We start from the raw sequence: 56,753 nt of genomic DNA on the forward strand, positions 1-56,753 counted from the left end.
CCATCGTTTCTCTCTTCACAGGTGATGTATGCTGTATCATACGAATGCCTTTCCGTGCCATTCTATCCTTCTGAAGGCGAAGAATATATGACGTGTCTCCATCTCAGCTGCGTGGACGCATGTCAGAATCATACCAATGATTTAATTCTATGGCGAAATCATCAAATATACTTCTGTGTTTCTCCCATGTCGGAGTATATTTCTTAAATGCTGTCACTTGTTTTCCATAACAGATCAAAGTAATTATACCAGCTATGATCAAAGCCGCTCCAATACATAGAAAAACAAGAGCCGGTGTCTTGTCTATATCTTCAATTGTGTAGACTGAGGCACCAAGTAGTCCCAATGCAAACAACACTATACCCCTCACAAATAAGTTCGTTTTTGGCTCTGGCACTTCTAGTTTACGTTTTTTGCTTGTTATATTTGATATATCTGAAAATATTGACATTTTCTTTCCCCCATGAATCCCATTAAACTTTTATTGTTATTGTATCTTTGAAACTATGCTATTCTCTGTCAGCGTCTGCAGGCAGTATATTCTCCGAGTGCTGCCTTCAGATACTCATACCTCTGTCTTTTCTCTTCCTTTGCGAAATGTACCTCCCGCTGCTGCTCCGGATTATCCTCGTAATTCAAGACTTCATCACCGAACTGCTCACTTGTGAGATCAAATGCACAATCACCTATCACATTGTAACAATGATAGTTTCCGCCCGGTCTCTTTATACCGTACACTTTTCCGCCAAATATATCCTGTGCCAGGAACGCAGTGATAGAGCACTGCCCCAGCGTCATATTCTCATATGTCCATCTGTCCCTCATCCTCGGCGCACAGGTATCCGCACACCAGATATGACTCAGTGCATCATATAGATCTGTTGGGGTATTTATCCCCGGATATTCATCTGTGATGGCCGGTGCATCTGCATTCTTCCAGCCCCAGAAATTGTATGTCTTTTTTTCATCCATTTTTCTTATCCTCGATATTATAAGTTGTCTTCCCATATCAACTTTCTTGCTTCATTATATCACTCACACTGTGAATTCTCAGTATTTAATTTATGGTATTATCCCACAGTATTTTCCAACACACCGATATTTTCCATCTCACATCTTACCACATCGCCGCCCTTAAGGTACAGTGGTTATCATATATCCATCAAGGCTCTTGTCGAAACAAAAAGCCACCCGGATATAAATATCCATTCGCATTCAACCGCGAATCATATTTATACCCGGATGGTCTCTATATATTCATATGATATTGTCACTTGCGTTATCTACTACAGCTCTACTGAAGCTTGCCGTACTCCTCATCCGTCACAGGCTCACACCACTCATTTGACGTCTCCTCGCCAGGAACCTCGATTGCAAGATGGCTGAACCAGCTATCAGGAGCTGCGCCGTGCCAGTGTTTTACATCAGCAGGAATGTTGATACAGTCACCCGGTTTCATCTCAATTGCAGGCTTGCCCTCCTCCTGATAATATCCACGACCACCGACACACACAAGGATCTGTCCACCGCCGCTCTTTGCATGATGGATATGCCAGTTGTTACGGCAGCCCGGCTCAAATGTCACGTTGAACACTCCGACCTGGCTTGTCGATACTGGAAAGAGATAGCTATGTCCTATGAAATACTGGGCAAATGCATCATTTGGCTGTCCGATAGGGAATACCATGCTCTTTGCATGTGCTCTCATGGCCTCATCCTCATATGGAAGATCGCCCTCATTTACATTCCACACTTCCTTTGCAAGATTGAATACTGCCCAAGCCTTTGGCCAGCCGGCGTAGAAGCCAACATGTGTGATGATCGCTGCGATCTCCTTCTGTGATACACCGTGATCCTTCGCATTCTGAAGATGGAACTTCAGCGATGAGTCAGTGATTCCCTGTGCCATAAGTGCCACAACAGTTATGATACTTCTGGTCTTTACATCGATGTCATTGTTGTTCCAGTTCTCTCCAAAGAGAACATCGTCATTAAAATGTGCAAACTCAGGAGCGAACTCTCCGAGTGCATTTCTTCCCGCTGTCTGTACTATCTTTCTTTGCCATTGTTTTTCTCCTTCCAAATGTAACTCTGTTTCATATATTCGTCGGATGCATGAAGGTTATTATCATCTCTCGTGAATTTGTCACACATCTATTCTTTACGCGAGGGTTTTGTCAACCCACTTTTCGATTTCCTGTCTGTTTGCCCTGTTCAGTAGTCCACCTTCTACAAACTCAGCTCCCGGTGCTGACGGCTGGAGTTCCTTGATCGTGTTGCCCAATCCACTTCCGCCCGATGTTGCAAACAGTGTGATCTTCTTGCCTGTGAAGTCGTATTTCTCAAGGAATGTATTGATGATTGTTGGAGCCACATACCACCAGATAGGGAATCCAAGTACTATCTCATCATAATTCTCAATGTGTGCATTTGAATCATCAAGCTCCGGTCTAAGCTTCTTGTCGCTCATCTCGACGCTGCTCCTGGATTTCTTGTTCATCCAGTCGAGGTCAGCCTTGGTGTACAGCTCCTTTGGTTTGATCTCGTACAAATCTGCGCCTGCTGCCTCCGATATCATCTCTGCAACCTTTTTCGTGGTTCCACTTGCGCTGAAATATGCTATAAGCTTTTTTGACATTATGTAAACCTCCTTCAACTAAACGTCATCCCATTCTAATCACCTTTGACGTGGAATGATGCTGCATGTCAAGTCTTCGTCAAAAACCTGACACATTCCAATATCCGCCCACACATCCTATGAATGTATGAGCATAAAAATAAGCAAATACTTTTCAATACATGCTTATTTTAGTCCTGATATATCTATATGTCTAATACCTATATTGAATTATCTGTTATGCCTAAAAGGCATATTGTTACATTGGTCGCTTAATGATAGAAATTTTCAATTAACTCATTTAATCTTCTGGTCGCTTGATTTTGCAAATCCCATGTGATATAAAGTAAACATTGTTTACCAAATAGTAAATGGAGGTGGCTATCATTCGGGGAAGTACAAAGGAAACAAGGGCGGCAATACTGAAAAGTGCCATGGAAGTCTTTCTTGAGGTTGGATATCAGGAGGCGTCTATGCGTAAGATCGCCACAAGGGCCGGTATAACCGCAGGCGCAATATACAAGCATTTCTCAGGCAAAGAGGAAATGTTTGACGAGATATTTGAGGAAAGCGGCAGAATGCTCATGGAAGTCACTAAATCCATGATCGGAATAGACTTCACTGCCATGTCAGATGACGAGCTGCTCAATGTGTTGTATTCCAGAGTATCGGTGCAGATCTTCGATATGCTTGAGGGCGACATGCAGCTCTTTCATATGCTGCTGAAAAATGACTCCGGCAAATGCCTGGAGAAATTCCGCAGTATCTATATAGAAAGAAGCGCCGGTTTTGCGCTTAAGTATTATGATGAATTGTACAAACGCGGAATCGCAGCAAGAAAATTATCTGAAAGGACCGTATATATGCTCTCTCTGGCCGAATTCTCAATGGTCTGTGAAATAATCGCAGATGACTCATGCCAAAGTGGAGTCACAGCAGAGATGAAAACTGCATTTATGGAGGCTATGAATGTTCTGCTGCACGGAATAGAAGCAGAACTGCAGATTGGCAAAACGCCTGATAATCAGGGCAAATAACACTATCGCACTTCATCGGGCTGCCACATTCACATAAGCTAAAATGACGACACATCTTATAGGAGGAAAGAAAATGGGAAAAAAGAAAATCGAAAAAGGCTCTGTCCAGGAAACTCTTCTTCTTCCACTGTACGGAAGAAAGCGTGCCATGGAGATGTATCCGGGAAACTTTAATGATCTTGACTGCCAGAGAATATACAACGAGGTCGAGATAGACTATAACAGGAAAGGTATCATGGAGAAAATCGGTGCTATCATGGCTGCCACCAGACAATATGATCTGGCATCCGTCTGCCGATCGTATCTCAAGAATCATCCAAGAGCCTGTGTTGTGAACCTCGGCTGTGGTCTCGACACAACATTCAGCCAGGTGGATAACGGACAGGCACGTGCGTACAATCTGGATTTTCCTGACGCCATAGCTGTCCGCAATGAACTTTTAGGTGAGCGTGAACGCGAGACAAATATCGCCTGTGACCTCAACGATCTCTCATGGTTTGACAAGATAGATTTCCGCCCTGAGGACGGGATCGTATTCTTCGCATCGGGGGTATTCTACTATTTCAAAACTGAGCAGGTTAAGACTTTGTTTGCCGCCATGGCTGAACATTTTCCTGGAGGCAAGCTGGTATTTGACGCGACGAAGAAAAAGGGTCTTAAGAACATGCTGAAGACATGGCTCAAGGACTGTGATGACAACATCGGTGTTTATTTCAGTGTCGATGAACTCTCGGAACTTAAGAGCTGGAGTTCTTCATTCAGTTCTGTCATCAGGAAAGGATATCTCACAGGGTACAGACCTCTTGACAAACGATATGGATTTGTACTCAACACTGTTTTTAAGCACCTGGACAAATCCTGCATGTGTCAGATAATCGAGATACGCTTTAAATAAATCGACAGGCCAATAATTGACCTGTATTGATAATTTGACTGGTGTCAAATAGAATAGAAAGGATATGTAACTATGGAATATGGATTTACGCAGAAATTATTTGGCTATTTCTATCACAATTCATGCATGAAACAGGCAAAAGCACAGCATCTAAGCCTTAACAGTAAGGCTATTAAGAACGAATACAAAGCAGTCCTTGAGCGTGCCGATGACATAGGAAAGTCGCACCTCATGAGCTCATACTGCATGGGCGCATATTTCATCGCACTAAACAGAAAGACTTCTCTTTCACCGGAGGAATGTTTCAGCCTGTACAAAGACGGGCTGTACAACAATAAACTTTTTCATATGGTTATTGGAAATGCAGACAGCTATCTCGATGAAAAAAAGCTTCCGGGAAGGAAGAAATGGTCTGAGGAATCTCATCTGAGACGCTATAAGAATGACTGGGTTCTTGACATCATCGAGGGCGGGCCAAACGATGACTTCGTACTCGGCTATGATTATCACAACTGCGGGATCTGTAATCTCTGCCGTGACGAGGGATGCTTTGAACTGGCAAAATATCTGTGCCGTATGGATTTCGTGCTTGCTGACATGATGGACTTGAAGCTCACAAGGACTCAGACTCTTGCCGAAAATGGAGCTTACTGTGACTTCCGCTATGGACGGAAGTCACAGTAATTGATCTATCTTTTATAATCAAGTTCTCCCACTGCCATAGGATTCAGATTCAGTGTCACCCATTTGACCGAAAGCTCTGTGAGTCTGTTTATATCCGTCTCATCGGCATCTTTGATGCCGTTTATGAGTCCGGCAAATTCTCTCTGCTCGTACGCGTCAAGTGGTGTGCCCATACATATGTATCGATACAGGGCATTTGCCATGCTCTTGAAATCTGAATCCCAGTTGCAGCATCCGTTATCTAGTATCTCATAGGCAAGTTTTCCCGATATACGGATGACCTCGCCCTGAACTGTGCCCGCATGTCCCGAACCAGGCACAAGAAGATTCCACAATTCTCCATGCTGCTTCTGCCAGCGCTTCTCATGAATGACGATCGGCGATGTGCCGTCATATTCTACCCGCCTTGGAACAGAGGCAACTCCGAGCAGTCCGTACAGACTCTCCATCGCCCTGTCGAGCTCCGGCATAATATCTGGACTCATATCTTTCCTGCGAAACTCTATATCCTCAGCCGCGCTTCTCATATATGTTCTTATTTTATCTGTGACCGGAATTCCTATCCCGATCAGATACTCTGCTACCGGCGCAAGCTTTATCAGATCAAATGTCCTTGCCCAGTGAAACGCTCTCTCAAGTGGAGTCTCCCCTGATCTGGATGTCACTTCTGCATCTGCTCCCGCCTGTATCAGACATTTGACAAGCTCAAGATTGCCAGTCTTCACAGCCACATGCATTACGGTCTCTCTGTCAAGGCCCTGGGTGGCTGTTATGTCTGCGCCCAGCTTCACCAGCGCTATTGCCTGTTTCTCTGATGACATTCTTCCAGCATGATAAAGCAGCGGTGTGTAGCCATACTGGTCAACATAGTTGATGTCGATCCCCTGCTCTATCAGCCACCGCATCATCTCCTCTGAAAGTGGAAATTCCAGTGCATTTCCCTTGTTGTATCCGCCATATGCATTGATGTCGCATTTGCCCAATACCTTCTTGATGTCCTCATCACTTGCCGTCTGCACAAGCTGCTCAAAATCCTTTGGCAGTGTTTTTCTCTTTGCCATGTGTGTACCTCCCATATTCTATTCTACTTACCCCTGATCTTCCTGACATTCCTGTTCATCATATGCCTTCCCCAGTTTCTGTACAGGAACGCCTTCACCCTTGACATCTCCTGATGGTGTTCTTTTAACAGTTCATCCGGCGAATCATACACTCCGAAATCCTGATTGATACCTTCGCTCTGGATATATGTATTATTCCTGTCAAAATCTATAACAGGATTCTTAAAGTCCTTAACTGCCACTCCAAATCCGCAAAATGCACCCGTACACTCACTGTATTTCGCCTGCAGCTTTTTTAGATATCCCATATCCAGAATAAACGCCTCAAGCTCATACCACCTGTTTTCAAAATACACTTCTACCCAGCTATGGAATACATTCTGTGGTGCATTTCTGTATACGATTCCTGTCATAGCGCCCTTCTGTAGCTTTTTATCAATGGTAAATCCATGCACTCTGCACGGGATATCGCAGGCTCTAAGCAGCGCCATGAACAATGTTCCCTTGGTGTTGCACTGTCCATAGCCATCCCGCAGCACCCTGGACGCCGGGACACTGTCATCCACATTATATCCAAACAATATCTCATCCCTGACAAATGTATAAATGGCCTTCAGGCGTTCAAACTCTGCCATGTCACTCCACTTTCTCTCTCTGATGAGCTGCTTGATATTCTCATTTGAATAGTCGAGCATCTTTGTCTCTGTCAAATAATCGTGCATCCCTTTTACCTCTTATCCGAAAAATTGCATATCTGTATCGGTGTGCCACCTTCCATAACGTGGAAACCGTGTCTCTCATAGAAAGCGACATTCTTGCTGTCCTCCTGCATTCCCTCTATGTACAGATAATTCTTATATTTATCTCTAATATATTCTACCATATTTCCGGCTATTTTCTGCCCCTGATATTCAGGATGCACAAGAACATAGTGTACAAATGCCACCAGCTCTGAATCATCCAACACTCTTGCAAGTCCGACAAGGCGCTCACCCACCATCCCATGCGGTAAGAACAGTCTGTGAGTTCATAAGTGCTTTGTGAAGTCTCTGTGGGTATTCTGCCGAGATCCACCCAACCGACTTAAAAAGCTCCTGTACCTGATCCTGTGTAAATGTTTTCTCTTCTGTATATTTTATCATTATGTCTACCCCCTATGGTCACATTTCTGGCACTGTGTCATCTCGTTTTCGTTGTCTTCCTTGTAAAAGGTTCCTGACCACTGACAAATACTCTTAAGTATCGGTACAACGGATCTGCCCTTATCTGTAAGTGAGTATTCAACTCTCGGAGGAATCTCATCATATGATCTTAGAAAACTTTGGTTTTCCATATTCGGAAACATATTTCTCAATGTCAAATTGATTTTTCTTGTCAAAATCCGAAAGCTCTTTGTACATCTCGTTTGCGGTTATATCGACCTTATCTGAAAAGAACGGTCTTACTCCACGCACCTGCAATATACATTTGCCGCCATCCATAAGAGCCAGGCGGTCTTGGCTCATAAGTTCCCGCCCAAGTTTCTGATAGTTCAGACCATAGGACTGAGATGTTCCTCTGGTATCAGAGGTGTTGTACGTGTCAATCGTTTCCTTACCCAGCACTTCCGACAGATCTTTTAATGTTGACTTTTCCTTGCCACCTAAAAACAGAAATGTGTCGCAGTTACCCTCGATTGTCTCCGCGTTATCCTTATAAATTGACTTTAACTGTGCCTTAGACTGTAGGATAATGGATGCCGATATCTCTCTGCTTCGTATGGTGGCAATCAGCTTGTCAAACTTCGGAATCTGTCCGATGTTTGCGAACTCGTCCAGGATACACCGCACATGTACCGGGAGCTTTCCATGGTATTCATCGTCTGCAATCGTGCAGAGCAGATTGAAAAGCTGTGTGTACATGATTGATACCAAAAAATTAAGGGAATCATCTGTATCCGAAATAATGACAAACAGTGCTGTCTTTCTTCTACCGATGTCCCCTAAGTCGAGTTCATCATATGCTGTTATCTCCCTGACTTCCTTGATGTCAAATGGCGCAAGTCTCGCACCACAGGAAACCAGAATGCTCTTGGCTGTCTTACCTGAAACAAAATGTCAAAGACTTTTTAGTACCCATACATTTCATTGCATGAAAAAAGCCACTGTAGATTTCTCCACAATGGCTATAAAGTCATTTTTATTCACTTTTGATTTTCGGCAACCTCATGCCCAAACTGGAATAGGTTTGACACTTTAATCGGGACTGAACTCCTTATCGGTAATGACATAATGAAATTCATCTGCACCAAAGGTATCTTTGTCCAGATCTGTAATAGTAAATGTAGTTCCATCAAATTTCATATAGCCGCTGGTGCCGTCAACAACAACGCCATCTTTTACAATGTCCAGATAAACAATTCTATCGATGCTATTCAACTCATAGGCCTGCCAACCGTCCACACCCTGAAAATAGGCTGTAACATTGGCAAACGGTTCATCGTTTTCCTTCTTGCAGACAAGATAACTGGCACTGTCCTCCGATACCCAAGTGGCAGTCATTCCCCAAGGACCTTCCGTTGATACATATCTCCCAAATTTATGGTCGTTGGTACGGTTAATTATGAGTCCTACAAAAGAACCAACAACGAGTACAAGAATAAGCACAACGACACCAACAATGATTTTTACATTCTTCCTCATGATAAATTCACCCTTCCATAAATTCATCTGTTAAGAATATTCTTATTTTTCGCTCTTATTGAACATACTAATTATACCACAATATATGCAAGTTTTCCATATGCTTTTCTTCCTATGCCGTATGCTGATTTGCCCTAACATCATTCTCAATCAGCCTCTTTATCTTGTCCTTCATGCTTTCTTCGGCATCCTCATTGAAATGCACTCTCACAACATACATTGTGCCACCTATCTGCTTTCTGAGTGCTACCGGTGTGTGTGATTTTCTATTCTCCATTTGTGTTCTCCTTTATGTCTGCCTGGTAAGGAAGAGCCTCTTTCAGCTGACAACCGGAAGCTGACAACCGACCTCTAAAAACTCTCAATTCCTTTTATTTATAGTTACTTTTCCTAAATTTACTTTTTCTCAAATATTCCGTTGCTTTCGTTGTCAGAACTATATATATCCCTTAAAAACATAGTAAATATAAGGTTTTATAGAACATAGAACCGACAACGGGGTTGGCAACGGGATAGACAACCAGCCGACAACCTATCAGGCATTTATCCCTCCATCCACTCCGGTGGCAATGATAACTGCTCCATCTGCTCCTTGGTTATCGGTTGAAAATCCTGACCTCTGTTGTCAGGCTTCTCCCATCCTTTCTGCCTGCGGTATGGTTCAGGAAAATGTCTTGGATTACTAAAGGCAATCCAATCACTGCAGTTATTCATAATGTCATTAATCTCACGAATTTCCCATTGTGCCGGATTTCCGTCATTTCCCAATGCCTCAGAATATAACTGCCTTGAACATACCATGCTTCCCTCGTAATGCTCCAAATAGTCAAGAATCAGCTCTTTCTTGGTATCTTCCTGCATAAACTGCTTCTGATACTCACAAAGCTCTTTTTCCATCTCTTTCGGAAGCCTCAGCTGGCATTTGCCACTCCTGTAGATTTCCATAGCCTCTGCCCACATCTGGTCGATATATTCCCTTGATGTCTTTTCATCATCGAGTATATGAGTTTCCGCCTCTTCCATATTGCAAAGAATAGGCAGAAATCTTCGGTTTCCCGACCTGTCCATAGGCAGGAAATCCAGCGAATTTGATGAACCGGCAAACACGCACTGCCTCTTGTGGTCTTTGGGATGCCTGTCGTATGGGGTCTTGTAAGTGTCTTTCTGTCTGCTCATAAAGGACTTGGTATCTTCCACATTCTTGGCATTGAGAATTGCCACCATTTCAGGGAACTCTATAATCAGATGCCCCTGTATTTTTCGGTATACATTATCATCATCCATTTTCTTCAAGTCATCCGTAAACCAGTCATCTTCCATGGCAAGGAAACGCAGAAAAGTGGATTTACCGGCTCCCTGACCACCTACCAGGCAGAGCATTACTTCAAACTTGATGCCCGGGCATGAAATTCTTGCTATCGTCCCTATCATAAAAAGCTTCATTACCTCATAGGTGTACTCACTGACCTCTGCCCCTAAGAAGTGATGCAGTGCATAGCGTATCCTCTCCCTGCCATCCCATGTTATGGAATTGATGCGGTCAAGAACCGGATGGTATCTGTTTTCATTTGCCACGACCTTTATCACATCCTCAATCCGCTTTTCGTTGGATAATCCATAATGCTTTTCAAGGTAGACAACAAGGAATTTCAAATCAACATCCGTCAGGCTGTCGCTTTCACGATACCATCCCAAATCCCTTGTAATGTCGATTTTATCCGTAAACATGTTCAGACGGAATGCACCCTGCAGATTAGGGTCATTCATCAAAATCAGACGATAGTTACCGACTGTTTTCCTGACTTCTCCCTTTTCTGTGCTCTCCAGCATCGCCCTGACTTCTCCGATACTCTTCAATTCTTCCTGCAATCGACTTCACCCCCTTTCCAATGTCAGAAACAACAGAAGCTCTGTCAGGGATATCCTTTTCAAGGAGAGTATCAAGCTGATATTCCACTTTACTGATATTCTGCAGAGCTTCTACAAAGCAGGGATGCCATTCCTCATCCATGCTCTTCGGTGCATATTCTGTTTTCCATTTCCTTAACAGATGATAATAGTCTGACAGAACACAAAAACACTGCTTCTGCTCTTCATCCAGTATCTGCTCCGGTGTTTTCTTTGGTGCCATCTTTTTCGGTGGTGCCCGGTTGGTTGCGTCATAATTCAGTCCAAAGTCAGATGCAATCTTCATTGCAGCTTCCTTTGGTGCAAGCCCGAAATATTTTGCCACAAAATCTATCGCATCTCCGGTATCTCCACAGCCGAAACAATAGTATCTCTTATCAATCTTCATGCTGGGAGTCTTGTCTTTATGAAACGGACAACAAGCCAGCCCACTCCGGTTGATTTTGATGCCATACTGCATAGCCACCTGCCTTGCAGTGACATTTTCTTTCACTACTGCAAATACATTCATGCTTATCCCAATTCCTCTCCCCTTGCTTTTTTGTGTGCTGGTGTTTCTGCCACCTTTGCTCTCTGCTCCTCTACAAGCTTCCTGTTTGCCTCAAGAAGGGCACGGACTGACTTCCTTGCATGTTCCTTTACCTCAGACTTCTTTTGCTCCTTTATGCGTGGATTTTGCAATGTTTCCATTACTTTCCCGGCTACTTTCTGTGCCATGCCCCTGAGCCTGTTTTCCAAATTATCAAGACACCTTCCGACAAAATCCCGCTTGTCCTTTGGTGTCTTTCTCTCATCCGAGGTCAGCCACTTTTTATATCTGCGAAGCTCCTCAATATCTTCCGCCCTGGTCTGCTCTGCCATTGTATCAGATACTGCCTCACACGCTTTTTCATAGGCATCCTCAGCTACCTGTTCCACAAAATTCTCCATATCCAAAACTCTCATGGTAATCTCATCCAGAACTGCCTGCTTCTCTGCAATTCGCTTTTTCTGATTTTCAATTATAAAGTCCTGCTTTTCAAGATAGCCTGCACCACCATAAACCGGCTCACACTCCACCTGCACTCCGTTTCTCTGTGCTATCTCCAAAAACAATTTTCTGCATTCTGCATCAAAGTTCATTTTCCGGTTATTGTATTTCCCTTTCTTTTTTGCTGGGTCAGGCAGTTCAAAGCCAAGCTCTTCCAGTGCCTTATCCTGCTGGGGACATAATTCTCCATATTTGTTTTTTGCGTCAAATACATGCCTCTCATGAATATGCGGGGTTGCCTCATCCAGGTGCAGTGCCCAGTCCAATATATGAATGTGGGAGCCATATCTTTTATTGAACTCGTCAAAGAACTCTGCTGATACCTTAGCTAGCACATCCGGTGTAACCGCATGGTCTATATTGCCAAGCTGTATCACGCTTTCTTCCGGGCAGGTCTTATTGTTTTTCAGTACATCATCAATCGTTCTGTTTCTCTCCGGATGCCTTGCCTGCTCATTCCTCTCATTCTGTGCATCCACAAAATCTGAATAATGCTCATAGTAATAGGCACGCTCAATTTCTGTAAAATTAAACTGCCTCTCTTGGGAACTGCCCGCAAAACTGTAACCCTGATAGCAGTCCCAGTAAACATTCTGCTTTGTTCTTTCCGAATCAATATGTTCACTGTGCTCCACATCAAAATCCCTGTCATTATGCTTTACATCATAGACTCCATGCTTTCCACTTCTGCCATTATGCCTTGAAGCTTTCATTGTCTTTTCTCTCCTCTCCACTGTTTTGTTTTTTTGATGGCGGAGCCGATAAACCCTTGCGTTTGCGGCAAGTAATACCCAGTACTTATTGTCGCTACGACAATAAACTGGGCAGGGCTTCTGCCCTTGACCTGATGAAGGCTCTGCCTCTCAACTCCGACAAAGGTTGCACCTCTGTACTCTGCTCCGAAGGAGTTGAAATCTGTCATCCCACAGGACGGATAACACAGTTCAACTTCTCCGGTTGCCCTGCATTTCCTGCGGAAATTTGAGCATGAAAAAAGCACCCAAGACTTCTCTCAAGTGCTTTCTGCGAAATCCTATTCAGGCATTCCAATCGTCGGTTCCAATGCAAGACTGCCTGCCGTTGCATAGACTCCGTTCTCCCTGTCCTGCCTGCGGATTTCTTCTTTCATTGCCTGCATTTTTGCACGCTTTTCATTTTTTACACGCTCTTCATATTTCCTCTGCCATCCACTTTCATTTCTTCGTAAATACTGCTGATGTCTCCTGTCCTTGATTCTGTTAATCCGGTCAATCTCAGCCTGCTCTTCAGCAGTAGGTTCTGTCATCATTGCCGGTGGAACATACCGACCAACAAAATTGAAATAGATTTCAATCTCCTGCGTGGTTTGGATGCTCCCCTTTCTGTCTCTTTCATGCACCAGCACCTTATCAACAAATTCATTTACCATTGCCGGTGTCAGTTCCTCGAACTTCTCATATTTATCAATCAGTGCAATAAACTTGCCGGCAGAATTTCTGCTTTTCTCATATTCTGTGAGCTTCGCTTCCAGCTCCTTAATCTCTGCATCCAGCTCCGCTTTTTCCCTGGCATACTGCTTATCAAGAACCTCATATCTGCTGTCCGGTAGTTTGCCGAGAATATTGTCCTCATAAATACGGCAGATTAGCTTCTCCAGCTCCTCACAGCGATTTCCAGCCACTGCGATTCTTGCCCTGACCTTTTTTACCTCTGCATCCTCCTGTGTTGACTGTGCCATTGTTATGGTGTCTATGAACTCGCTCCGGTCATACTTTGCATATTCAAAGATTGCCCTGAGTGTGTCTCCTATCAGTTCCAGCACCACTGACTCGTTAATCCTGTGCTGTGTCTTGCACAATGTTCCGCAAGGTACCTTGGTATAAGCAGAACAGGTATACTGGGCAATCCTCTTTCCATTGCTTGTCCGGTGCACATACATTTTTGCACCACAGTCAGCACAATACATAAGACCGGTAAGAACATGATGCTCTCCCCATCCGTCCGGGTATCTCCTTACATTTTCCCGTAATTTCTGCACTGTATCAAAGGTCTGCTGGTCAATAATCGGCTCCTGCGTATTCTCAAATATTACCCAGTTGTCCTCTGATACATAATGGCTCTTTTTATCCTTAAAATGCTTCTGTGTTTTAAAATTGACCGTGTGACCTAAGTATTCCCTTTTCTTCAATATCCCGACTACTGTAGAAGAACCCCATCCATAAGGGTCTTTCACTTTCTTGTTTCTGTTATTCCCCTGCCCGAAGCGTGCCATATGCACTGCCGGTATTTCCACTTTTTTCTCCTGCAGAAGTTTTGCTATCTGATAAGGACCCAGCCCATCAATAGTCCATTTGAATATCAGCCTCACAATTTCGGCAGCTTCTTCATCCACAATCCAATGGTTTCCGTCATTTTCATCTTTCAGGTATCCGTATGGTGTAACACTTGCCACATGCTTTCCGGATTTTCCCTTGGATTTGAATGTGGATTTTATCTTTTTGCTGATATCCTTGGCATACATTTCATTCATAACATCCCTGAATACAAGGAAATCGTCATCTCCATTGTAACTGTCATGATTATCGTTAATTGCAATCAGACGAACTCCCTTTTTGCGAAAGAACTCCCGGAGCTGACCTACCACAAGATAATCCCGCCCTAACCGGCTCATATCCTTTAGAATAATGGTTTCCACTTCTCCATCTTCCACAAGCTGTATCATAGCCTTAAAGGATGGTCTGTCAAAAGCTGACGTTAGATAACGATACTTTTGAAAACACTGGAAAATCAAGGTTTTTCGAGCGACGGACAAGCAGGGTATTGTACTAAAAACTGAATACGACGCAGAAGCGGCGTTTCTTACTCTCTACATGGGAGAACAGGAACGCCGCTTTTTTATGCCCTTTGTTACGCAGTAGGGGCAGAAAAAGCCTTGCTACAAGCGATTTTGCGGGCGCGTATCTGGCGCGGCAAGGGATTTATACCTTATCCCCCGAAACCGCGCTTCTACTGCGTAACAAATCCACAGCAAAAGGAGTGATTTACTATGGCAGTTTTCAGAGTGGAACGGAACAAGGGCTACACCGTAATGAGCAACCACCACCTACGCAACAAGGAGCTTTCCTTAAAGGCAAAAGGGCTGTTGTCGCAAATGCTGTCACTCCCCGAAGATTGGGACTACACCTTGAAAGGCTTATCCCTTATCAACCGGGAGAAGATAGACGCTATCCGCGAAGCCATTAAGGAGCTTGAACGCGCCGGGTATATCGTTCGGTCAAGGGAGCGCGACGAGAAAGGACGCTTGCGGGGCGCGGACTATGTGATATTCGAGCAGCCGCAGCCGCCTACGCCGGATTTACCTACATTGGAAAATCCAACATTGGATAATCCAACGCAGGAAAAACCAACATTGGAAAAACCTACGTTGGAAAATCCAACGCAATTAAATAAAGATATACAAAGAACTGACTTACCAAAAAAAGAAAAATCAAATACAGATTTATCAAGTACCCATTCCATTCCTATCCTTTCCCCTAACCCCTCTCCTTGCAGAGAAGCGGCTACGCCGCCGGAACGGAAAGGAACGGAAGCGGCAGCACAGAGCGCAGTTGATATATACCGGGAAATCATCAAGGACAATATCGACTACCACATTCTCAAACAGGACATGAAGTTTGACGGGGACAGGCTGGACGAGATTGTAGACCTCATGCTTGAAACCGTATGCACCGCCAGAAAGCGGGTACGGATTGCGGGGGACGACTACCCGGCAGAGCTTGTGAAATCTAAGTTTATGAAACTGGACGGCGAGCATATCCGCTTTGTGCTTGACTGTATGCGGGAGAACACAACGAAAATCCGCAACATCAAGCAATATCTGAAAGCAGCCCTTTTCAACGCCCCGTCCACTATCGGCAATTATTACACTTCCCTTGTCGCCCATGACATGGCAAGCGGCGCACTGTCACCGAAGAAGCCGCAGTACGGCGACCCGGACTATTATTCATTCAAACCGGGCGAAAGCCTGTAAAACAACAAAAGGAGGATTTTATTATGGCACAGAAAATGACAGGAGCATTGGTATTTGACGAGCGCACCGACCGTTACGACATTCGCTTTGACTTAAACAGCTACTACGGGGGCTTGCATTGCGGTGAGTGCTTTGACGTATTCGTGCGGGGCAAGTGGAAGCCGACCCGGATTGAGTACGGCGACAACTGGTATCTTGTGGGTATCAGAGCCGAGGACTTGAACGGGCTGCGGGTGCGTATCTGACCGCCGCCCCATAAAGAAACGCGAAAGGAGGACGCGAGGAATTGCAGGACGAAGTAAACGAAAAGACCATAGCCCTTTACATCAAGACCGGGAAGCTGACCGCCCAGACGCTCCAAAAGGCAATGAAAGCCATACTGTCAAAGGGCAAAAAGCAGCTTGCAAAACCGCCACAGGGAAAGCAGAGCTTAAAGCAGCTTATGAAGCAGAACGCGGGCGTTTCCAACATTGAGATTACCGAGGGCAATATCAAAGCCTTTGAGAGTACGGCGAAAAAGTACGGTATCGACTTTGCGCTGAAAAAGGACGCAACGGAAAGCCCGCCCCGCTATCTGGTTTTTTTCAAGGGGCGGGACGCGGACGTGCTGACCGCAGCCTTTAAGGAGTTTTCCGCAAAGAAGCTGACACAGGAGAAAAAGCCCTCTATCCGAAAGCTGCTCTCTACGCTCAAAGAAGCCGCACAGGGCAAGAACGCGGAACGGGCAAAGGTCAAGAACAAGGACAGGGAGGTATCGCTATGAAGCCGGAAATCAAGAAGCTGCTTATCCTAAATCTCCCGTATCTGCTCTTTGTCTGGCTCTTTGATAAAGTGGGCGCGGCTGTCCGTCTATCCCCCGGCGCGGACGCAAGCGCAAAGCTGCTACATCTTGGGGACGGTTTTACCACCGCCTTTTCCAGTATCGCGCCGAGCTTCCACCCGGCAGACTTACTTATCGGCATTGCGGGGGCGGTCATTGTCCGGCTGATTATCTACACCAAAGGCAAGAACGCGAAGAAATACCGCCGCGGGACAGAATACGGTTCGGCGCGTTGGGGCGGGGCTGACGACATAAAGCCGTACACAGACCCGGTATTTGAGAACAATATCCCCTTAACGCAGACGGAACGGCTCACCATGAACAGCCGCCCGAAGCAGCCGAAATACGCAAGAAACAAAAATATTCTTGTAATCGGCGGTTCCGGCAGCGGCAAGACCCGGTTCTTTGTGAAACCGTCGCTCATGCAATGTACGTCAAAGGATTTTCCAACGTCGTATATCGTCACTGACCCGAAAGGAACACTGATTTTGGAAACCGGGAAAATGTTGCAGCGGTACAAATACCGTATCAAAGTGCTAAATACGATTAACTTCAAAAAATCCATGAAATACAATCCCTTTGCCTATCTGCGGAGCGAAAAGGACATTTTGAAATTAGTCAATACCATTATCGCCAACACCAAAGGCGACGGGGAAAAATCCGGCGAGGATTTCTGGGTGAGTGCGACTCGTTCGCAGACGGTAAAAAGTCTGCGCACGAGCAACGGTTTTCCGTTGTTCGGAGAACTGGTAGTTTGATAGGTGGAATGACGGGGTAACGCCCTGAAACGCCTACCCTTGATGGGCGTGCATTAGCTGTAATGGCTGGTGTACGAAGCCCCATGACAAAGGCTGAGAGTAACCGTAACCACTGCCTAAAGTGGTCGAAAGCGGTCTGGAGGCAGACTGTGTTACCTATAAGCCGAGAGTCTATAAGATACCTATGGTTAGAATGTTCGCTTTGGCGGGCGGACTGACGAACCTGCGAATGTACAGGTCTAAAAGAAGACCACGCAGAAATGTGTGGGTGCGTTAATGCGCAGTCGGTGTGGTTTAGTAGAAATTGATCCTACGAACGACCATGCTGTGTTACAGGCACAGGCAAGCCGACAGGTCTATAGCAGGAACCTATGGGTATGTATGAACAGATAGAACTATCGGAACGAGGAAAGGCAGCAGATTCCGCAAGGAATAGTCTGACGAAAAACAATAAGCAGACGAACTGCTGCTGAAAAGTAGTGGTCGAACCTATGATGTGCTTGCGTTATGTGAGCTACGGAGGAATGGCCACAAGTCGGTTGAGATAAGCAGGCATTATTCAATCCAACATAAGGATTCGAGTAAGACCAAAAGGGTCACTTTCGCAAAAAGGAGGTGATGCCTTATGCCAAAGAAAAACAAAACTCTATGTGTAGATGACTTACGTCATGCCGAGTATTACGGTATGCAGCCAGTTTTTGATGAACTCTATCATCGAAGTTTGGAGGGAGAAAATTTTACCGACCTTATGGATTTAATTCTGAGCCGGGACAACATTCTTCTGGCATATCGGAACATCAAAGCAAACGGAGGAAGCTACACAGCAGGAACAGACAACAAAAACATCAGTGACATCGGGTGTTTACCGCCCGAAACAGTTGCAGAGAAAGCGAGGTTTATTGTCACAGGAAGTCAGCACGGATACCGCCCAAAGCCGGTAAGACGCAAAGACATTCCGAAACCAAACGGAAAAACCAGACCGTTAGGTATTCCCTGTATCTGGGACAGGCTGGTACAGCAATGTATCAAACAGGTCATAGAGCCAATCTGCGAAGCGAAATTCAGCGACAACAGTTACGGCTTTCGCCCGAACCGTTCCGTGGAACACGCCGTGCAGAAAACTTACACCATGCTTCAACGCATGAACCTGCATTATGTGATTGAGTTTGATATAAAAGGATTTTTCGACAACGTAAATCACAGCAAGCTAATGCGGCAAATATGGGCAATGGGAATACACGACAAACAGTTGATTTTTATTATCAAGCGGATTCTGAAAGCACCGATTAGAATGCCAGACGGCACTACACTCATTCCAGACAAAGGCACTCCGCAAGGCGGTATCATTTCACCGTTGCTTGCCAATATCGTGCTGAATGAACTGGACAAATGGGTTGAGAGCCAATGGCAGAACCACCCTCTTGTAAAGGAATACGGGTATGAGAGGAAAATCAGAAACTCGATTACTTTTGACCGGAGCAAGGCATTCCTCAAAATGAGGAAAACAGGGTTGAAAGAAATGTATATCGTGAGATATGCAGATGATTTCAGAATTTTCTGCCGGAATAAAGAGGACGCTTTGAGAACGAAAGAGGCTGTAACGGCATGGATAACCGAGAGGCTGAGGTTGGAGGTATCGCCAGAGAAAACAAGGATAGTCAATGTTAGAAAACGCTATTCAGAGTTTCTTGGGTTTAAGATACGAGTCAGACCGAAAAGCAGGAAGTACATCGTGCAATCTCATATCTGTGACAAAAAGTTGGAACTGGAAAGGCAAAAACTGGTGGAACAGGCGAAACGAATTGCCCGACCTTCAGAGGGAAAAAGACCTTTGGACGAAATACGGCTGTACAATTCAATGGTTCTGGGAATACAGAATTATTTTCAACTTGCCACCTGCATCAGCATTGATTGCAGGAAAATCCACAGACAGGTCATGACAGTTTTAACAAATCGGCTCAATACAGAAACCGGGTGCAGACTTGTTCGAGAGGGCGGCGCAATGACCGAGAGCGAAAAAGAACGGTTTGGAAAGTCGGCAATGATACGGTATGTATCTGGAATCGACCAACCTATCTACCCTATCGCATACATCAAGAACAAGATACCGATGGCAAAGAAAGCGGCGGTTTGCAGTTACACGGTAGAGGGACGGGCATTGATACACACGAACCTAAGTATGAACTCATCTGTTCTATCAGGTTTGAGGAATCAACCGCCTATGGGGCGAAGCACAGAACTTACTGACAGCAGGATTTCACTATTCTCGGCTCAACGTGGAAAATGTGCGCTAAGTGGGGAACTCTTTGAAAATGCGGCTGACATAGTATGCTGGCTGAAAACACCGGCAGAATTGGGCGGCAAGGAACGCTATCGAAATATGATTTTGTTCCATAATAGATTTCTTCCACTCCTGCAAGAGTGTCCTAAGAATGAGCTAAAAGAGATAGCCGACACGCTCAAGGCAACAAAGGAACTGATGTTAAAAGTGAACAGTCTGCGCCAGCAGGCTGGTTTGTCCGCAATAGAAAACTAACATTTCATTTGGTGATTGATTAAATGCTTGTGAAAACAACCGATGGAACGCCGGATGCGGTGAAAGTCGCACGTCCGGTGTGGAGTGGGGGAAAATCCGGCGATAACTTCAAAGGATTACCTATCACTATAAGCGGAAAAGCTCTACTACACCGCACTAATCGGCTATATCTGGTATGAAGCCCCAGAGGACGAGAAGAACTTCACGACGCTGCTTGAAATGATAAATGCGTCGGAAGCCCGCGAGGACGACGAGGATTTCCAGAACCCGGTTGACCTCATGTTTGAACGTCTGGAAGAAAAAGACCCGGAACATTTTGCAGTCAAGCAGTACAAAAAATACAAACTGGCGGCGGGCAAGACCGCAAAAAGCATACTTATCTCATGCGGCGCGAGGTTAGCCCCATTCGACATTAAGGAGCTGCGGGAGCTTATGGAAACCGACGAAATGGAGCTTGACACCATAGGTGACAGAAAGACCGCCCTTTTCGTGATTATCAGCGACACCGACGACACCTTTAACTTTGTCGTGAGTATTCTCTACACACAGCTATTCAACCTCTTGTGCGACAAAGCAGATGATGAATACGGCGGGCGGCTTCCCGTCCATGTACGGTGCTTACTTGATGAATTTGCGAATATCGGGCAAATCCCCAAATTTGAGAAACTAATCGCAACCATACGGAGCCGGGAAATCTCCGCGTCAATCATCTTGCAGAGCCAGTCACAGCTAAAGGCAATCTACAAGGACAACGCCGATACCATAGTCGGCAACTGCGACACCACGCTTTTCTTGGGCGGCAAGGAAAAAACCACGCTCAAAGAAATATCGGAGATTTTAGGCAAGGAAACGATAGACAGCTTCAACACTTCCGAAACAAGGGGGCGGGAGCTTTCGCATGGGCTGAACTATCAGAAATTGGGAAAGCAGCTTATGACGGAAGATGAAATCGCAGTCATGGACGGAGGGAAATGTATCTTGCAGCTACGCGGGGTGCGCCCGTTCTTTTCGGACAAATTCGACATAACGAAACACCCGAAATACAAGTACCTATCCGACGCAGACCCGAAGAACGCCTTTGACATGGAAAAGCACCTTAAACGCCGCCCCGCCATTGTCAAGCCCGACGAGGTTTTTGACTATTACGAGATTGACGCAGCAGACTTACAGGAGGACGCAGACCATGAGGAAACGTAGCGCAGAGGAAAAACAAAAGCAGCTTGAACGGTTTTTAATGAATGTTGCGGAAGCCGCCGACGCTGCATTATGGGAGTATTGGCGGGAAAAGGAAGCGGAACACCGCCGTTTTGCAACGGAGTATGTCACGCGCCGGGGGCTTATCCCTCAACAGTGACAGCATGGCAGACCGCCGGGGAGGGGGGGACAGGGGAAGCTACACTTCCCCTACGCTGCCTTGCGGCAGCTACCCCTTTGTGAACTTGCGGGAAGCGAACACCTTGCTATGCAAGCTATTCACTTCCCGCAAGTCTGAATAATACCCGTCCGGCAGCACAGCGGGACACCGAAAGGAGGAATCGAAGCAATCACATATATCAATATCGGCTACATGATACGCGCCCCTACTTTCCGGCGCAGCACACAGCGGCAGGAGCCGCACCCCCCTACAACTGAATACCGCCGCGCCGCAGAACTTACGCAGCGCGGGGACAGCCGCCTTTACCAGAGGGCGGTTTTTTTATGCGGCGGCATACGCTGACCGCCTTTTGTCCGCTTGCCGGACAGCCGCAGACGCGGCAGAAAGGATTTATTTATGGCATTTTTCAATAGCGCAGTAGACGTTTTGCAGACCCTTGTTGTAGCACTTGGAGCCGGGCTTGGTATCTGGGGCGTTATCAATCTCATGGAGGGCTACGGCAACGACAATCCGGGCGCGAATGCTCATGTACGGTAGAGAAGCACAAGACATGGATAGCCAGCCCTGCCACTATTCCGAAGTCAGGGGAACGCAATAGAAAAATTCATAGCTGTATGCTATACTTAATTAGCATTTGAACATATCAAGCTGACACAGCAATCTCTTTGCTTGCCGTTAATGTGCGTCTACCAACAGTCCGCAGAAAGCAAGAGTAGCGTAAAGGTATAAAAATTTCAAACTTCTTTGTAACGAAATTCCGATTTCTCCGTCTAACCTATGAAGCTGAAGGAGGTGATGACAAGTATGGACTATGAAAAGCTCTATAAAGCCTACTATTTACAGGTATACTCGTATACTATTTCTCTTGCCAAAAATCGTGAGATAGCAGAGGAAATCACGCAGAACACATTCTATAAGGCTGTTTCTACAACATCACAATTCAAAGGTAAGTCAGATGAATTGACATGGCTCTGCTCCATAGCAAAAAATCTTTACCATGATGAAATGCGAAGCCGTCAGCGAGTAGCTGATGTGAGTGAAATCAATGACTTGCCATCAAATGAAAATGTTGAGAACTCAGTTGCAGATTCTGACATGGCGTTCCGCATACACCTCGTTCTTCACCGTTTGGAAGAACCATACAAAGAAGTCTTTCAGCTTCGCGTATTCGGGGAACTATCTTTTTCACAAATCGCTGCAATTTTTGGAAAAACAGAATCATGGGCGAGAGTTACTTATCATCGTGCAAAGCTAAAAATTCAAGAAAGGATGGATGAAAAGCATGAGTAAACAATGCGATATTGTTCGAGATATTCTTCCGCTGTATGTTGACGGTGCTTGCAGCGAAGCAAGCGCAGAGATGGTAAAAGAGCATTTGAACGCCTGTGCTGATTGTAACGCAATTTATCAGAAATTGCTTTCTCACACGAGCGAAGATGTTCTTCACGAAGAAAGCGAAAGCGTTATTATGCGCCATGAGGCAAAAGAAAAGCAGAGGGGCAGGAAAAAGATAACGATTGCTGTTCTCGTTTCCATCGCTCTTTGTACCATTGCAATTTTTACAGCTCTCTTTCTGTTACCTATAAACATTGCTTATGAGCCTGTCAAAATCGACTTCCCATTTGAGGTTGAAGATGTCGAAAGCGTTGAAATGTACCACTATGACGGAGTGCCTGCATCAGCAGAAAAGAAAGTAGTTGTTGCTGAAAATGATATAAAGACCCTGTATGATAAGTTCAAGGACTTATCCTTAAAAGACAAAACAACTGAGGAAACTGCCGGAGCAGATGTGACCAGCTTTAGATTTAACCTCTCAGATGGAACAAGCTACGATTTGATTTACGCCTGCTATGGAGTTAAAAACGGCGAATTGAAGTCAGAAGCAGGCGGTTTTAAGTATTTCACAAGTGCGGATATTGGCTCTTATTGGAACAATTTGAATACGGACCTTGAAGCAATTCCTATCAATGAGAGTGAATTGCCGTGAGCAGATAGCAAACCCAGCCGAGCCTGTCAACGGTCAAGATGAACGGCGCAAATGCGCCGCCGTTGACAGCCCCGCCCGTCTTTGCTGTTCGGTAATCAAGAGGGCGACAGCACAAGATGCTGCCGCCCTCTGCCATTATTCAGAAAGGGGGATTTTCCATGACCGAACACGAAAAGTATCAAGAACATATCCGGCATACACACGATGCCTTTTGCAAGACTGTTATTCGCCACGCTGCCATAGACGCAGCCCGGAGCATACGGAGCCGCCGCAAGCGGGAAATCTCGCTTGAATATCTGATAGAAGAAAAACACTATCCATTCAGTACCACAGATAAATACTTTGCGGAGCAATCCGGCATGACCAGCTATCCGCTTTTCGTCTGTGGTCAGATGGTGCTTTTGGAAAGTCCAGAGCTTGCCGCAGCCCTGTCCGCACTATCACAGATGGAACAGGAAATCATTTTCTTGTACTACTTCCAACGATTGACGCATAGGGAGATTGGACGGAGATATGGACGGGCTGGCAACACAACCGGGCGGCGTATTCAGATGATTTTACGGCGGCTACGGGCAGAGTTGGAGGGCTTGTCCTATGAACCAGCTACTTCCCTATGAAACAATCGTTAAGGCAAGCGAGGGCGACCCGGAAGCTGTTGCCGCCGTCCTATCCCATTATGCCGGATATATCCGCTCTTGTGCGAAAATGGACGGACAGATCAACACAGATATGCAGGAACATATCGTCGGGCGGCTGATAGAAAGCCTGTTGAAGTTCCGCTTTGACCGCTAAGCAGAAAAGTTGTATAATTAGAGCCTGACAAATTAAACTTTAATGGGGGTGGAGCAAATGGAACAGATTATCAATTATAGAGACATACCCACAGATAAAAGGCTTGACATATTAAATGCTCTTGAGCGAATAGGTTTTTTTCCTGCATACGGCGGTGTGAAAACCATGCAACAAATTATGGAAAAGTCAGTTCCGGGTTCAGGTCCACAATTCTATTTCGTTTTCCGTGAAAATGAGTTGATAGGGTACAATTTTCTCATTGGTGACACTAAGAAATATAAAGCGTTCCCATGGCTTGCTATTAGCAATATGGATGAGCAGAAGTTGGCTGTTTGCGAAGAACTGATGAAAATACAAATTGCTTTTTTTGAAGAACTCGGAATGCAAAAGATAGCAGATCATTGCGTTAGGATTATGGAAGATTACAGAAAAGGGATTGGAAAGCGAAAAGAAAGCGATTGCAGATAAATTCCATTTGAAAAACGGCTGACAATTTAATACCGCCGCCCATCACAGCGGCATATAAGCAGTAAATCTTGAAAAAGGTTTGCTGCTTTTTTTGCGCCCATTTTCAAAAATCTTTGGCAAACCACACCGCCGGATTGTTGTAGGGAGCAGACAGGGAAAACAAAAAATTTTCCGTGCGTTTGCCAAAACGCCCCCTTTTCACCGTTGTAGTGGTGAACAGCGGGCAGAACACGCCGCCGCAATCGCTATATTGGTGGAGCAAGCCAGTATATCCGCAAACCAGAGCCGCCGAGGAAAGCGGTAGTTTTTTAGAGCAAGTTTCTACCACGGTGCCAAAATCCGCAATTCTGCGGTTTTGCCCCTCGCGGGAAACTTGTTGGGGAGTGCCTTCCCCAAACCCTGCTATGCGGCTTACGCCGCAAAAATATTTCTGTCCGGCAGACAGGAAATGCCCCGAAAATAGCTAACAGACCAGCCCATTTTTTGTGATAAGTGAAAGGAGGTTTACAGCCCATGCCGAAGCGATACAACACCCCCCACCGCAGCCATGTTGTGAAAACCCGGCTGACCGATGAAGAATACGCCGACTTCACAGAACGGCTTGCGCCCTATGGTATCAGTCAGTCCGAATTTCTCCGGCAGGCCATCCGGCGCACTACCATACGCCCCGTACTCCATGTGTCGTCAGTCAATGACGAGCTGCTCTCCGCTGTCGGGAAGCTCACAGCCGAGTACGGCAGGATTGGCGGCAATCTCAACCAGATTGCCCGCACCCTCAACGAGTGGCATAGCCCCTACCCGGCTATGGCAAAGGAATTGCGGGAAGCGGCCGCCGACCTTGCCGCCCTCAAGTATGAAGTCCTAAAGAAAGTAGGTGACGCCGTTGGCAACACTCAAGCATTTAGGCTCTAAGAACGCCGACTACGGAGCCGCCGAACAATACCTGCTCTTTGAGCATGACGAATTTACTATGAAGCCCGTCCTTGATGAAAACGGCAGGCTTATCCCCCGTGAGGATTATCGCTTGTCCACGCTGAACTGCGGCGGCGAGGATTTTGCCGTTGCGTGTATGCGCTCCAATCTCCGCTATGAGAAAAATCAGCGGCGGGAGGATGTGAAAAGCCACCACTATATCATCAGCTTTGACCCACGGGACGGGCCGGACAACGGCCTGACCGTAGACCGGGCGCAGGCGTTGGGGGAGCAATTCTGTAAAGAGCATTTCCCCGGCCATCAGGCCCTTGTCTGCACCCACCCGGACGGGCATAACCACAGCGGCAACATCCATGTGCATATCGTCATTAACAGCCTGCGGATAGAGGAAGTGCCGTTCCTGCCCTACATGGACAGGCCAGCGGACACGAAAGCCGGGTGCAAGCACCGCTGCACCGACGCAGCCCTACGCTACTTCAAGTCCGAGGTCATGGAGATGTGCCACCGGGAAGGACTTTACCAAATCGACCTCTTGAACGGCAGCAAGAACCGTGTCACAGACCGGGAATATTGGGCGCAGAAAAAGGGACAGGCCGCACTGGACAAGCAGAACGCCCCCATGATTGCAGGCGGTATCACGCCCCGGCAGACCAAGTTTGAAACGAACAAGGAGAAGCTGCGGCAGACCCTACGGAAAGCCCTTGCCACCGCTGCCAGCTTTGACGAGTTTTCCTCTCTGCTGTTGCGGGAGGGTGTGACCGTCAAGGAGAGCCGGGGGCGGCTGTCCTACCTCACGCCAGACAGGACGAAGCCTATCACCGCCCGGAAGCTGGGCGGCGACTTTGACCGCACCGCCGTCCTTGCCGTTTTGGAGCAGAACGCCCAGAGGGGCGTAACGGTTCGCTACACCCCGCAGCACCAAGCCGCCAGAGCCGCCGAACAGACCGCAGCCATACCCGAATACCTACACGCCGGGAAAGGCCGCTTACAGGGCGAAAAGACAGGGAAAATCGACCCCAGACAGGACAGTGTGCAGCGGCTTGTGGACATTGAGCAGAAGATGGCCGAGGGCAAGGGCAAAGGCTATGAACGATGGGCGAAGATACACAATCTGAAACAGGCCGCCAAGACCCTGACCATCTACCAACAGTACGGCTTTTCTTCCCCGGAACAGCTTGAAGCCGCCGTTGCTACCGCCTATCAGGAAATGCGCCAGACCAGCGGCGAACTGAAAGCACTGGAAACGAAGCTGCAAGGGAAAAGGGAGTTGCGGCAACAGGTACTTGCCTATGCCAAGACCAAGCCCATCCGCGAGGGGCTGAAAGCGCAGAAATCCGAGAAAGCCCGCGCCGCATACCGCCAGGCAAACGAGAGCGATTTTATCATAGCCGAAGCCGCCGCCCGGTATTTCAAGGCACAGGGGCTTACCAAGCTGCCCGGCCGAAAAGCGTTGCAGGCCGAGATCGAGCAGCTTATCTCCGAGAAAGACGGCCTGTACAACACCTATCACGAACAGAAGCAGCGGTTCAGGGAGTTGCAGACCGTCAAGCGGAACATCGACCAGATTTTGCGCCGGGAAGAGCCGCACCGCAGAAAGGAGCAGAGCCATGAACGATAAGCCGTCCCGCATGGACTACCGCCAGCACCAGGCAGCCCGCCGCCTTGTGCATGAGTGCTGTAACTACGACGAGGGGAACTGCCTGCTGTTAGACGACGGGGAGCCTTGCGTGTGCGTCCAGAGCATTTCCTATTCCCTCATGTGCCGCTGGTTCCGTGTGGCTGTCCTGCCCCTTGACGGGGAGCTGGCCGCAGCCCTCTTGTACCGGGGGAGCCGGAAACGCTGCGCGGTCTGCGGGGCGGCCTTTGTCCCCAAATCCAACCGGGGGAAATACTGCCCCGGCTGCGCCGGGTGCATGAAGAAACGCAAAGCCGCCGAGAGAAAGCGGAAACAAAGGCAGAAATGTCACGCTTTAGAGCCTTTCAAACCCGCATAAATCAAGGCTTTTTTCGTGGGTGTCAAAGGGTATGCGATACATTTATCCTTTCCCCCCGGAAATGCCGTCCTAATGCGTGACAAAGCCCAAAAACGACACAACACAGAGGGAGGTGATACTATCGCTGATTATATCAGGGCAGACACCACGCTGCCCGCCTATCTTCCATACCCCCGTTTCCTGCTGAAAATGGAGATTTCACAGACCGCCAAGCTGCTGTATGCGCTTTTATTAGACCGCTCCACCCTGTCACAGAAGAACGGCTGGCAGGACGGCGAGGGCAGGATATTCATTGTCTACCCCGTTGCGGAGATAGCGGAAATGCTGGACAAGGGTTGTACCGCCATCAAGGGAGCCTTGAAAGAACTGGACGCAGCCGGGCTTTTAGAACGGGAACGGCGGGGCTTCTCCGCACCCAATCGGCTTTATGTGAAAGTGCCGCCTGTCCCAGTGGTACGGTTTTCCGACCAACTGATGGCCGGAAAAGCGACCCTCATACAGTCGGAAAAGCGACCTTATGACGGTCGGAAAACCGACCCTATGATGGTCGGAAAACCGACCCCTAACAAAACTAATATAAACAACTTAATAGAGAACCAAACAATGAGAGCGAGTGGGGAGCCGCCCACAGCTTATGGCCGATATGAGAATATTTTTCTGTCAAAGGACGAATATGACGAGTTACAGGCAGAATACCCGGACAGGCTGGAACGGCTGATTGAGGAAATGAGCCATTACCTTGCCGCCAGCGGGAAAGCCTACCAGAATTATGCCGCCGCCTTGCACAGATGGGCGGCCAATGACAAAAAGGGAGCCGTAAAACAGGGCATCCCCGACTATACCTGTATGGAGGGAGAAAGCTTATGACAAGTGAAATCAAAGATATTTTGGAGAACATGACAACCGCCGCCCCGGAGATGGAGGACTATATCGGCGAGGACGGACTGCTTTACTGCGGAAAGTGCCATACGCCGAAAGAAGCCTACTTCCCGGAGGGTAAGGAGCTGTTTGGCCGTGACCGCCACCCGGCAGAGTGCGACTGCCAGAGAGCCGCCCGTGAGCAGCGGCAGGCCGCCGAGGAACACCGCCGCCATGTGGAAGCCGTGGAAAATCTGAAACAGAGGGCTTTTGCCGACTCAGCCATGCAGCAATGGACATTCGAGAACGACAACGGCAGAAACCCGCAGACCGGGATTGCCCGGCGGTATGCGGAGCATTGGGAAGAAATGCAGGCCGAAAACATCGGCTGCCTGTTCTGGGGGAACGTCGGCAACGGGAAAAGCTACCTTGCGGGCTGTATCGCAAACGCCCTCATGGAGAAAGAAGTCCCCGTATATATGACGAACTTCGCCGTTATCCTGGGCGACCTCTCTCCCGGCTTTACAGGCCGGAATGAGTATATTTCCCGCCTTTGCCGCTATCCGCTGCTTATCATTGACGACTTCGGCATGGAGCGTGGCACCGACTATGGACTGGAACAGGTATTCCATGTGATTGATACCCGATACCGCAGCAACAAGCCGCTGATCGCCACCACCAACCGCCCGCTGGACGAGTTGAAAAAGCCGACAGACACGGCCCATTCCCGGATTTATGACCGACTGCTGTCCATGTGCGTCCCGATACGCTTTACTGGCGTCAACTTCCGGCAGGAAACCGCAAAGCGGAAAATGGAAACCATGAAGAAACTGCTGGCTGAATGAAAGGAGTATTGCCTATGGAGAATATCAAGCAGCACGACCACCGTACCACCCGCCGCCCCGACTGCGTGACGGAAATCCGCATGGGGAATACCGTTCTTGTCGTGTCCGGCTTTTTCAAGAAAGACACCACCAGCACCGCCGCCGACAAGATGGCGAGGGTACTGGAAGCGGAAGCCGCTGCTACACAAAAAAAGGCGATTTGACAAGCTGTAAAGAAGCAGATTTATCACTTTTACCGCTGTACAGCCGCCCCTGTTCCGTGGTACAATGAAACCACGGAATAGTGGGGCTGGCTGTCGGAAACGGAGGATTTTATGTTAAGACAAGCCACCCAAAACCTCATTACCGCCCTTTATCCGAGATTGTCCCATGAGGACGAATTGCAAGGCGAGAGCAATTCCATTTCCAACCAGAAACGGATTTTGGAAGCCTACGCCAAGCAGAACGGCTTTACCAATCTGCGCTGGTACACCGACGACGGCTACTCAGGTGCGAACTTCCAGCGGCCCGGATTTCAAGCCATGCTTGCAGACATTGAAGCCGGGAAAGTCGGCACCGTCATAGTCAAGGACATGAGCAGGCTGGGGCGTAATTACTTGCAGGTGGGATTTTACACGGAAATGCTGTTCCCTCAAAAGGGCGTGCGTTTTATCGCTGTCAATGACAACGTGGACAGCGCAAACGGCGGCATGGACAATGATTTTACCCCTCTGCGGAACTTATTTAACGAATGGCTGGTGAGAGATACGAGCAAGAAAATCAAGGCAGTAAAGAAAGCAAAAGGCATGAGCGGCAAGCCTGTAACCAGCAAGCCAGTCTATGGCTATCTCATGGACAAGGACGAGAACTATATCGTTGACGAGGAAGCCGCCCCGGTTGTCCGGCAGATTTACCAGCTTTGCCTTGCGGGAAATGGCCCGACCAAGATTGCCCGTATGCTGACGGAGCAGCAAATCCCCACGCCGGGGACGCTGGAATACCGCAGGACGGGCAGCACCCGACGCTACCACCCCGGCTATGAGTGCAAGTGGGCGACAAACACCGTCGTCCATCTGCTGGAAAACCGGGAGTACACTGGCTGTCTGGTAAACTTCAAGACGGAGAAGCCCTCTTACAAGGTCAAGCACAGCGTTGAGAACCCCATCGAGAAGCAGGCTATCTTCCCAAATCACCATGAGCCGATTATCGACACGGAAACATGGGAGCGTGTGCAGGAGTTACGCAAGCAGCGAAAACGCCCGAACCGCTATGATGAAGTGGGGCTGTTCTCTGGTATGCTGTTCTGCGCCGACTGCGGCCATGTGCTGTATCAGCAGCGGTATCAGAACAAGAACCGCAAGCAGGACTGTTATATCTGCGGCAGCTACAAGAAGCGTACCCGTGACTGTACGGCACACTTTATCCGCACCGACCTTTTGACGGCGGGCGTGCTTTCCAATCTCCGGCAAGTGACGGAATACGCCGCCAGGCATGAGAGCCGCTTTGTAAAGCTGCTCATCCAGCAGAACGAAATCGGCGGCAAGAGAAAGACCGCCGCAGCCACGAAGCAGCTTGAACAGGCCCAGACACGCATTGCCGAAGTGAACCGCATTATCAAGCGGCTGTATGAGGACAATGTAAGCGGCAAAATCAGCGACGAGCGTTTCATGGAGCTGTCGGCGGACTATGAGCAGGAGCAGCGGGAACTGAAAGACCGGGCTGCCGCTTTGCAGGAGGAACTTTCCAAGTCGCAGGCCGCCACCGTCAACGCCGAGAAATTCATGGGGATTGTGAGAAAGCACCTTGCTTTTGAAGAATTGACCCCCACCCTCTTGCGGGAAATGATTGAGAAAATCGTCGTGCATGAGTGCAGCTATGACGAGAACGGCACCCGCAGGCAGGACATTGAGATTTATTACAGCTTTGTCGGCAAGATAGACTTGCCGGAAGCCTAACGCCTGACCTATCCGACACAGCCCTAAGTGCCGGATAGGAACGGCAAAATTTTTTACACTTCTATTACTTCTTTATCGCACATTAGCAAAGAGCCAGGGCATGAAGCAGCTTATGGCGGGCGGCGGCGTTGCCCTTATCGGCATGACCCTTGTACCGCTGCTTTCCGGCTTGTTCGGTTAAGAAGCGCGGGTAAAGGCTTATGCAGAGCATACTTGACGCGATTAACGAATGGATAAAGGAAATCCTCATAGGAGCCATAAACGGTAATCTGTCAACTATGTTCGGGGACGTAAACGAGAAAGTCGGCACTATCGCCGCAGAGGTAGGGCAGACCCCGCAAGGGTGGAACGCAAATATATTCTCCATGATACAGACCCTTAGTGAGAATGTAATCGTACCCATTGCGGGGCTTGTCATTACCTACGTCCTATGCTATGAGCTTATCAGCATGGTAACGGAAAAGAACAATATGCACGACGTTGACACTTCCATGTTCTTCAAGTGGGTGTTCAAGGCGTTTGTGGCAGTCTACCTTGTGACGCACACCTTTGACATCACTATGGCGGTGTTCGATATGGCGCAGCACGTTGTTTCCGGCGCGGCGGGGGTAATCGGCGGCAGCACAGAGATTGATGTTGCCGCCGCCCTTGCTTCCATGCAGGACGGGCTTGACGCTATGGAAATCCCCGAACTGCTCTTACTTGTCATGGAAACAAGCCTTGTGAGCTTGTGCATGAAAATCATGTCCGTACTGATAACCGTTATCCTCTACGGGCGCATGATAGAGATTTACCTTTACTGTTCGGTATCGCCTATCCCGTTTGCAACAATGACGAACCGGGAATGGGGGCAGATAGGAAACAACTACCTCAAATCCCTGTTCGCTATCGGTTTTCAAGGCTTCCTCATTATGATATGCGTCGGCATTTACGCGGTTCTGGTAAACAACATGATAATAGCGGACAATCTGCACAGCGCGATATTCTCCCTTGCAGCCTATACCGTTATCCTCTGTTTCTCCCTGTTCAAATCCGGCGCACTGGCGAAGTCGATATTCTCCGCGCATTAGCGGCGTGTCAAGGGCAGGGTGGAGATTTTCAGAGCGAAGCGGCGAAAATACGACCCGACCTTGACGCGGATAACCCCCATATAATACGGGCGGGCAAAGGGCATAGATTGACCTTTGCCTTGATTACCCTTATGGGAAGTTACAGCAACACCAAACCCAGAGAAAGGAGGTTTTCACTTGGCGTATGTACCCGTACCCAAAGACTTATCCAAAGTCAAGACAAAAGTAGCGTTCAACCTTACCAAACGGCAGATTGTATGTTTTGCGGCGGCTCTCCTGTTCGGCTTGCCGCTTTTCTTTCTGCTCAAAGACAGCACAGGCACAAGCCTTGCGTCTATGGCTATGATTGCCGTCATGCTGCCCTGTTTCCTCTTTGCCATGTATGAGAAGCATGGACAGCCCCTTGAAGTGGTGGTGAAGAACATCATTCAGACGAAATTCATAGCCCCCAAAGAACGACCATACAGGACAGACAACTTTTATTCCGTCTTAGAACGGCAGAGAAAACTTGAAAAGGAGGTATCAGCGATTGCAAAAGGAAACACGAAGAAACAGCGCGGCGGGAAGCGCAAAGCCTAACCCGCCCCGCAAGCTCACCCGCGCCGAGAAAAAGCAGATTGCGGAAATCATCAGACAGGCAAAGGGCGACGGGAAAGCGCACACCGCGCAGCAGACAATCCCTTATATCCAGATGTACCCGGACGGTATCTGCAAGGTTACGGGACGGAAATACTCAAAGACCGTCGCCTTTGAAGATATTAACTATCAGCTTGCACAGGCAGACGACAAGACCGCCATTTTTGAGAACTGGTGCGACTTCCTCAACTACTTTGACGCTTCCGTTTCGGTGCAGCTCTCTTTCATCAATCAGGGGACGCAGCGCGGCGAAGCGGAAAAGGCGGTCAATATCCCGGCACAGGAGGACGCTTTCAATTCTATCCGCACAGAATACCGGGATATGCTGAAAAACCAGCTTGCAAAGGGCAACAACGGGCTTGTCAAAGCAAAATATATCACCTTTGCCATTGAAGCCGACAGTCTGGGCGCGGCGAAATCCCGCCTTGCCCGTATCGAAACGGACGTACTCAACAACTTTAAGCTCTTGGGCGTGTCTGCCCGCCCCATGACAGGCTATGAACGCCTTAAAATGCTGCATGGCATTTTCCACCCGGAGGGCGGGCAGTTTGCCTTTGATTTTTCATGGCTTGCCCCGTCCGGGCTTTCCACAAAGGACTTTATCGCCCCGTCCTCTTTCCGTTTTGGCGAGGGGCGGTATTTCCGCATGGGGCGCAAAATCGGCGCGGTTTCATTCCTTGAAATCCTTGCGCCGGAATTAAACGACCGTATCTTATCTGACATTCTGGACTTGGAAACGGGCGTTATCGTCAATCTGCATATCCACAGTATCGACCAGACCGAAGCCATAAAGACAATCAAGCGGAAAATCACCGACCTTGACAAAATGAAAATCGAAGAACAGAAAAAAGCGGTACGCAGCGGCTACGACATGGATATAATCCCGTCCGACCTTGCCACTTTCGGCAGCGAAGCGAAGAACCTCTTACAGGACTTGCAGAGCCGGAATGAAAGAATGTTCCTCTTGACGTTCCTTGTGGTGAACATGGCAGACACAAAAAGGAAACTGGAAAATGACGTATTCGCGGCGGCGGGCATTGCACAGAAGAACAACTGCGCCTTAACCCGCCTTGACTACCAACAGGAAGCGGGGCTTATGTCCTCTGTACCGCTTGGGGAGAACCTTATCCCCATTCAAAGAGGGCTTACCACGTCAAGCACCGCTATCTTTATCCCCTTTATCACGCAGGAGCTTTTTCAGACGGGCGCGGCTTTGTATTACGGCTTAAACGCCCTGTCTAACAACATGATACTCTGCGACCGCAAGCAGCTAAAGAACCCCAACGGCTTAATCTTGGGTACGCCGGGAAGCGGGAAATCCTTTGCCGCCAAACGGGAAATGACAAACGCTTTCCTCATTACCGACGACGACATAATTATCTGCGACCCGGAAGCAGAGTATTTTTCCCTTGTGCAGCGGCTTGACGGGCAAGTGATACGGTTATCGCCTACGGGCAAGGGCATTGACGGGAAGCCCCAGTATGTGAACCCTATGGATATTAACCTCAATTACAGCGAGGACGACAGCCCCCTTGCGCTGAAATCCGACTTTATCCTCTCCCTCTGCGAGCTTGTCATAGGCGGCAAGGAGGGCTTGCAGCCCGTCGATAAGACCGTCATTGACCGCGCTGTTAGGAACGTGTACCGCCCTTTCCTTGCAGACCCCGACCCGGAGAAAATGCCTATCTTGGGCGACCTCTACAACGAGCTTTTGAAGCAGCCGGAGCCGGAAGCGGCGCGTATCGCGGCGGCGTTGGAGCTTTATGTTTCCGGGAGCCTTAACGTCTTTAACCACAGGACGAATGTAGAGCTTTCAAACCGCCTTGTCTGCTTTGACATCAAGCAGCTTGGGAAGCAGCTCAAAAAATTAGGTATGCTCATTGTGCAGGACCAGGTATGGAACCGCGTCACCGTCAACCGGGCAGAAAGGAAATCCACCCGGTATTTTATGGACGAATTTCATCTTCTCTTGAAAGAGGAACAGACCGCCGCCTATTCCGTTGAAATCTGGAAGCGTTTCAGAAAATGGGGCGGCATACCCACAGCAATCACGCAGAACGTCAAAGATTTGCTTGCTTCCCGCGAAGTGGAGAATATCTTTGAAAACTCTGATTTTGTCCTCATGCTCAATCAGGCGGCGGGCGACCGGGCTATCCTTGCAAAGCAGCTCAACATCTCCCCGCAGCAGATGAAGTATGTCACCCACACCGAAGCGGGCGAGGGGCTTATCTTCTACGGGAACGTGGTGCTGCCCTTTGTAGACCGCTTCCCGAAAGACACCGAGCTTTACCGGGTAATGACGACGAAGCCGGAGGAAGTGGGCGAAGCATGAACGGGCTGAAAACTGACACAATCATCAACCGGGACGCGCTCTATGCCTTGCGGGAGCTTCCAGAGGAAAGCGTACACTGTTGCGTCACAAGCCCGCCCTACTATGCGCTTAGGGATTACGGGCTTGATATGCAGATTGGGCGGGAGGACACGCCGGAGCAGTACATTGACAGGCTGACCGAGGTTTTCCGCGAGCTGCGCCGGGTACTGCGTTCTGACGGTACGCTCTGGCTGAATATCGCGGACACCTACTGCGGCACAGGAAATAAAGGCTACCATGCAGACCCGAAGAACCCGAAAGGCAGAAACGGACAGCAGATTGCAAGAAACAACCGCGTTTCCGGCTGCAAACAAAAGGACTTAATCGGTATCCCTTGGCTTTTAGCCTTTGCCCTACGCGCTGACGGGTGGTATTTACGGAGCGACATTATCTGGCAGAAAGAAAACCCCATGCCGGAGAGCGTGAAAGACCGCCCTACCCGCTGCTATGAACATATCTTTCTGCTTACGAAGTCAAAGAAGTATTTTTATGACGCAGCCGCCATAGCCGAGCCGTTAGCCCCCACAACGGCGGCGCGGTACCGCACCGGGCGCAGCGCGGGACAGAAATATGCGGACGAAGTACCCGGACAGGGGAACGTACAGGGGCTTAACCGGGCGCGAAGCGGCAGCTACTACGACGAAGCCCTCATGCCGACCATGCGGAACAGGCGGGACGTGTGGCTTATCAATACCGTTCCCTACAAGGGCGGGCATTTCGCCGCGTTCCCGCCAAAACTTGCCGAAACCTGTATCAAGGCGGGCTGTCCGAAAGGCGGCGTTGTGCTTGACCCCTTTTTCGGCAGCGGCACGACGGGGGCAGCCGCAAAGCAGCTTGACAGGCATTATATAGGCATTGAGATAAACGCCGAGTATTGCGCCCTTGCAAGGGCGCGGATTGGAGGGACAGACACATAAAACAATATAAGGCGCGTGAAAAAGTCACGCAGAAAATGACCCGCGAGGGGGCTGTCGAGGTAAACGCCGCTACCGGGAAAAAGAAACGTATCAGCAAGCGGATAAGGGACGCGGACTTTGCAAAGACCGAAGCCCCACCGCAGCCGGAACAGGCAGCGCAGCCCCTACCGGGCGGCGCAACTTCCCCGCCCTTAACCGACACGCCGCCGCTTCCCCATGCGCCGGGGGCAGAACGGGAACAGGACACCGCAGCAGCCGAGCGCGTCTTGGAACGTATCGACGGGGCGCGTACCAGAAAGGCGAGCAAAAAGGCGGCGAGGAAAGCACAGGCAGAAGCCACAGCAAAAGAAAAATCTTCCCGCTTGCAGTTTACCGACGAGGAACGGGCAACGCCGGAGCTTGAAAGGTATATCCGAAAATCGGACAAAGCAGCCGACCGTCTGGACGCGGCAAAGGCGGCTATCCCCAAAGAAAAGAAACTTGTACGGGAGCGCACCTTTGATGAAGCCACCGGGAAAGGCAAGACCCGCCTACATTTTGAGGAACAGGAAAAGCCCATAGGAAAGAATAAGCCCCACAATAACCCGCTATCCCGCCCCGCACAGGAAGCGGGTATTTTCGTCCACAACAAGATACATTCCGTTGAAAAGGACAATTCCGGCGTTGAGGGGGCGCACAAATCCGAAGAACTGGCAGAGCGCGGCGCAAAGTACGGGGCGCGGAAAGTCAAGGAGGGCTACCACAGCCACAAGCTCAAACCCTACCGGGCGGCGGCAAAGGCAGAGAAAGCGGCGTTCAAGGCGAATGTGGATTTTCAGTACCATAAAGCCCTGCATGACAATCCGCAGATTGCGGGCAATCCCCTTTCCCGCTTCATGCAGAAGCAGCAAATCAAGCGGCAGTATGCAAAGTCGGCAAGGAAAGGCGGCGCAAAAACGGCGCAGAAAGCCGCAGAGAACACCCGCAAGGCGGCAAAAAAGACCGCCGAGGAAACAAAAAAGGCAATCGCTTTTGTAGGGCGGCACCCGGCGGGCGTATGTATCGCCGTTGCCGCGCTACTCTTATTCATCATGGTATCGGCGGGGCTTTCCTCTTGCGGTTCCATGTTCTCCGGCTTGATGAACGGCATACTTGGGACTTCCTACACGTCGGAGGACAGCGACCTTGTGGCGACGGAGAACAATTACGCCGCAAAGGAAAACGAGCTTCAGCAGCAGATTGACAATATCGAAAGCACCCACCCCGGCTATGACGAATACCGCTATGACCTTGACAGTATCGGGCATAACCCCCATGAGTTAGCGTCCTACCTCACCGCCCTTTTACAGACCTACACCCCGCAGAGCGCACAGGCAGAGCTAAATCGCGTCTTTGCCATGCAGTACACTTTGACGCTGACAGAAGAAACGGAAATCCGCTACCGCACAGAAACAAGCACAGACCCGGAAACAGGGGAAACGACCACCGAGGAAGTACCCTACGAGTACCATATCCTCAACGTGAAGCTGACGAACAAGCCCATTTCCGAGATTGCGGAGGAACTTCTAACGCCACAGCAGCTTGAAATGTACCGCGTCTATCTGGAAACAAGCGGAAACAAACCGCTGATTTTCGGCGGCGGCTCCCCCGATATGGGCGCGTCCGAGGATTTAAGCGGCGTACAGCTTGTAAACGGCACACGCCCCGGCAACACCGCCGTTGTAGACCTTGCGAAGCGGCAAGTCGGCAACGTGGGCGGGCGACCCTTTTGGAGCTGGTACGGATTTAACAGCCGCGTGGAATGGTGCGCCTGTTTCGTTTCATGGTGCTACAATCAAGCCGGAAAGAGCGAGCCGCGCTTTGCCGGGTGCCAGTCACAGGGCGTACCCTGGTTCCAGTCACGCGGGCAATGGGGCGCGAGGGGCTATGAGAATATCGCCCCCGGCGACGCTATCTTTTTCGACTGGGACGGGGACGGGAGCGCAGACCATGTGGGGCTTGTTATCGGAACGGACGGGGAGCGCGTCTATACCGTCGAGGGCAATTCCGGCGACGCCTGCAAGATAAAGAGCTACCCCGTCAATTACTCCTGTATCAAAGGCTATGGGCTGATGAACTGGAATTAACATATTTTTGAGCAAAGAAAGGAGAAATTTATTGATGGCTATGAACAAAATTGAACGTATCGACAAAGAGATTGCAAAGACCCGCGAGAAAATCACCGAGTACCAGAACAGATTAAGGGGGCTTGAAGCGCAGAAAACCGAAGCGGAAAACCTGCAAATCGTACAGCTTGTGCGCTCCATGCGCCTTTCCCCGCATGAGCTTTCCGCTATGCTTTCCGGCGGCGGTATTCCGGGCATGGAAGCCGCGCCGGGCTACCCCGCAGAACCCGCAGACCACGACACCGAAGAAATGGAGGACACCGAGAATGAATAAGAAAATCCTTAGAACCTTGACCGCACTCTGCGCCGCCCTCATGCTGACGGGCGGCTTTTCCGTCACCGCCTTTGCACAGACCCCGGAGGGACAGGACGCGACCGACGACAGCGGCGTTGTCTATGAGGAACCCGAAAAGGAAGAACCCCTTACCCCGGACGGGAACGCGACCCTTGTAGACGATTTCGGCGGCAACAAGCAGCTTATCACAGTGACGACCAAAAACGGCAATTACTTTTATATCCTTATCGACCGGGACGACGAGGGCGAGGACACCGTACATTTCCTTAATCAAGTGGACGAAGCCGACCTTATGGCACTCATGGAGGACGGAAGCACCGAAGCAGCCCCGCCCGCCGTTTGCAGTTGCACCGATAAATGCGAAGCCGGAAAGGTAAATGTGAGCTGCCCTGTCTGCAAGGACAACATGACCGCTTGCAGCGGCAAGGAAGCGGAGCCGGAAACCGAGAAACCAACAGAGCAGCCCAAAGAGAAAGGCAATACAGGCGGGCTTGTGCTTTTCCTTGTCGTGGCACTTCTTGGCGGCGGGGGCGCGTTCTATTATTTTAAGTTTATGAAGCCAAAGCAGAACGTCAAGGGCGACACCGACCTTGAAGATTTCGATTTTGACGATTACGACGAGGACGAGGGGGACGGGCTTTCTGATGAAGAACAGGAGGACGAGGAAGCATGACGCTTTTTACCGAAAACCCTTTAGAAAAAATGATGGTACAAAGACCCACCGGGCGGCGTGACAGTGCGCCGCCCGTTCCAAAATCCCCGGCGTGTATGCGTTGCCCTTATAAGGCGCAATCCCCCTGTATCGGCTATTGTCTGAAACAGGCACAGGAGAAGAAGCACACCGCGCCGGAACGCTGAAAGGAGGATTTTTTCATGGCATTTAGACTTGTGATTGCAGAAAAGCCGAGCGTGGCGCAGACTATCGCCGCCGCGCTTGGCATTAAGGGGAAACAGGACGGGTATATCGAGGGCGGCGGCTACCTCATTTCATGGTGCGTCGGGCATTTGGTACAGCTTGCGGAAGCTGCCGCCTACGGGGAGCAATATAAAAAATGGAGTTTTGACAGCTTACCCATTCTGCCGGAGGAATGGCAGTACGCCGTTGACCCGGACAAGGGGAAGCAATTCAAAACCATTAAAGAGCTTATGCACCGCGCCGACGTTTCCGAAGTGGTAAATGCGTGTGACGCGGGGCGCGAGGGTGAATTGATTTTCCGCTTTGTCTACGAAGTGGCGGGCTGCAAGAAGCCCATGCGCCGCTTGTGGATTTCTTCAATGGAGGACGGGGCGATTAAGGCGGGCTTTGCTTCCCTCAAAGACGGGCGGGACTATGGCGCGCTCTTTGCGTCCGCCCTCTGCCGCGCAAAGGCTGACTGGCTTATCGGCATTAACGCCACCCGGCTTTTCTCCTGCCTGTATGGAAAGACCTTGAACGTGGGGCGCGTCCAGACCCCGACCTTAAAAATGCTCACCGACCGGGACGCGGCTATCTCCCATTTCCAGAAAGAAAAATATTATCATGTTCGCCTTGATTTATCCGGCGCGGACGCGGCAAGCGAAAGGATTTCGGACAAGGCAGAAGCCGACGCGCTGAAAGGGGCTTGCGAAGCGGGAAAGGCGGTATGCGTTTCCCTTACCAGAGAGAAGAAAACCGCAGCCCCGCCAAAGCTCTTTGACCTTACCTCTTTGCAGCGGGAAACGAACCGCATTTTCGGTTACACCGCAAAGCAGACCCTTGACCTTGCACAATCCCTTTATGAAAAGCGGCTCCTTACTTATCCGAGGACGGACAGCAGCTTTCTTACTGACGACATGGGCGGCACCGCAGCGGACATTATCGCGCTGCTTTGCGAAAAGCTCCCCTTTATGGCGGGCGCGGACTTCACGCCGGAGATTGCAAAGGTATTAGACAGCAAGAAAGTATCAGACCACCACGCAATCATTCCCACTATGGAGCTTGCAAAGGCTGACCCGGACGCGCTGCCGGAAAGCGAGAAGAATATCCTTACCCTTGCGGGGGCGCGTCTGCTTTTTGCCACCGCCGAGCCGCATATTTATGAAGCGGTTACGGCGGTTTTCTCATGCGCCGGGACAGACTTCACCGCAAGGGGAAAGACCGTACTTGCGGAGGGTTGGAAAGAGCTTGAACGCAGATACCGGGCGACGCTGAAAGATAAGCCCGAAGCAGAGGACGGGGAAAATGAGGGCGTGACGCTGCCGGAGCTTTCCGAGGGACAGAACTTTCCTAACCCCGCCGCAAAAGTAACGGAGCATACCACAACGCCGCCGAAGCCCCACAGCGAAGCGTCGCTTCTCTCTGCTATGGAGCGAGCCGGGAACGGGGACACCGACCCGGACGCGGAACGCCGGGGGCTTGGCACTCCCGCCACCCGCGCCGCCGTCATTGAAAAACTGGTAAAGGGCGGCTTTGCAGAGCGCAAGGGGAAGCAGCTTATCCCCACGCAGAACGGAGCCGCCCTTATATCAGTCTTGCCGGATATGCTCACTTCCCCGCAGCTTACCGCAGAATGGGAAAACAATCTGACGCAGATAGCAAAGGGAGCCGCAGACCCCGGCGAATTTCTGTCCGGCATTGAAGCTATGGCGCGGGAGCTTGTGCAGACACACGCCGCAGCACTGGACGGGAAAAAGGATTTGTTCCGGGAGGAAAAGCCCTCTGTCGGCAAATGCCCCCGTTGCGGTTCCCCCGTCCATGAGGGGAAGAAAAACTATTATTGCAGCAACAAAGAATGTGCCTTTGTCATGTGGAAGAATGACCGCTTTTTCGAGGAACGCAAGACCGCTTTTTCCGCGAAGATTGCCGCCGCGCTCCTTAAATCCGGCAAAGTGAATGTGAAGAAGCTCTATTCCCCGAAAACAGGCAAGACCTATGACGGAACTATCGTTCTGGCTGACACTGGCGGGAAATACGTCAACTACCGTATCGAAGTACAGAAGAACTAAAAACTTGAATAGCAAGCATAGGAAGCGGGTACCCACTTCCGTAAATCCCTGTCCTGCCGCTGACGCGCCGGACGGGGATTTTGCTTGTTGGGAAGTTTCCCAAACCCTCTAAAAAAATGAAAAAATTGTTGGCATAACGCACAGCCCACCGTAGTACGGGGCGAACCCCAAAAGCGCGGCGGTGCGCCGCCATTTCAGAAAGGAGCGAATGAATGGAAAAGAAAAAAGGTTACTCCATGTTTGAGCGTGACAAGTTAGACCCGGCTGACAGTATGCGGATAGAGCGAAATATTTATTTTGAGGAACAGACCGCTGACCTTTCCGGGCTTACCGCCCTGCCCTTAGAACAGTTACAGGCATTGCGGGAAGAATACGCGGCGGCTGAACAGGCAGCTTTTGAAGCCTTGCAAGAACAGGCGGCGGCATGGGACGAACAGGCGGGAAAGACCCTTGCCATTGACAAAGCCATTGAGTATGTGAGGACACCCGAAGCTACGCATACCGCGAACCAGTGGGAAGCTACGGACTACGGGAAGCACATCAGCAACCGCGTCTACCAAATGCGCTACCACATATCCGAGAATACCCGGTATGACAGGGAAAAAGAGAAATCCATTCCCTATTCGTGGACGCTTTCATGGAGTATTTACACCAACAGCCCCCACAATTACGGACAGGCAAAAATCGCCGGACAGGAAAGGAAAGTCTTTGCAGACAAGGCAGCTATGGAAAAATATCTGAATGGGCGTATCAAAGCCTATCAGCATTTATTCACCGAGGTATCGCCGCCTATCCCGCCAGAGTATGCAGAGCATTTCAAAGTAAACGGGCAGCTTTTACCGGGCTATGCTATCGAGGGCGAGGAACGGGCGCAGCCTACCGCTGAAAAAGCAGCCCCCACCACAGCAGAGCCGCCACAGGACACCGAACAGAGAAAGGAGCGTGAAACCATAAACGAGCAGTTTTCAATTCTTATCGACAGCCGCAGCCGCTTTGAAACAGGCAAACCGGGCGGCGTGTGGCTTCCCATGCCGACCACAACAGAGCAGCTTCATGCGGCTATGGAAAGCGTCGGCATTACCGCAGACAATCCGCAGGATTTTTTCATCAACGGGTATTCTTCTACGGAGGACTGCCCCTTTGACTTGCCGCTTTCCGTTATCCAAAGCGCAAGCATGGACGAGCTGAATTATTTTGGAAAACTTCTGGAAATGCAGAGTGACGGGGACAAGGATAAATTTGCGGCGGCGGTTACACATGGCGAGTATGCCGGAAGCATGAAAGACCTTATCAACCTTGCACAAAACCTTGACTGTTACTGGCTCTATCCCACTGTCCGCAGCGAAGAAGATTACGGTTATTATCTTATCGACGAACTGGACGAGCTGGAGCTTCCCGAAGAAGCAAAGAAATATTTCAAGTATGAAGAATACGGGCGGGACGCAGTTAGCAAGGATAAGGGGCAGTTTACCGAACAGGGCTATATCTATAACAATCAGAACACCTTTACCGAATGGTATCGGGGAACGGAAAACGAGATACCCAAAGAATACCGCGTTATGAGCTTCCCACAGCCGGAACGCGGCGGACAGGACAAGACCTTTATGGACGCAGCCGCCACAGAGCAGACCGCCCGAACCGCCGCAGAGCAGCCACAGGAGCCGCGCCCGGTTATCCCTATCGTGCTGACGAGCGAGAAGCCCGCCGAGAAATTAAAAGAGATTACCGACCGTCTGGAACAGGGTATTGCGGAACTCTTTGACAGCGAGCGTTACAAGGAATATCTGAAAGTCATGTCAAAATTCCATAATTACAGCTTCCGAAACACCGTCCTTATCGCCATGCAGAAGCCGGACGCTTCCCTTGTGGCGGGCTTTTCCGCTTGGAAGAACAACTTTGAGCGAAACGTGATGAAAGGGCAAAAGGGAATTAAAATCATTGCCCCGTCGCCCTATAAAATCAAACAGGAAATGCAGAAAATCGACCCGCACACGCAGAAGCCCATAATCGGCAAGGACGGGAAGCCCGTCACCGAGGAAAAGGAAGTCACCATACCCGCCTACAAGGTGGTATCCGTCTTTGACGTTTCCCAGACCGAGGGAAAGGAGCTGCCGGACATTGCCATTGACGAGCTGCCGGGCGACGTTGACCGCTACAAGGATTTTTTCGCAGCCCTTGAAAAGACTTCCCCCGTTCCTATCGCCTTTGAGAATATCGAGGGCGGCTCTCATGGCTACTACCACTTGGAGGACAAGCGCATTGCTATCAACGAGGGCATGAGCGAATTGCAGACCTTAAAGACCGCCATTCACGAAATCGCCCATGCGAAGCTGCACGACATTGACCTCAACGCGCCAAAGGACGAGCAGCAGCCCCACATTGACCGCCGCACCCGCGAAGTCGAAGCGGAAAGCGTCGCCTATACCGTCTGCCAACATTACGGGCTTGACACGTCGGACTACTCTTTCGGCTATGTCGCCGGGTGGAGTAGCGGGCGGGAATTGTCCGAGCTGAAAAGCTCCCTTGAAACGATACGCAGCGCAGCCGCCGAGATTATCAATTCAATAGACGAAAATCTTGCGGAGCTGCAAAAGGCACAGGACAAGGAGCAGACCGCCGGACAGGAGCAGCCCACCAGAGAGGAACAGGCAGCCCCGCCGGAGCAGCCGCAGCCGGAAGCCCCGGCAAAGGCAGATACAGCCGGGAAAGAGAAGCCGGAAGCAGCCGCACCGGGAAAATCCGGCGCACAGGAAAAGGCGGGTGCAGCCCCGAAAGAAGCCTTTACCCCGGAAACGATTTACAAGGTGCGCCGGAACCCTTACAGCGACAGCCGGGAAAACAGCTACCTCTTGCAAGCCTATGTGACACAGGAGAACGGGCGGGCGAAAATGGGCGACGTGCTTTATACGGGAACGCCGGAGAAATGCCGCGAGCTTATGGGGCAGCTCAAAAGCGGCGAGCTGACCGAGGGCGACGTAAAGCAGCTTTACGCAAAGGCACAGGAAACGGCGCAGACCGCCGGACAGGACAAAGACACCTTTTCCATTTACCAGATAAAAGGCGGGGACGAAACAAGGGATTTCCGCTTTGAGCCTTACGACCGCCTGCAGGCGGCGGGGAATGTGGTTGACAGGGCGAACTATGAGCTTGTCTATTCCGCGCCCCTTGCGCCGGAAACTTCCCTTGAAGATATTTACACCCGTTTCAATATCGACCACCCCAAAGATTTTAAGGGACACAGCCTTTCCGTTTCGGACGTGGTAGTGCTTCATCAGGACGGACAGGACGCGGCGCATTTCGTTGACAGTGTAGGTTTCCGGGAAGTGCCGGAGTTTTTACAGGAGCAGAAGCAGCTTACCCCGGACGACTTGGAAACGGGCGAAACTGTCAAAACACCGAGAGGGACTTTCCATGTAACCGCCATGAGCCGGGAGCAGATAGAAGCCGCCGGATATGGCTTTCACCACCAGTCGGACGACGGAAAGTATCTGATTATGGGGAATGGGACGCGGGCGTTTGCCGTTGCCGCAGAACAGGCGCAGCGGGACAATCCCTTGAAAACCGCCGAGCAGACCACAGAGCAGAACGGGAACATGATTGACGGTATCATCAACAACACCCCCACCGTTGACGAACTGGAAGCAAAGGTAAAGGCGGGCGAGCAGATTTCCCTTGTTGACCTGGCTAACGCTGTCAAAGCCGACAAGGAGCGCGGCAAGGGAGCGAAGCCGGAAAAGAAGCCCTCTATCCGGGCGCAGCTTAGAGCCGACAAGGAAAAGGCACAGAAGAAAAACGCAAAGCAGAAGTCACAGGACTTGGAAAGGAGCTGACCCATGCCGGAACAGAGCAAATTTGAAAACGTGGATTTGTTCGCTTCCCTTGAAGCGATTATGAAGCAGAACACAGGCTTTTACCAGAGCGACTTAGACATTGACAAAGAGATTATCGCAAAGGCGGCGGCAAGCCCCCACAGGGAGGACAAGACCCTTTTGTGGTTCTGCCGCCCGTCCGGGACGCACTGTTTCCGGGAGCGCGACGTTTTCCTCAAAGACACCGCGCCCCACAACACATGGCGTTTCTACATGGAGCAGACAAGCGACCGCGTTCTTGCCTATGCAATCGAGCTGACGGGAAAGGAGCGCGGGAAAATCAAGGGCAATCTGTACGAACTGGACTACTCTAAACATTATGAGCGCGTCAAGGAAAAGGAGCTGCCCGCCGATACGGTGAAGCTGATTTATGAGCGAGGGGAAAGGGAGATACCCGCCGGACGGTTCTTCAACGGCAACCCAGACCCGCAGCTTGGGAAGTTTGAACGCTTTGAAGCCCTACCCAACGACCCGGACGCGCTGCAATCGCTCTTACAGGAAGAACGGCGCAGCCGGGAGCAGCTTTCACCGGGGGACTTCAAGGCGCATATCACAGCCTTGCGGGACGGGCTGATTGAAACGGAAGCGCGGCGCATTGTGCGGGAAATGAAGCGGCATTACGAGCCGAACAGCCCGAACAAGACCCATTTCATGGCAGAGCTTTCCCCGGCGTTCATGCGGCTTGCAGCCACAAAGGACACTGACCGCCTTTTCTCCATGCTGCCCTACAAGACACTTTCCTTTTCCAAAATCGAGGGCAGACATGGGATGTATGCGCTGATTGACAAGGGGGAGAACCGGGACAGGGAGATAAGGAAGCCCCGCCCCTCTATCCGGGCGCAGATTAAAACGGACAAAGCAAAGACCGCCCCGAAAAAGGCGGCGGCGAAAACAAAAAATCACGATTTGGAGGTGTGAACATGACAAAACTGACCGTAGAGGAAACAAACCTTTTGAGCATTTACAAGACCGGGAGCCGACAGGGGCTTATCGTCGCCATGAACGCCGCGCTGCCCTTTATGGACGGGGAAATGCGGGACTTTGCAGCCCGTACCCTTGCCAAAGTGGAGCGCATGGGCGAAGCGGAGTTTGCGGTGCTTCCCATTTACGCCGCTGATGAAGCATGAGTGGGATTAAGCGGCTGACACCGCCCCAGAGCCGGAAAGTAAATGCGCTTGTGCGCCGGACGTGCTGCAACTGCGATAACGGGAACTGTATCTTACTGGACGACGGGGACGAGTGCGTATGTCCGCAGCTCATTTCCTATTCGCTTCTCTGCAAGTGGTTCCGGGTTGCGGTGCTTCCCGCCGACAAGCTGCTCTATGCGGAGCTTTACCAGACCGGGGACAGGAAGAAGTGTACCGAGTGCGGCGCGTTCTTTGCGTCAAGCTCTAACAGCGTCAAATACTGCCCCGACTGCCGGAAACGTATCACTCGCAGGCAGGCCGCCGAGCGCATGAGGAAAAGACGCGCCCCTGTTACGCAGTAGGCGCGGAAAATCCCTTGATTTACAGGGCTTTCCGGGCGTGAAAATCGGATAGGCGATACTTTATACCTTTACCCCCGAAAATGGCGTTCTACTGCGTAACATTCACGAAAACAGCACCCATAAAAAGACAGGGCGCGGAAGTCATATACTGGCTTCCGCGCCCTGTTCTTTTTTTGCCTATCTGACATTTCCCTTTTCCATTTCTTCAAGCGGGAACTGCGGGAGGGCTTCTATCAGCTTCTTTGTGATAGACTGGCGCATATCTTCGTTGATTTCCTGTTTCGTGCTTCCGTCTGGCTGTCTGACCGCTACCGTCGATAGCCTGTCGATTTCGTCCTTGTAGCAATCCACGACTTTCTCCACCGCCCATTTCTCCCCGGCAACGGCGGCGCGTATGGTTTCATATTCCGGCATTTTCTGGTTTTCCATGCTCAACGCTCCTCTGCTTTTTGATAGCCCTATCATAGCACAGCGGCGGGGATTTTGCTATCCTTATCCGCGTTCTGTTTCCTTTTCCCGTTCCGGCTGTCTGTCTGCCTGTAAAATGCTGTCAATGTTCTGCTTGATAATATCATATTCCCGGACTTTCTTTTTCAATTTTCCATAGTCGGCGTAAAGGGCTTCTTTCTGCGCTTGGAGGGCTTCATACTCCGATTGCAGCGCGGCGAGGTTCGGGAGCTTCGCAATGCCCGCCGCTTTCAGTGACCTTACGGCGGCTTCATGGAGGATAATTGCCTGTTCCTGTCCGGCGCGGTACTTCTCCCTGTTCCTTGCCTTGCGGTATGCGTCATAGACAGGCTTTGTCTTTTGATAGGTGGAAACATTCTTGATAAGCACCGCCATTTCCGCAAGCCGCTTTTCGGCGTTCTTCAATGCGTCTGCCGCCTGTCCGCTTTCCGCTGCCATTTCCTCAATCCGGCTGACTAAATCCGCGTACTGCTCAATCTTATGTTCCGTCAAGAAATTCATTGTTTTAGCTGCCTGTTTCAGATTGTGGATTTTCGCCCACTGTTCATAGCCCTTACTCTGCGCTGCCTTGATACTGTTCTCAATGTCGATAAGCAGCGACACGCCGCGCTGCTCTCTGGGAGCTTTCGCCACCTTTGTCCGTCTGCCCGCTATCCGTTCCCTTACGGCTTCCTCTGTATAGTCTGCGCCGAGGGTTTTAAGGCGGGTGAAGCGTTCCTGTCCGGGGGCGCGGCATGATACATATTTCCCCGGCTTTATCTCATAGCCCGCCGCCTGTAACCGCGTTAGCAATTCCTCAAAACTGGAAACTTGGGGGATAAGCGCGTCAACAGTGGTTTTCAGCTTGCCTTTCCAACTTGTACCCGTCTTTTCTGCCTGGTACTCCGCATAGCTCTTTCCCTTGCTGCCCTTGCCGGGGACGACAACGGACAAGCCATTTTCCCGGCACAGCTTGTCGCTCATGTTCCGTATGCCGTAATAGCTCCTTTTGTTGGAATTGTATTTATGGTGGTCTACAAAGTTCACCGCGCAAAAAATGATATGGTTATGGACGTGTCCTTTGTCAATGTGCGTCGTGAGTACATACTCATGCTGCCCCTTTGTTACCGCGTCGGCAAGCTGCTTTCCGATTTCATGGGCTTTCTGATAATCGACTTCCCCCGGCTCAAAGGACTGTATCAGATGAAAGGCTAAATTGTTCCCCTTTTGGAGTGCTTGCGACAGGGTATATTCAAACTCAATATCTGCCGTTTCATAGGAGCAACCGAAAGAGGACACAAGCATTTTCCCGTCCGTCTTGTCCGGGTTTTCGATATAGTCAAGGGCTTTGCTTAGAGTGCTTTTAATAGGCTTAATCTTTGTAACCGCCATATCTCCGCAAGCACCCCCTTTATTTCCTCTATGTCCTCTTGGTATGCGTTCCCCGTCGCGTTTACGCGGCGTGCTATCTGGTTGACGTTGACACCGATTTTCTGTATCTCTGCGGTCATAGCCTTTATATCGGCGTGGTCTATCTGAATGATATACCCGTCAATGGCAATCTTCCGCAGATACGCCGCCATGTTCCGGGTGGGTACGAGCTTCATTTTTTCCAGTATTAAATCCCGTTCCGCTTCCGTCACTCTGAATTTGATTTGCACTGTCCTTTTGCGTCCGTCCATGTGTTCGCTCCTTTCCTTTCCGTTCCGAGGGTTTGGGACACTTCCCAACAAGCAATTTTCAACCGACGCGCCGCAGCGCGGGAGGGCGAAAATACGGAAGTGGTACCCGCTTCCTATGCTTGCTACGAATGTTTTTATCCTTTAGGCTCTTATCACCTACTACGGAGAAAAAGCGATTTTGCCAAACTTACGCAAAAGAAAAACGCTGCAACCTCAAAAAAGATTACAACGCTTTCTAAATCCTGTTCAGTTTTAAGTCGGACATTCCTATTCGCCCTCTTTTTCGACTTCGGAAATCTCCTTTGCCGTTGCGGTTACAATCCGTATGCCTGTATCGCTCATACCGTCAAGAAGCGCGTCAAGCTGCCGCCGCTGCGTGTTCTTCTCCGGCGGCGTTTCTAAAAGGAATTGGTCTACGGATATATGGTAACGCTGTATCAGCTCAAAGAATATCTGTAAACTTGGGTGCTGCCCCTTGTTCTCAATGTTCGCAAGGTAGCGCGGCGAGATAAACATTTCGTCGCCTACTTTCTTGCGGCTCTCCTTGCATCCCTCACGCGCTGCCTTTATCGCTGCCCCAAAAGCCTTAAAGTCGTATCGTGGTACTGGTCTTTTTGCCATAGTTATTCACCCTATTACATTTTACTGTTCCCCTTTCTTCTTGGATATGTCTACGTAGTTCTATCAGTTAGCCAAAATAATTCATATATATATATGTTGACAACAAGCTGCTTTTGTATATAATATTATATAAAAGGGGGGGAATGTTTATGTTACATAGCATGCGTATTCGATAAGCATTGAAATCAAAAAAGATTTTTCCCATTTTCAATATGGGCTTTTTTGTCATGCTTATTTTGCGTATGCTATACAACAAAACTAACGACGTATAGACATAGTATAAAAACTATGCCTTAATTTTGTTGTAGTATTATATGTATAAATGCAGGTCAATGCTCATGTTGAGAATTGACCTGCATTTTTTTGCGCAAAAGGAGAAATATTATGCTTGAAAAATATTGGATAAAATGTCCAATTTGTAACGGAAAGACGAGGGTTCAAGTATTTTATAATACGGTATTAAGAAATTTTCCTCTTTTCTGCCCTAAATGTAAATTAACGCATATCGTTGATGTTGAAAAACTAGAAATCATAATCAAAAACTCTGAAAAACAAACTTTTTAATTTTGAAAAGGAAGGATATTTAAATGAAACACTTACCTAAAAGTACACCTACGGAAATATTGAATGACCCATACGGATTTACTTACAAAGAAATGTCGGAAGTAATTGGAGAGGATAAAGCAAGAGCCTTATATACGGAATTGTATAAACAGCCATTTCACAAAGAAAATCTATCAATATCAACAAAAAAAGTCTATAAAAGTAGCGATACTGAAAAGTATGTTTATGAATTGAAAGATAACAGGTATATTGAAACGGTTTTTATTAAACGGCGAGATGGTGGGACTGTTTGCGTAAGTACGCAAGTTGGTTGTTCTGTTGGCTGTATTTTTTGTGAGTCCGGACGCAATGGTTTTGTTCGTAATCTAACACCGTCTGAAATTGTGCAGCAGGTTGTATTGATACGTCAAAAAGTAAATCGTATCGTTTTTATGGGAATGGGAGAACCTTTATTCAATTACGACAACTTGATTGCAGCAATCCATATTCTTCGAGATAGAAATGGACTTAACTTTCCAACCGACGGCATTACCGTATCAACAGTTGGTCCAGTTAATCAATTAAAAAAATTGCGCGAAGAACATCTAAAAATTCAGTTGACAATATCTTTACATGCAGCAACACAGGCTGCGAGAAACTGTATCATTCCTCATATGCACATGTACGCTATTGAAGATGTTGTTAAGCAAGCATTGTCCTATTCTCAAAGGCATAATCGAAAAGTGGTATTTGCGTATTTGCTTTTACCAGGTATAAATGACCGTTCCTCAGATATAAGGCAACTTGCAAAATGGTTTAAGGGCAAAAATGTTATGATTAACGTGCTGCAATACAACCCGACGAGTAATTCAAAAATTAGAGCACCACAAAAACAAGAAATGGTTGCGTTCAAACATCAATTAGAGCAAACAGGACTTGAAGTTACCATGAGAGTTTCTCATGGTAGAGAGATTAAAGCAGCTTGTGGACAGTTAGCTAATACATATAATAAAGCCAAAAAACAACAGAAATAATTTAATTAAAAGAGCCAGACGCACAGACGCAGAGCCGATAATATGCAGTTTGAAATACTGCTGTTATCGGCTCTTTTTTGATTTTAATTTGTGCCCCTAATAACCATATTGGAGCAAAATCAGAACTGTTGCTTGTCGTTCTTTGATTTCCGCAGCAGCTTTGAAAAATCAAAGCCGCCGTTTCTTTTTATCTTCTAATGAAATGACGCGGTATCACTGTTGAAATCGGCGGCTAAAGGAGGTAGCCGCCATGAAGCAAAAAGCATATCGACAAAATCCGACAGTTATTGACTTATCAAAAAAAGCCCGCCCACCACCGGGGGAAACTACGCTTATATATATGAACTGTCTAATCATCTGGATACTGCTTACAATGCCTATGCGCCCGTCCGGGCTTTTCGGACGGGCGCATTTTGTACGTTCAAAAAATTTTTGAAGAAATTTCAAAAAATCTTCGGCGTTTTTGAAAAACGCCGTATTGCCCCGCGAAAAGGGGGGAAGCACCACCAACTTTCCAACGAGAAAGGAGGTGAGAATGTGGAACCTAATAGCAGGGAGTTTTACAAACAGTGTGCTTTTCAGAAGTTTTGTAATACGGTATTGCACAATGAAGCTTGCGACACCCATAGAGAACTTCGCAGACACAAGGCAAAGGAAGTGACCTTTTCCGACATGACCTTAGACGAAGCGCGGCAGCTTCATACGTTTGATGAATATTTCAAACGTGAAGCCGCCGAAACCGTCTTTGAGAAAGCCGGGAAGAAAATCACGCCAAAGCTGCTTCTTGAAGCAATCCGTACTTTGCCGGAAGAAAAGCGCAAAGCCATATTGCTGTATTACTTCGAGGGAATGAACGATACCGAGATTGCGGAGCTGTTCAACACGTCGAGAAGCACGATACAGTACAGGCGGACAAGCTCTTTTGAGAAATTAAGAAAATATCTGGAGGAAAATGCTGATGAATGGGACGAATGGTAACGAACCCGGCTACCCGGAAAATGCCCTTGTTCCTTATCCTGTCATTGTGGCAGCGACAAAGGGCGACCCGGACGCCATGAAGATTGTCTTGCAGCATTTCAGCGGCTACATAGCCCGCCTCTCCATGCGGAAGCTGTACGACGAGCGCGGGAACGTCTATTTTGGCGTAGACCACGACATTCGGGAACGGCTGCAAGCAAAACTGATGATGGCTGTCCTCACCTTTAAGGCAGAGGAATAAACCGCAGCGGCGGCGGGACGCTTTCTCTCTCCCCCTTTTCCGTTCCGCTGCTGACGCGGCAGCAAAGCCATTCTGAACCTTGACAAAGAAAGCGGCGCAAGATAACGGCGGCGCAGCATAGGGCAAATCGGATACGTTCCTTTTGCGCCGAGCCATACGGCGGGTGCGCCATGACGCTATCCGGGTGAGGTTATCCCCGCCCGGACAGCCGAGCGACCAACACCGCGCCGGAAAGCAAGTGTAGCGGCTTGCGGGCGACGACACGCAGAATATACAATGATACTTCCTTACAGCCACAGTCCGAGCGTTAAGAGCGTCGCAGGCAATGGGTAGGGCGGCATGAGAACCATGCCGGGGTGAAATTCCCATGAGGTTATGCTAATAACCGTCCGATTAAAGCCTTTGTTTTATTGAATAGTGGACTTGCTGCTATTCATAGACTATATTATATGTTTGCGAAAGAAAGGGGGATTTTCTTTGACGCAAAACCAAACGCCCGTTACCACAACGGAGCATAAAATAGGAAAAGTTACTTACCTTGTATGTTCGTCCGCAAGTGAACGCGCAACGGACACACTGGATAAAAAGATAAAAAAACTCATTCGCAAAGACATGGAACTGAACCCCGCAAACGCCCGGAAATAGGGCGTTTCTTCACATTTTATACATGACACAGGCAGCGGTATGTGGTATAATATAGACAGTACAAATACCATGCTTGTCTGTCGTCGGAAAGGAGGACAAAATGTTACAGACAGACAAGATTACCGCTTTATATTGCAGATTGAGCCAGGAAGATATGCAAGCCGGGGAAAGCGAGAGCATACAGAACCAAAAACTGATTTTACAAAAGTATGCTGACGAACACCACTTTTTCAACACGCGCTTTTTCGTAGACGACGGATTTTCCGGCGTGAGCTTTGAGCGTGAGGGGCTTCAAGCCATGCTGCATGAGGTTGAAGCCGGGAACGTGGCGACCGTCATAACAAAAGACCTTTCCCGTCTGGGACGTAATTATCTGAAAACCGGGGAGCTGATAGAGATTGTCTTTCCCGAATATGAAGTGCGCTACATTGCCATTAACGACGGTGTAGACACAGCAAGGGAAGATAACGAGTTTACCCCTCTGCGGAACTGGTTCAACGAGTTTTACGCCCGCGACACCTCAAAGAAAATCCGGGCTGTCAAACAGGCAAAGGCGCAGAAAGGCGAGCGCGTCAACGGCGAAGCTCCTTACGGCTACCTTATCGACCCGGATAACCGCAATCATCTGATACCCGACCCGGAAACGGCGCACGTCGTAAAACAGATTTTTGCAATGTATGTACGGGGCGACCGTATGTGTGAAATCCAGAACTGGCTGCGGGACAATGAAATACTGACCGTCGGGGAACTGCGCTACCGCAGGACAGGGAGCAAACGCCACCCCCGCCCACAGCTCAACGCATGGTACAACTGGCCGGATAAGACGCTGTACGACATTCTGACAAGGAAAGAATATTTAGGGCATACCATAACCGGGAAAACCTACAAGGTATCTTATAAGTCGAAAAAGACGAAAAAGAACCCGGAGGAAAAAAGGTATTTCTTCCCCAACACTCACGAACCTTTGATTGATGAAGAAACCTTTGAACTTGCACAGAAGCGGATTGCCACCCGGCAACGCCCGACAAAGGTTGATGAAATTGACCTGTTTTCCGGGCTGCTCTTTTGCGGGGACTGCGGCTACAAAATGTATGCAGTACGCGGAGCCGGGACGCTTGAACGGAAACACGCCTACACTTGCGGCAACTACCGCAACCGGGCAAGAAATGATATGCTCTGCACTACGCATTATATCCGCAAAAGCGTATTGAAAGAACTTGTCCTTGCAGACTTGCAGCGAGTAACGTCTTATGTGAAAGAGCATGAACAGGAGTTTATCGAAACAGCCAACGAGTGCAGCGCAAAGGCAGTACAAAAGACGCTGACACAGCAGCGGAAAGAGCTTGACAAGGCGCAGAACCGTATTAACGAGCTGAACATCTTATTCCGCAAGCTCTACGAGGACAACGCTTTAGGGAAACTTTCAGATGAACAATTTGCTTTTCTGACTTCCGGCTATGATGAAGAAAAAAAGACGCTGACCCGGAGGATTGCGGAGCTGTCACAGGAAATCGACAACGCCACCGAGCGCAGCGCGGACGTAAAAAGGTTTGTCGCACTGGTACGCAGATACACAGCGATTGAAGAACTGACCTACGAAAACGTCCATGAATTTATTGACCGTATTCTTATTCACGAACTGGATAAGGAAACGAACACCCGCAAAATCGAAATCTTTTATAGCTTTGTCGGCAGAGTTGATACAGGTGACAAGCCTACCGAAAGTATCTCCTATTTCAGACAGATAGGAGCCGACGTAAAGAGTTATGCTATCTAACATACATCAAAAAGAGGTAAGATAACACCCTCTGCAAAAAAGGTATCGTTATCTTACCTCAACAAAGGTTGTGCCGGATATACCATCATCAGTGAAGTGCCTGAACCTGGTCCACCCTTTTTCTCTGCAATAATCTTCCAGCAGCTTCTTTTGATTTGATATACTGTACGACTCCCCAAGGTTCTCATCCTCTCGGCTTAATCGTTCATATAATACAATTATTTTCTCACTACTCATGTTCTGCTCCTTTCCTCTGTATTTGAGCCAAAAGTAATAAGCTCAAAGAGAATCTTTAATCTGTTAAGGTACTAAAAAGTCTCTTTCATCTTATTACACCTGCCGCAAGTTTATATTTATGATACTGTCGTACTGCAAAAGAATCCGGATCAGCTTCTATGCCCTCTTCATCATTACCAAATTCTATGTCTTTGAACATAAGGTCAATGGCATTCTCAAAGTCCTCATCCTCTTCTCTTGTCTCCGACGCATCTATCATGGCTAAAAGTGAGACAAAATTTCTCTCACTCTTCTTACAGTATTTCACAATGTACGCCACATACGCTGTGAACAGTAACCTCTCGGCTTTCACCCAGAAATCTTCTCCGCTCTGTGCGCCCTCACCCTTTGTATTTGCAATCAGCGTATTCACGAATTTAAGCACATCCTGCTCCGTGTGAATATATGCAAATGGGTTATAGTGCATGGACTTTGCGAAGTTGATTGTATTGAATACCTTTATCTTATAAGGTGTCCTCTTGTAGATCACCTTACCGGATTTGGTCTTTAAGGTCTGTCCGTTCTTGCCGACCTTCGGTACTTTGTTCCCTTTGTCGTCAAGCTCCCATGCCCCTCTTGCAAGCATGGTACCCACTTCTTCAAGTACAGTTCCCTTGGGATCAGTCACTACATACGAACACTGCATCTGCATAAGTGACGGTTTCACAAATCCTCTTGTTTTTCCTGCTCCGGAACCTCCGACAATCAAGATATTTTTGTTTCTGTCGTACTTTGGGTGTTCCGGTCTCGTCATTCTGAGCCATTCTGTCGCAGTCAGCGGAATGTTGTTCCACTTAACCGGGTCTGTATATGGTTCAAAATCCTTATCCGTCCCCCACTTCGCAGAGCCATATTCCTCTCTTGGACGGAACTGCTTGGCATTCTTCTTTCTGGAGTTCATGAAAAGCTTGAATGCCACACCTGCTCCGATACCACAGATAAGCGGTGTCAGCTTAAATGAAGGTGCAAAATACGGTTTGACCTGGAATATCAGTGAAAATGCTTTGACACACTTATCCAGCATATCGCCACCATCGGCTGATATTGCCGCCTGTACATACTTATTTATCACATAAAATATGATTACAAACGGGATTCCATCAATCGCTATCTTATTCGCATTCAACTTTCCATTCTTGTAATATGGTTTCAGTATTTTCTTAGGTAATGCCTTCAGGTCATCAAGTATGGCACCGCCAATATTCTTATTCCCCATAAGCACCACCTACAAACTTGTATCCCGGCTCTTTTTCTTCGTTTTCTCACGTTGCCGGTTCTTGTCTTTCTGTTTCTTCTGTGACTGCTCCTTCTTATCCTTAATTCGCTCTGTAAGCGACTTATCCTTTTTCGGATTATGTTTTCTCGCCGCTTCCTTGATTTCCTCCTTTGCATTCGGTGTGATACTTCCGGATTCCAGGACTTCATTCTTGTGATCCTTGATCTCAAATCTCGTAGAGAATCTTGACAGTGTTTCCACATCGTCCATATTTATCTCACCATTATTTACAAAGTCAGCCGACATAACCTCCTTG

The 56,753-nt window shown here is 49.0% G+C and carries 63 protein-coding genes and 5 pseudogenes (2 of these 68 running past the window's edge); 43 read left to right on the top strand and 25 right to left on the bottom strand.

The genetic code is table 11. The features are described 5' to 3' along the window. The 5 genes from NQ536_RS08360 to NQ536_RS08380 all read right to left on the bottom strand — a co-directional run. Positions 1-19: the beginning of a hypothetical protein gene (locus NQ536_RS08360; RefSeq protein WP_155803898.1), read on the bottom strand. It extends 1,049 nt beyond the left edge of the window; the window shows 19 of its 1,068 coding nt (coding positions 1-19); it begins with the start codon at positions 17-19; its stop codon lies beyond the left edge, outside the window. An 84-nt stretch (positions 20-103) separates the two neighbouring features. Then, entirely contained in the window at positions 104-451 is a 348-nt protein-coding gene (locus tag NQ536_RS08365; RefSeq protein ID WP_004853639.1) for a hypothetical protein, read from the bottom strand. A gap of 68 nt (positions 452-519) precedes the next feature. After that, entirely contained in the window at positions 520-1,008 is a 489-nt protein-coding gene (locus NQ536_RS08370; protein WP_004853638.1) for a YunG family protein, read from the bottom strand. A gap of 286 nt (positions 1,009-1,294) precedes the next feature. Next, a complete protein-coding gene (locus NQ536_RS08375; RefSeq protein WP_004853636.1) occupies positions 1,295-2,083 on the bottom strand; it encodes a carboxymuconolactone decarboxylase family protein in 789 nt (262 codons plus the stop codon). Between the two features lie 78 nt (positions 2,084-2,161). Beyond that, entirely contained in the window at positions 2,162-2,638 is a 477-nt protein-coding gene (locus NQ536_RS08380; protein WP_004853634.1) for a flavodoxin, read from the bottom strand. Positions 2,639-2,988: 350 nt separating this feature from the next. Here NQ536_RS08380 and NQ536_RS08385 point away from each other — a divergent pair, with 350 nt between their 5' ends. The 3 genes from NQ536_RS08385 to NQ536_RS08395 all read left to right on the top strand — a co-directional run bounded on the left by NQ536_RS08385 (position 2,989) and on the right by NQ536_RS08395 (position 5,233). Then, a complete protein-coding gene (locus NQ536_RS08385) occupies positions 2,989-3,654 on the top strand; it encodes a TetR/AcrR family transcriptional regulator (protein ID WP_004853632.1) in 666 nt (221 codons plus the stop codon). A gap of 73 nt (positions 3,655-3,727) precedes the next feature. Beyond that, a complete protein-coding gene (locus NQ536_RS08390; protein ID WP_044998375.1) occupies positions 3,728-4,549 on the top strand; it encodes a class I SAM-dependent methyltransferase in 822 nt (273 codons plus the stop codon). A gap of 72 nt (positions 4,550-4,621) precedes the next feature. Next, positions 4,622-5,233, top strand: coding sequence for an L-2-amino-thiazoline-4-carboxylic acid hydrolase (locus NQ536_RS08395; RefSeq protein WP_004853628.1), 612 nt, complete (start codon positions 4,622-4,624; stop codon positions 5,231-5,233). A 5-nt stretch (positions 5,234-5,238) separates the two neighbouring features. On the opposite strand, the gene NQ536_RS08400 is transcribed toward NQ536_RS08395, so the two are convergent. The 13 genes and pseudogenes from NQ536_RS08400 to NQ536_RS08460 all read right to left on the bottom strand — a co-directional run. Next, on the bottom strand, positions 5,239-6,294 hold the full coding sequence (locus NQ536_RS08400) for an ankyrin repeat domain-containing protein (RefSeq protein ID WP_044998374.1): 1,056 nt from the start codon (positions 6,292-6,294) through the stop codon (positions 5,239-5,241). 23 nt (positions 6,295-6,317) lie between these two features. Further along, complete coding sequence (locus NQ536_RS08405; RefSeq protein WP_004853624.1) at positions 6,318-7,016, bottom strand: transglutaminase-like domain-containing protein; 699 nt, start codon at positions 7,014-7,016, stop codon at positions 6,318-6,320. A gap of 5 nt (positions 7,017-7,021) precedes the next feature. Next, positions 7,022-7,294, bottom strand: coding sequence for a GNAT family N-acetyltransferase (locus NQ536_RS08410; RefSeq protein WP_004853622.1), 273 nt, complete (start codon positions 7,292-7,294; stop codon positions 7,022-7,024). Further along, complete coding sequence (locus tag NQ536_RS08415; RefSeq protein ID WP_004853620.1) at positions 7,284-7,436, bottom strand: hypothetical protein; 153 nt, start codon at positions 7,434-7,436, stop codon at positions 7,284-7,286. Before NQ536_RS08415 ends, NQ536_RS08410 begins: the two co-directional genes overlap by 11 nt. A 5-nt stretch (positions 7,437-7,441) precedes the next feature. Further along, complete coding sequence (locus NQ536_RS13960) at positions 7,442-7,639, bottom strand: winged helix-turn-helix transcriptional regulator (RefSeq protein ID WP_081445879.1); 198 nt, start codon at positions 7,637-7,639, stop codon at positions 7,442-7,444. Beyond that, positions 7,596-8,381: pseudogene (locus NQ536_RS08425) on the bottom strand (VirD4-like conjugal transfer protein, CD1115 family); the annotation flags it as partial. The pseudogene NQ536_RS08425 and the gene NQ536_RS13960, both read right to left, overlap by 44 nt. Before the next feature lie 147 nt (positions 8,382-8,528). Next, on the bottom strand, positions 8,529-9,002 hold the full coding sequence (locus NQ536_RS08430; RefSeq protein ID WP_004853614.1) for a hypothetical protein: 474 nt from the start codon (positions 9,000-9,002) through the stop codon (positions 8,529-8,531). A gap of 85 nt (positions 9,003-9,087) precedes the next feature. Beyond that, positions 9,088-9,252: a transposon-encoded TnpW family protein gene (locus NQ536_RS08435; RefSeq protein ID WP_004853612.1), complete on the bottom strand. Its 165-nt coding sequence runs from the start codon at positions 9,250-9,252 to the stop codon at positions 9,088-9,090. Between the two features lie 266 nt (positions 9,253-9,518). Further along, complete coding sequence (locus tag NQ536_RS08440) at positions 9,519-10,805, bottom strand: virulence-associated E family protein (protein WP_330360253.1); 1,287 nt, start codon at positions 10,803-10,805, stop codon at positions 9,519-9,521. Further along, positions 10,759-11,394: a CHC2 zinc finger domain-containing protein gene (locus tag NQ536_RS08445; protein WP_004853608.1), complete on the bottom strand. Its 636-nt coding sequence runs from the start codon at positions 11,392-11,394 to the stop codon at positions 10,759-10,761. Before NQ536_RS08445 ends, NQ536_RS08440 begins: the two co-directional genes overlap by 47 nt. A 2-nt stretch (positions 11,395-11,396) precedes the next feature. Continuing rightward, positions 11,397-12,626: a hypothetical protein gene (locus tag NQ536_RS08450; RefSeq protein WP_004853606.1), complete on the bottom strand. Its 1,230-nt coding sequence runs from the start codon at positions 12,624-12,626 to the stop codon at positions 11,397-11,399. Further along, positions 12,623-12,835: a hypothetical protein gene (locus NQ536_RS08455; protein ID WP_004853604.1), complete on the bottom strand. Its 213-nt coding sequence runs from the start codon at positions 12,833-12,835 to the stop codon at positions 12,623-12,625. The genes NQ536_RS08450 and NQ536_RS08455 overlap by 4 nt, the downstream gene beginning before the upstream one ends. Before the next feature lie 111 nt (positions 12,836-12,946). Next, positions 12,947-14,638: pseudogene (locus NQ536_RS08460) on the bottom strand (DUF4368 domain-containing protein); the annotation flags it as partial. Between the two features lie 300 nt (positions 14,639-14,938). Here NQ536_RS08460 and NQ536_RS08465 point away from each other — a divergent pair. The 34 genes and pseudogenes from NQ536_RS08465 to NQ536_RS08630 all read left to right on the top strand — a co-directional run bounded on the left by NQ536_RS08465 (position 14,939) and on the right by NQ536_RS08630 (position 46,977). Further along, a complete protein-coding gene (locus NQ536_RS08465) occupies positions 14,939-15,922 on the top strand; it encodes a DUF6017 domain-containing protein (protein ID WP_002569163.1) in 984 nt (327 codons plus the stop codon). A 23-nt stretch (positions 15,923-15,945) separates the two neighbouring features. Beyond that, positions 15,946-16,167: a DUF5348 domain-containing protein gene (locus tag NQ536_RS08470; protein ID WP_002569164.1), complete on the top strand. Its 222-nt coding sequence runs from the start codon at positions 15,946-15,948 to the stop codon at positions 16,165-16,167. A 41-nt stretch (positions 16,168-16,208) separates the two neighbouring features. After that, entirely contained in the window at positions 16,209-16,685 is a 477-nt protein-coding gene (locus tag NQ536_RS08475; RefSeq protein ID WP_002569165.1) for a PcfB family protein, read from the top strand. After that, positions 16,682-17,434 (top strand): annotated as a pseudogene (locus NQ536_RS08480) (type IV secretory system conjugative DNA transfer family protein); the annotation flags it as partial. The gene NQ536_RS08475 and the pseudogene NQ536_RS08480, both read left to right, overlap by 4 nt. A gap of 691 nt (positions 17,435-18,125) precedes the next feature. After that, complete coding sequence (gene ltrA / locus NQ536_RS08485) at positions 18,126-20,036, top strand: group II intron reverse transcriptase/maturase (RefSeq protein ID WP_004853597.1); 1,911 nt, start codon at positions 18,126-18,128, stop codon at positions 20,034-20,036. A 132-nt stretch (positions 20,037-20,168) separates the two neighbouring features. Beyond that, positions 20,169-21,233: pseudogene (locus NQ536_RS08490) on the top strand (VirD4-like conjugal transfer protein, CD1115 family); the annotation flags it as partial. Further along, the gene (locus NQ536_RS08495) at positions 21,220-21,390 is read left to right on the top strand and encodes a hypothetical protein (RefSeq protein ID WP_002569167.1); all 171 of its coding nucleotides are present in this window, start codon (positions 21,220-21,222) and stop codon (positions 21,388-21,390) included. The pseudogene NQ536_RS08490 and the gene NQ536_RS08495, both read left to right, overlap by 14 nt. A 417-nt stretch (positions 21,391-21,807) precedes the next feature. Then, positions 21,808-21,948, top strand: a complete 141-nt coding sequence (locus tag NQ536_RS08500; protein ID WP_002586628.1) for a Maff2 family mobile element protein — start codon at positions 21,808-21,810, stop codon at positions 21,946-21,948. A gap of 267 nt (positions 21,949-22,215) precedes the next feature. Further along, positions 22,216-22,701, top strand: a complete 486-nt coding sequence (locus NQ536_RS08505) for an RNA polymerase sigma factor (protein WP_008818014.1) — start codon at positions 22,216-22,218, stop codon at positions 22,699-22,701. Further along, positions 22,694-23,398, top strand: coding sequence for a zf-HC2 domain-containing protein (locus NQ536_RS08510; RefSeq protein WP_009259848.1), 705 nt, complete (start codon positions 22,694-22,696; stop codon positions 23,396-23,398). Before NQ536_RS08505 ends, NQ536_RS08510 begins: the two co-directional genes overlap by 8 nt. A 158-nt stretch (positions 23,399-23,556) precedes the next feature. Beyond that, the gene (locus NQ536_RS08515) at positions 23,557-24,015 is read left to right on the top strand and encodes an RNA polymerase sigma factor (RefSeq protein ID WP_023921375.1); all 459 of its coding nucleotides are present in this window, start codon (positions 23,557-23,559) and stop codon (positions 24,013-24,015) included. Further along, on the top strand, positions 23,993-24,190 hold the full coding sequence (locus NQ536_RS08520) for a helix-turn-helix domain-containing protein (protein WP_004853580.1): 198 nt from the start codon (positions 23,993-23,995) through the stop codon (positions 24,188-24,190). Before NQ536_RS08515 ends, NQ536_RS08520 begins: the two co-directional genes overlap by 23 nt. 57 nt (positions 24,191-24,247) lie before the next feature. Further along, entirely contained in the window at positions 24,248-24,658 is a 411-nt protein-coding gene (locus tag NQ536_RS08525) for a hypothetical protein (protein WP_023921374.1), read from the top strand. Between the two features lie 513 nt (positions 24,659-25,171). Continuing rightward, on the top strand, positions 25,172-25,570 hold the full coding sequence (locus tag NQ536_RS08530) for a plasmid mobilization protein (RefSeq protein ID WP_001126628.1): 399 nt from the start codon (positions 25,172-25,174) through the stop codon (positions 25,568-25,570). Continuing rightward, positions 25,542-27,209, top strand: a complete 1,668-nt coding sequence (locus NQ536_RS08535) for a relaxase/mobilization nuclease domain-containing protein (RefSeq protein ID WP_009249723.1) — start codon at positions 25,542-25,544, stop codon at positions 27,207-27,209. Before NQ536_RS08530 ends, NQ536_RS08535 begins: the two co-directional genes overlap by 29 nt. Continuing rightward, positions 27,199-27,585 carry a cysteine-rich VLP domain-containing protein gene (locus tag NQ536_RS08540; RefSeq protein ID WP_000998386.1) on the top strand — a complete coding sequence of 129 codons (387 nt, stop codon included), beginning with the start codon at positions 27,199-27,201 and terminating at the stop codon, positions 27,583-27,585. The genes NQ536_RS08535 and NQ536_RS08540 overlap by 11 nt, the downstream gene beginning before the upstream one ends. Positions 27,586-27,717: 132 nt before the next feature. Then, a complete protein-coding gene (locus NQ536_RS08545) occupies positions 27,718-28,452 on the top strand; it encodes a replication initiator protein A (RefSeq protein WP_432765087.1) in 735 nt (244 codons plus the stop codon). Beyond that, on the top strand, positions 28,449-29,288 hold the full coding sequence (locus NQ536_RS08550) for an ATP-binding protein (protein WP_000200031.1): 840 nt from the start codon (positions 28,449-28,451) through the stop codon (positions 29,286-29,288). Before NQ536_RS08545 ends, NQ536_RS08550 begins: the two co-directional genes overlap by 4 nt. Before the next feature lie 14 nt (positions 29,289-29,302). Next, on the top strand, positions 29,303-29,491 hold the full coding sequence (locus NQ536_RS08555) for a transposon-encoded TnpW family protein (protein WP_000427739.1): 189 nt from the start codon (positions 29,303-29,305) through the stop codon (positions 29,489-29,491). Positions 29,492-29,602: 111 nt separating this feature from the next. Beyond that, a complete protein-coding gene (locus NQ536_RS08560) occupies positions 29,603-31,222 on the top strand; it encodes a recombinase family protein (protein WP_000945966.1) in 1,620 nt (539 codons plus the stop codon). Positions 31,223-31,232: 10 nt separating this feature from the next. Further along, positions 31,233-31,403, top strand: coding sequence for a Maff2 family mobile element protein (locus NQ536_RS14025; RefSeq protein WP_081445877.1), 171 nt, complete (start codon positions 31,233-31,235; stop codon positions 31,401-31,403). 19 nt (positions 31,404-31,422) lie between these two features. Further along, entirely contained in the window at positions 31,423-32,292 is an 870-nt protein-coding gene (locus NQ536_RS08570; RefSeq protein ID WP_002595174.1) for a VirB6/TrbL-like conjugal transfer protein, CD1112 family, read from the top strand. 177 nt (positions 32,293-32,469) lie between these two features. Further along, the gene (locus tag NQ536_RS08575) at positions 32,470-32,871 is read left to right on the top strand and encodes a PrgI family protein (protein ID WP_002569171.1); all 402 of its coding nucleotides are present in this window, start codon (positions 32,470-32,472) and stop codon (positions 32,869-32,871) included. Next, positions 32,822-35,260 (top strand): VirB4-like conjugal transfer ATPase, CD1110 family, encoded by a 2,439-nt coding sequence (locus NQ536_RS08580; RefSeq protein WP_002569172.1) that lies wholly within the window; start codon positions 32,822-32,824, stop codon positions 35,258-35,260. The genes NQ536_RS08575 and NQ536_RS08580 overlap by 50 nt, the downstream gene beginning before the upstream one ends. Beyond that, complete coding sequence (locus NQ536_RS08585; RefSeq protein WP_002569173.1) at positions 35,257-36,216, top strand: DNA-methyltransferase; 960 nt, start codon at positions 35,257-35,259, stop codon at positions 36,214-36,216. Before NQ536_RS08580 ends, NQ536_RS08585 begins: the two co-directional genes overlap by 4 nt. Positions 36,217-36,251: 35 nt before the next feature. Continuing rightward, positions 36,252-38,321: a C40 family peptidase gene (locus tag NQ536_RS08590; protein WP_002569174.1), complete on the top strand. Its 2,070-nt coding sequence runs from the start codon at positions 36,252-36,254 to the stop codon at positions 38,319-38,321. A 34-nt stretch (positions 38,322-38,355) separates the two neighbouring features. Then, on the top strand, positions 38,356-38,634 hold the full coding sequence (locus NQ536_RS08595; protein ID WP_002569175.1) for a DUF4315 family protein: 279 nt from the start codon (positions 38,356-38,358) through the stop codon (positions 38,632-38,634). After that, positions 38,627-39,328: a DUF4366 domain-containing protein gene (locus NQ536_RS08600; RefSeq protein WP_002569176.1), complete on the top strand. Its 702-nt coding sequence runs from the start codon at positions 38,627-38,629 to the stop codon at positions 39,326-39,328. Before NQ536_RS08595 ends, NQ536_RS08600 begins: the two co-directional genes overlap by 8 nt. Beyond that, positions 39,325-39,513, top strand: a complete 189-nt coding sequence (locus tag NQ536_RS08605) for a hypothetical protein (RefSeq protein ID WP_002569177.1) — start codon at positions 39,325-39,327, stop codon at positions 39,511-39,513. Before NQ536_RS08600 ends, NQ536_RS08605 begins: the two co-directional genes overlap by 4 nt. Positions 39,514-39,528: 15 nt before the next feature. Next, complete coding sequence (locus NQ536_RS08610) at positions 39,529-41,619, top strand: DNA topoisomerase 3 (protein ID WP_002569178.1); 2,091 nt, start codon at positions 39,529-39,531, stop codon at positions 41,617-41,619. Between the two features lie 212 nt (positions 41,620-41,831). Further along, positions 41,832-45,449 (top strand): YodL domain-containing protein, encoded by a 3,618-nt coding sequence (locus NQ536_RS08615; RefSeq protein ID WP_004853550.1) that lies wholly within the window; start codon positions 41,832-41,834, stop codon positions 45,447-45,449. 3 nt (positions 45,450-45,452) lie between these two features. Then, the gene (locus NQ536_RS08620) at positions 45,453-46,406 is read left to right on the top strand and encodes a hypothetical protein (protein WP_004853548.1); all 954 of its coding nucleotides are present in this window, start codon (positions 45,453-45,455) and stop codon (positions 46,404-46,406) included. 2 nt (positions 46,407-46,408) lie between these two features. Continuing rightward, complete coding sequence (locus tag NQ536_RS08625; RefSeq protein ID WP_004853547.1) at positions 46,409-46,615, top strand: transposon-transfer assisting family protein; 207 nt, start codon at positions 46,409-46,411, stop codon at positions 46,613-46,615. Next, positions 46,612-46,977 carry a cysteine-rich VLP domain-containing protein gene (locus tag NQ536_RS08630; protein WP_025489053.1) on the top strand — a complete coding sequence of 122 codons (366 nt, stop codon included), beginning with the start codon at positions 46,612-46,614 and terminating at the stop codon, positions 46,975-46,977. Before NQ536_RS08625 ends, NQ536_RS08630 begins: the two co-directional genes overlap by 4 nt. A gap of 177 nt (positions 46,978-47,154) precedes the next feature. Here NQ536_RS08630 and NQ536_RS08635 read toward each other — a convergent pair whose 3' ends face one another. The 4 genes from NQ536_RS08635 to NQ536_RS08650 all read right to left on the bottom strand — a co-directional run bounded on the left by NQ536_RS08635 (position 47,155) and on the right by NQ536_RS08650 (position 49,727). Next, a complete protein-coding gene (locus tag NQ536_RS08635) occupies positions 47,155-47,406 on the bottom strand; it encodes a helix-turn-helix domain-containing protein (RefSeq protein ID WP_002569183.1) in 252 nt (83 codons plus the stop codon). A gap of 63 nt (positions 47,407-47,469) precedes the next feature. After that, the gene (locus NQ536_RS08640) at positions 47,470-48,816 is read right to left on the bottom strand and encodes a relaxase/mobilization nuclease domain-containing protein (RefSeq protein ID WP_002569184.1); all 1,347 of its coding nucleotides are present in this window, start codon (positions 48,814-48,816) and stop codon (positions 47,470-47,472) included. Further along, the gene (locus NQ536_RS08645; protein ID WP_002569185.1) at positions 48,777-49,106 is read right to left on the bottom strand and encodes a plasmid mobilization protein; all 330 of its coding nucleotides are present in this window, start codon (positions 49,104-49,106) and stop codon (positions 48,777-48,779) included. The genes NQ536_RS08640 and NQ536_RS08645 overlap by 40 nt, the downstream gene beginning before the upstream one ends. A gap of 267 nt (positions 49,107-49,373) precedes the next feature. Further along, entirely contained in the window at positions 49,374-49,727 is a 354-nt protein-coding gene (locus NQ536_RS08650) for a helix-turn-helix transcriptional regulator (protein ID WP_002569186.1), read from the bottom strand. Between the two features lie 384 nt (positions 49,728-50,111). Between NQ536_RS08650 and NQ536_RS08655 the strand changes: the two genes are divergently transcribed. The 6 genes from NQ536_RS08655 to NQ536_RS08680 all read left to right on the top strand — a co-directional run bounded on the left by NQ536_RS08655 (position 50,112) and on the right by NQ536_RS08680 (position 54,945). Then, a complete protein-coding gene (locus NQ536_RS08655) occupies positions 50,112-50,291 on the top strand; it encodes a cysteine-rich KTR domain-containing protein (RefSeq protein WP_002588768.1) in 180 nt (59 codons plus the stop codon). Positions 50,292-50,314: 23 nt separating this feature from the next. Continuing rightward, positions 50,315-51,304: a 23S rRNA (adenine(2503)-C(2))-methyltransferase RlmN gene (gene rlmN / locus NQ536_RS08660; RefSeq protein ID WP_002569187.1), complete on the top strand. Its 990-nt coding sequence runs from the start codon at positions 50,315-50,317 to the stop codon at positions 51,302-51,304. 537 nt (positions 51,305-51,841) lie between these two features. Continuing rightward, positions 51,842-52,282, top strand: a complete 441-nt coding sequence (locus NQ536_RS08665; RefSeq protein WP_002569188.1) for an RNA polymerase sigma factor — start codon at positions 51,842-51,844, stop codon at positions 52,280-52,282. Continuing rightward, positions 52,263-52,523, top strand: coding sequence for a helix-turn-helix domain-containing protein (locus tag NQ536_RS08670; RefSeq protein WP_002569189.1), 261 nt, complete (start codon positions 52,263-52,265; stop codon positions 52,521-52,523). Before NQ536_RS08665 ends, NQ536_RS08670 begins: the two co-directional genes overlap by 20 nt. Positions 52,524-52,940: 417 nt before the next feature. After that, positions 52,941-53,168, top strand: coding sequence for a transposon-encoded TnpW family protein (locus tag NQ536_RS08675; RefSeq protein WP_004613661.1), 228 nt, complete (start codon positions 52,941-52,943; stop codon positions 53,166-53,168). A gap of 100 nt (positions 53,169-53,268) precedes the next feature. Further along, positions 53,269-54,945, top strand: coding sequence for a recombinase family protein (locus NQ536_RS08680; RefSeq protein WP_002569190.1), 1,677 nt, complete (start codon positions 53,269-53,271; stop codon positions 54,943-54,945). Positions 54,946-55,008: 63 nt separating this feature from the next. Here NQ536_RS08680 and NQ536_RS08685 read toward each other — a convergent pair. From NQ536_RS08685 to NQ536_RS08695, 3 genes and pseudogenes are all read right to left on the bottom strand, one after another. After that, positions 55,009-55,182 (bottom strand): annotated as a pseudogene (locus NQ536_RS08685) (recombinase family protein); the annotation flags it as partial. Between the two features lie 85 nt (positions 55,183-55,267). Further along, positions 55,268-56,437: a type IV secretory system conjugative DNA transfer family protein gene (locus NQ536_RS08690; protein WP_049937923.1), complete on the bottom strand. Its 1,170-nt coding sequence runs from the start codon at positions 56,435-56,437 to the stop codon at positions 55,268-55,270. Positions 56,438-56,446: 9 nt separating this feature from the next. Further along, positions 56,447-56,753: the end of a hypothetical protein gene (locus tag NQ536_RS08695; protein ID WP_004853539.1), read on the bottom strand. Its footprint extends 473 nt past the window's final position; the window shows 307 of its 780 coding nt (coding positions 474-780); its start codon lies beyond the right edge, outside the window; its stop codon occupies positions 56,447-56,449.

This window comes from Coprococcus eutactus (genome assembly GCF_025149915.1).
In the GTDB taxonomy this organism is placed as follows: domain Bacteria; phylum Bacillota; class Clostridia; order Lachnospirales; family Lachnospiraceae; genus Coprococcus; species Coprococcus eutactus.

Bases quoted from the DNA above. Each gene is read 5' to 3' on its own strand.
- NQ536_RS13960 (WP_081445879.1), bottom strand. From the start codon at position 7,639: ATGTTTCCGAATATGGAAAACCAAAGTTTTCTAAGATCATATGATGAG.
- NQ536_RS08655 (WP_002588768.1), top strand. From the start codon at position 50,112: ATGCTTGAAAAATATTGGATAAAATGTCCAATTTGTAACGGAAAGACG.
- NQ536_RS08625 (WP_004853547.1), top strand. From the start codon at position 46,409: ATGACAAAACTGACCGTAGAGGAAACAAACCTTTTGAGCATTTACAAG.
- NQ536_RS08455 (WP_004853604.1), bottom strand. From the start codon at position 12,835: ATGACAGATTTCAACTCCTTCGGAGCAGAGTACAGAGGTGCAACCTTT.
- NQ536_RS08620 (WP_004853548.1), top strand. From the start codon at position 45,453: ATGCCGGAACAGAGCAAATTTGAAAACGTGGATTTGTTCGCTTCCCTT.
- NQ536_RS08465 (WP_002569163.1), top strand. From the start codon at position 14,939: ATGGCAGTTTTCAGAGTGGAACGGAACAAGGGCTACACCGTAATGAGC.
- NQ536_RS08615 (WP_004853550.1), top strand. From the start codon at position 41,832: ATGGAAAAGAAAAAAGGTTACTCCATGTTTGAGCGTGACAAGTTAGAC.
- NQ536_RS08555 (WP_000427739.1), top strand. From the start codon at position 29,303: ATGGAGAATATCAAGCAGCACGACCACCGTACCACCCGCCGCCCCGAC.
- NQ536_RS08395 (WP_004853628.1), top strand. From the start codon at position 4,622: ATGGAATATGGATTTACGCAGAAATTATTTGGCTATTTCTATCACAAT.
- NQ536_RS08610 (WP_002569178.1), top strand. From the start codon at position 39,529: ATGGCATTTAGACTTGTGATTGCAGAAAAGCCGAGCGTGGCGCAGACT.
- NQ536_RS08585 (WP_002569173.1), top strand. From the start codon at position 35,257: ATGAACGGGCTGAAAACTGACACAATCATCAACCGGGACGCGCTCTAT.
- NQ536_RS08525 (WP_023921374.1), top strand. From the start codon at position 24,248: ATGGAACAGATTATCAATTATAGAGACATACCCACAGATAAAAGGCTT.
- NQ536_RS08370 (WP_004853638.1), bottom strand. From the start codon at position 1,008: ATGGGAAGACAACTTATAATATCGAGGATAAGAAAAATGGATGAAAAA.
- NQ536_RS08405 (WP_004853624.1), bottom strand. From the start codon at position 7,016: ATGCACGATTATTTGACAGAGACAAAGATGCTCGACTATTCAAATGAG.
- NQ536_RS08630 (WP_025489053.1), top strand. From the start codon at position 46,612: ATGAGTGGGATTAAGCGGCTGACACCGCCCCAGAGCCGGAAAGTAAAT.
- NQ536_RS08440 (WP_330360253.1), bottom strand. From the start codon at position 10,805: ATGCTGGAGAGCACAGAAAAGGGAGAAGTCAGGAAAACAGTCGGTAAC.
- NQ536_RS08385 (WP_004853632.1), top strand. From the start codon at position 2,989: ATGGAGGTGGCTATCATTCGGGGAAGTACAAAGGAAACAAGGGCGGCA.
- NQ536_RS08510 (WP_009259848.1), top strand. From the start codon at position 22,694: ATGAGTAAACAATGCGATATTGTTCGAGATATTCTTCCGCTGTATGTT.
- NQ536_RS08470 (WP_002569164.1), top strand. From the start codon at position 15,946: ATGGCACAGAAAATGACAGGAGCATTGGTATTTGACGAGCGCACCGAC.
- NQ536_RS08515 (WP_023921375.1), top strand. From the start codon at position 23,557: ATGACCGAACACGAAAAGTATCAAGAACATATCCGGCATACACACGAT.
- rlmN (WP_002569187.1), top strand. From the start codon at position 50,315: ATGAAACACTTACCTAAAAGTACACCTACGGAAATATTGAATGACCCA.
- NQ536_RS08640 (WP_002569184.1), bottom strand. From the start codon at position 48,816: ATGGCGGTTACAAAGATTAAGCCTATTAAAAGCACTCTAAGCAAAGCC.
- NQ536_RS08390 (WP_044998375.1), top strand. From the start codon at position 3,728: ATGGGAAAAAAGAAAATCGAAAAAGGCTCTGTCCAGGAAACTCTTCTT.
- NQ536_RS08540 (WP_000998386.1), top strand. From the start codon at position 27,199: ATGAACGATAAGCCGTCCCGCATGGACTACCGCCAGCACCAGGCAGCC.
- NQ536_RS08635 (WP_002569183.1), bottom strand. From the start codon at position 47,406: ATGGAAAACCAGAAAATGCCGGAATATGAAACCATACGCGCCGCCGTT.
- NQ536_RS08650 (WP_002569186.1), bottom strand. From the start codon at position 49,727: ATGGCAAAAAGACCAGTACCACGATACGACTTTAAGGCTTTTGGGGCA.
- NQ536_RS08550 (WP_000200031.1), top strand. From the start codon at position 28,449: ATGACAAGTGAAATCAAAGATATTTTGGAGAACATGACAACCGCCGCC.
- NQ536_RS08570 (WP_002595174.1), top strand. From the start codon at position 31,423: ATGCAGAGCATACTTGACGCGATTAACGAATGGATAAAGGAAATCCTC.
- NQ536_RS08670 (WP_002569189.1), top strand. From the start codon at position 52,263: ATGAATGGGACGAATGGTAACGAACCCGGCTACCCGGAAAATGCCCTT.
- NQ536_RS08530 (WP_001126628.1), top strand. From the start codon at position 25,172: ATGCCGAAGCGATACAACACCCCCCACCGCAGCCATGTTGTGAAAACC.
- NQ536_RS08415 (WP_004853620.1), bottom strand. From the start codon at position 7,436: ATGATAAAATATACAGAAGAGAAAACATTTACACAGGATCAGGTACAG.
- NQ536_RS08435 (WP_004853612.1), bottom strand. From the start codon at position 9,252: ATGGAGAATAGAAAATCACACACACCGGTAGCACTCAGAAAGCAGATA.
- NQ536_RS08690 (WP_049937923.1), bottom strand. From the start codon at position 56,437: ATGGGGAATAAGAATATTGGCGGTGCCATACTTGATGACCTGAAGGCA.
- NQ536_RS08495 (WP_002569167.1), top strand. From the start codon at position 21,220: ATGAGGAAACGTAGCGCAGAGGAAAAACAAAAGCAGCTTGAACGGTTT.
- NQ536_RS08520 (WP_004853580.1), top strand. From the start codon at position 23,993: ATGAACCAGCTACTTCCCTATGAAACAATCGTTAAGGCAAGCGAGGGC.
- NQ536_RS08445 (WP_004853608.1), bottom strand. From the start codon at position 11,394: ATGAATGTATTTGCAGTAGTGAAAGAAAATGTCACTGCAAGGCAGGTG.
- NQ536_RS08505 (WP_008818014.1), top strand. From the start codon at position 22,216: ATGGACTATGAAAAGCTCTATAAAGCCTACTATTTACAGGTATACTCG.
- NQ536_RS08380 (WP_004853634.1), bottom strand. From the start codon at position 2,638: ATGTCAAAAAAGCTTATAGCATATTTCAGCGCAAGTGGAACCACGAAA.
- NQ536_RS08645 (WP_002569185.1), bottom strand. From the start codon at position 49,106: ATGGACGGACGCAAAAGGACAGTGCAAATCAAATTCAGAGTGACGGAA.
- NQ536_RS08590 (WP_002569174.1), top strand. From the start codon at position 36,252: ATGACCCGCGAGGGGGCTGTCGAGGTAAACGCCGCTACCGGGAAAAAG.
- NQ536_RS08430 (WP_004853614.1), bottom strand. From the start codon at position 9,002: ATGAATTTATGGAAGGGTGAATTTATCATGAGGAAGAATGTAAAAATC.
- NQ536_RS08605 (WP_002569177.1), top strand. From the start codon at position 39,325: ATGACGCTTTTTACCGAAAACCCTTTAGAAAAAATGATGGTACAAAGA.
- NQ536_RS08410 (WP_004853622.1), bottom strand. From the start codon at position 7,294: ATGGTGGGTGAGCGCCTTGTCGGACTTGCAAGAGTGTTGGATGATTCA.
- ltrA (WP_004853597.1), top strand. From the start codon at position 18,126: ATGCCAAAGAAAAACAAAACTCTATGTGTAGATGACTTACGTCATGCC.
- NQ536_RS08500 (WP_002586628.1), top strand. From the start codon at position 21,808: ATGGCATTTTTCAATAGCGCAGTAGACGTTTTGCAGACCCTTGTTGTA.
- NQ536_RS08680 (WP_002569190.1), top strand. From the start codon at position 53,269: ATGTTACAGACAGACAAGATTACCGCTTTATATTGCAGATTGAGCCAG.
- NQ536_RS08595 (WP_002569175.1), top strand. From the start codon at position 38,356: ATGGCTATGAACAAAATTGAACGTATCGACAAAGAGATTGCAAAGACC.
- NQ536_RS08365 (WP_004853639.1), bottom strand. From the start codon at position 451: ATGTCAATATTTTCAGATATATCAAATATAACAAGCAAAAAACGTAAA.
- NQ536_RS08600 (WP_002569176.1), top strand. From the start codon at position 38,627: ATGAATAAGAAAATCCTTAGAACCTTGACCGCACTCTGCGCCGCCCTC.
- NQ536_RS08560 (WP_000945966.1), top strand. From the start codon at position 29,603: ATGTTAAGACAAGCCACCCAAAACCTCATTACCGCCCTTTATCCGAGA.
- NQ536_RS08400 (WP_044998374.1), bottom strand. From the start codon at position 6,294: ATGGCAAAGAGAAAAACACTGCCAAAGGATTTTGAGCAGCTTGTGCAG.
- NQ536_RS08450 (WP_004853606.1), bottom strand. From the start codon at position 12,626: ATGAAAGCTTCAAGGCATAATGGCAGAAGTGGAAAGCATGGAGTCTAT.